General features: G+C 47.4%; 60 protein-coding genes and 1 pseudogene (2 of these 61 cut by a window edge). 30 read left to right on the forward strand and 31 right to left on the reverse strand.

Annotated elements, in window-relative coordinates; genetic code table 11:
• The 4 genes from Y79_RS0114280 to Y79_RS0114295 all read left to right on the forward strand — a co-directional run.
• On the forward strand, nt 1–84 hold the 3' end of the coding sequence (locus Y79_RS0114280) for a YhjD family protein (protein ID WP_016938302.1). The gene continues 276 nt to the left of window position 1, outside the view; the window shows 84 of its 360 coding nt (coding positions 277–360); its start codon lies off the left edge, out of view; it ends in the stop codon at nt 82–84.
• A 119-nt stretch (nt 85–203) separates the two neighbouring features.
• On the forward strand, nt 204–404 hold the full coding sequence (locus tag Y79_RS0114285) for a DUF3311 domain-containing protein (RefSeq protein ID WP_003155162.1): 201 nt from the start codon (nt 204–206) through the stop codon (nt 402–404).
• A complete protein-coding gene (locus tag Y79_RS0114290) occupies nt 401–1,870 on the forward strand; it encodes a sodium:solute symporter family protein (protein WP_016938303.1) in 1,470 nt (489 codons plus the stop codon). Before Y79_RS0114285 ends, Y79_RS0114290 begins: the two co-directional genes overlap by 4 nt.
• Before the next feature lie 40 nt (nt 1,871–1,910).
• Nucleotides 1,911–2,228 carry a YbjQ family protein gene (locus tag Y79_RS0114295; protein ID WP_016938304.1) on the forward strand — a complete coding sequence of 106 codons (318 nt, stop codon included), beginning with the start codon at nt 1,911–1,913 and terminating at the stop codon, nt 2,226–2,228.
• 32 nt (nt 2,229–2,260) lie between these two features.
• Here the strand turns inward: Y79_RS0114295 and Y79_RS0114300 are convergent, their stop codons facing one another.
• Nucleotides 2,261–2,530 carry an excalibur calcium-binding domain-containing protein gene (locus Y79_RS0114300; protein ID WP_016938305.1) on the reverse strand — a complete coding sequence of 90 codons (270 nt, stop codon included), beginning with the start codon at nt 2,528–2,530 and terminating at the stop codon, nt 2,261–2,263.
• 195 nt (nt 2,531–2,725) lie between these two features.
• Between Y79_RS0114300 and Y79_RS0114305 the strand changes: the two genes are divergently transcribed.
• Complete coding sequence (locus tag Y79_RS0114305) at nt 2,726–3,436, forward strand: YrpD family protein (RefSeq protein ID WP_016938306.1); 711 nt, start codon at nt 2,726–2,728, stop codon at nt 3,434–3,436.
• On the opposite strand, the gene Y79_RS1000000121835 is transcribed toward Y79_RS0114305, so the two are convergent.
• The 3 genes from Y79_RS1000000121835 to Y79_RS0114320 all read right to left on the reverse strand — a co-directional run bounded on the left by Y79_RS1000000121835 (nt 3,429) and on the right by Y79_RS0114320 (nt 4,747).
• Entirely contained in the window at nt 3,429–3,563 is a 135-nt protein-coding gene (locus tag Y79_RS1000000121835; RefSeq protein ID WP_016938307.1) for a hypothetical protein, read from the reverse strand. The two genes, Y79_RS0114305 and Y79_RS1000000121835, sit on opposite strands and share 8 nt — an antisense overlap.
• 88 nt (nt 3,564–3,651) lie before the next feature.
• Nucleotides 3,652–4,023, reverse strand: coding sequence for an iron chaperone (locus Y79_RS0114315; protein ID WP_016938308.1), 372 nt, complete (start codon nt 4,021–4,023; stop codon nt 3,652–3,654).
• 145 nt (nt 4,024–4,168) lie between these two features.
• Nucleotides 4,169–4,747, reverse strand: a complete 579-nt coding sequence (locus tag Y79_RS0114320; protein WP_016938309.1) for a competence protein ComK — start codon at nt 4,745–4,747, stop codon at nt 4,169–4,171.
• A 316-nt stretch (nt 4,748–5,063) separates the two neighbouring features.
• On the opposite strand from Y79_RS0114320, the gene Y79_RS0114325 reads away from it, so the two are divergent.
• Nucleotides 5,064–5,297, forward strand: coding sequence for an IDEAL domain-containing protein (locus tag Y79_RS0114325; RefSeq protein WP_016938310.1), 234 nt, complete (start codon nt 5,064–5,066; stop codon nt 5,295–5,297).
• Between the two features lie 29 nt (nt 5,298–5,326).
• On the opposite strand, the gene Y79_RS0114330 is transcribed toward Y79_RS0114325, so the two are convergent.
• Complete coding sequence (locus Y79_RS0114330; RefSeq protein ID WP_007610477.1) at nt 5,327–6,184, reverse strand: SDR family oxidoreductase; 858 nt, start codon at nt 6,182–6,184, stop codon at nt 5,327–5,329.
• A gap of 123 nt (nt 6,185–6,307) precedes the next feature.
• Between Y79_RS0114330 and Y79_RS0114335 the strand changes: the two genes are divergently transcribed.
• The 7 genes and pseudogenes from Y79_RS0114335 to Y79_RS0114360 all read left to right on the forward strand — a co-directional run bounded on the left by Y79_RS0114335 (nt 6,308) and on the right by Y79_RS0114360 (nt 13,085).
• A complete protein-coding gene (locus Y79_RS0114335) occupies nt 6,308–7,831 on the forward strand; it encodes an FAD-dependent oxidoreductase (RefSeq protein WP_016938311.1) in 1,524 nt (507 codons plus the stop codon).
• Between the two features lie 231 nt (nt 7,832–8,062).
• Nucleotides 8,063–8,437, forward strand: a pseudogene (locus tag Y79_RS1000000122010) (protoglobin domain-containing protein); the annotation flags it as partial.
• 9 nt (nt 8,438–8,446) lie between these two features.
• Nucleotides 8,447–9,244, forward strand: coding sequence for a methyl-accepting chemotaxis protein (locus tag Y79_RS1000000122015; protein ID WP_411810535.1), 798 nt, complete (start codon nt 8,447–8,449; stop codon nt 9,242–9,244).
• Nucleotides 9,245–9,374: 130 nt separating this feature from the next.
• Nucleotides 9,375–9,932, forward strand: a complete 558-nt coding sequence (locus tag Y79_RS0114345) for a biotin transporter BioY (RefSeq protein ID WP_016938313.1) — start codon at nt 9,375–9,377, stop codon at nt 9,930–9,932.
• A gap of 11 nt (nt 9,933–9,943) precedes the next feature.
• On the forward strand, nt 9,944–11,380 hold the full coding sequence (locus Y79_RS0114350; protein WP_016938314.1) for an acyl-CoA synthetase: 1,437 nt from the start codon (nt 9,944–9,946) through the stop codon (nt 11,378–11,380).
• Nucleotides 11,368–12,459, forward strand: a complete 1,092-nt coding sequence (locus tag Y79_RS0114355) for an acetyl-CoA C-acyltransferase (protein WP_016938315.1) — start codon at nt 11,368–11,370, stop codon at nt 12,457–12,459. Before Y79_RS0114350 ends, Y79_RS0114355 begins: the two co-directional genes overlap by 13 nt.
• Nucleotides 12,460–12,509: 50 nt before the next feature.
• Nucleotides 12,510–13,085: a histidine phosphatase family protein gene (locus Y79_RS0114360; protein ID WP_016938316.1), complete on the forward strand. Its 576-nt coding sequence runs from the start codon at nt 12,510–12,512 to the stop codon at nt 13,083–13,085.
• A 15-nt stretch (nt 13,086–13,100) separates the two neighbouring features.
• On the opposite strand, the gene Y79_RS0114365 is transcribed toward Y79_RS0114360, so the two are convergent.
• Nucleotides 13,101–13,940, reverse strand: a complete 840-nt coding sequence (locus Y79_RS0114365; RefSeq protein WP_016938317.1) for an ABC transporter substrate-binding protein — start codon at nt 13,938–13,940, stop codon at nt 13,101–13,103.
• Between the two features lie 487 nt (nt 13,941–14,427).
• On the opposite strand from Y79_RS0114365, the gene Y79_RS0114370 reads away from it, so the two are divergent.
• Entirely contained in the window at nt 14,428–15,576 is a 1,149-nt protein-coding gene (locus tag Y79_RS0114370) for a S8 family peptidase (protein ID WP_016938318.1), read from the forward strand.
• A gap of 43 nt (nt 15,577–15,619) precedes the next feature.
• On the opposite strand, the gene Y79_RS0114375 is transcribed toward Y79_RS0114370, so the two are convergent.
• The gene (locus Y79_RS0114375; protein WP_016938319.1) at nt 15,620–16,870 is read right to left on the reverse strand and encodes a M48 family metallopeptidase; all 1,251 of its coding nucleotides are present in this window, start codon (nt 16,868–16,870) and stop codon (nt 15,620–15,622) included.
• 154 nt (nt 16,871–17,024) lie between these two features.
• On the opposite strand from Y79_RS0114375, the gene Y79_RS0114380 reads away from it, so the two are divergent.
• On the forward strand, nt 17,025–17,420 hold the full coding sequence (locus Y79_RS0114380; protein WP_016938320.1) for a YhfM domain-containing protein: 396 nt from the start codon (nt 17,025–17,027) through the stop codon (nt 17,418–17,420).
• 50 nt (nt 17,421–17,470) lie between these two features.
• Here the strand turns inward: Y79_RS0114380 and Y79_RS0114385 are convergent, their stop codons facing one another.
• The 4 genes from Y79_RS0114385 to Y79_RS0114400 all read right to left on the reverse strand — a co-directional run bounded on the left by Y79_RS0114385 (nt 17,471) and on the right by Y79_RS0114400 (nt 21,611).
• Nucleotides 17,471–19,012 (reverse strand): fatty acid--CoA ligase family protein, encoded by a 1,542-nt coding sequence (locus Y79_RS0114385; RefSeq protein WP_016938321.1) that lies wholly within the window; start codon nt 19,010–19,012, stop codon nt 17,471–17,473.
• Between the two features lie 130 nt (nt 19,013–19,142).
• Complete coding sequence (locus Y79_RS0114390) at nt 19,143–19,787, reverse strand: SDR family oxidoreductase (protein ID WP_016938322.1); 645 nt, start codon at nt 19,785–19,787, stop codon at nt 19,143–19,145.
• Between the two features lie 81 nt (nt 19,788–19,868).
• A complete protein-coding gene (gene lplJ / locus Y79_RS0114395; RefSeq protein WP_016938323.1) occupies nt 19,869–20,864 on the reverse strand; it encodes a lipoate--protein ligase in 996 nt (331 codons plus the stop codon).
• A 12-nt stretch (nt 20,865–20,876) separates the two neighbouring features.
• Nucleotides 20,877–21,611 carry an MBL fold metallo-hydrolase gene (locus Y79_RS0114400; protein ID WP_016938324.1) on the reverse strand — a complete coding sequence of 245 codons (735 nt, stop codon included), beginning with the start codon at nt 21,609–21,611 and terminating at the stop codon, nt 20,877–20,879.
• Between the two features lie 156 nt (nt 21,612–21,767).
• On the opposite strand from Y79_RS0114400, the gene yhfH reads away from it, so the two are divergent.
• On the forward strand, nt 21,768–21,902 hold the full coding sequence (yhfH, locus tag Y79_RS1000000120965; RefSeq protein WP_016938325.1) for a protein YhfH: 135 nt from the start codon (nt 21,768–21,770) through the stop codon (nt 21,900–21,902).
• A gap of 233 nt (nt 21,903–22,135) precedes the next feature.
• Nucleotides 22,136–23,425 (forward strand): cation:dicarboxylate symporter family transporter, encoded by a 1,290-nt coding sequence (locus Y79_RS0114410; RefSeq protein WP_016938326.1) that lies wholly within the window; start codon nt 22,136–22,138, stop codon nt 23,423–23,425.
• 39 nt (nt 23,426–23,464) lie between these two features.
• On the opposite strand, the gene Y79_RS0114415 is transcribed toward Y79_RS0114410, so the two are convergent.
• On the reverse strand, nt 23,465–24,496 hold the full coding sequence (locus Y79_RS0114415; protein WP_032864854.1) for a M42 family metallopeptidase: 1,032 nt from the start codon (nt 24,494–24,496) through the stop codon (nt 23,465–23,467).
• 198 nt (nt 24,497–24,694) lie between these two features.
• Here Y79_RS0114415 and Y79_RS0114420 point away from each other — a divergent pair, with 198 nt between their 5' ends.
• Both Y79_RS0114420 and fabHB read left to right on the forward strand, forming a co-directional pair.
• Nucleotides 24,695–24,925: a hypothetical protein gene (locus Y79_RS0114420; protein WP_155816750.1), complete on the forward strand. Its 231-nt coding sequence runs from the start codon at nt 24,695–24,697 to the stop codon at nt 24,923–24,925.
• A 59-nt stretch (nt 24,926–24,984) separates the two neighbouring features.
• Nucleotides 24,985–25,962, forward strand: coding sequence for a beta-ketoacyl-ACP synthase III FabHB (gene fabHB, locus Y79_RS0114425; protein WP_016938329.1), 978 nt, complete (start codon nt 24,985–24,987; stop codon nt 25,960–25,962).
• 61 nt (nt 25,963–26,023) lie between these two features.
• Here fabHB and Y79_RS0114430 read toward each other — a convergent pair whose 3' ends face one another.
• The 6 genes from Y79_RS0114430 to Y79_RS0114455 all read right to left on the reverse strand — a co-directional run bounded on the left by Y79_RS0114430 (nt 26,024) and on the right by Y79_RS0114455 (nt 34,948).
• Nucleotides 26,024–28,357, reverse strand: coding sequence for a YhgE/Pip domain-containing protein (locus tag Y79_RS0114430; RefSeq protein ID WP_016938330.1), 2,334 nt, complete (start codon nt 28,355–28,357; stop codon nt 26,024–26,026).
• 71 nt (nt 28,358–28,428) lie between these two features.
• Complete coding sequence (locus tag Y79_RS0114435) at nt 28,429–29,001, reverse strand: TetR/AcrR family transcriptional regulator (RefSeq protein ID WP_016938331.1); 573 nt, start codon at nt 28,999–29,001, stop codon at nt 28,429–28,431.
• A gap of 148 nt (nt 29,002–29,149) precedes the next feature.
• Nucleotides 29,150–30,583 carry a protoporphyrinogen oxidase gene (gene hemY / locus Y79_RS0114440; protein ID WP_016938332.1) on the reverse strand — a complete coding sequence of 478 codons (1,434 nt, stop codon included), beginning with the start codon at nt 30,581–30,583 and terminating at the stop codon, nt 29,150–29,152.
• Nucleotides 30,584–30,610: 27 nt separating this feature from the next.
• Nucleotides 30,611–31,546: a ferrochelatase gene (hemH, locus tag Y79_RS0114445; protein ID WP_016938333.1), complete on the reverse strand. Its 936-nt coding sequence runs from the start codon at nt 31,544–31,546 to the stop codon at nt 30,611–30,613.
• A gap of 75 nt (nt 31,547–31,621) precedes the next feature.
• The gene (gene hemE, locus Y79_RS0114450) at nt 31,622–32,683 is read right to left on the reverse strand and encodes a uroporphyrinogen decarboxylase (RefSeq protein ID WP_029575331.1); all 1,062 of its coding nucleotides are present in this window, start codon (nt 32,681–32,683) and stop codon (nt 31,622–31,624) included.
• A 123-nt stretch (nt 32,684–32,806) separates the two neighbouring features.
• Nucleotides 32,807–34,948 (reverse strand): transglycosylase domain-containing protein, encoded by a 2,142-nt coding sequence (locus Y79_RS0114455; RefSeq protein ID WP_016938335.1) that lies wholly within the window; start codon nt 34,946–34,948, stop codon nt 32,807–32,809.
• A gap of 122 nt (nt 34,949–35,070) precedes the next feature.
• On the opposite strand from Y79_RS0114455, the gene hmoB reads away from it, so the two are divergent.
• The 3 genes from hmoB (at nt 35,071) to Y79_RS0114470 (ending at nt 38,327) form a co-directional block, all read left to right on the forward strand.
• Complete coding sequence (gene hmoB / locus Y79_RS0114460; RefSeq protein WP_016938336.1) at nt 35,071–35,571, forward strand: heme-degrading oxygenase HmoB; 501 nt, start codon at nt 35,071–35,073, stop codon at nt 35,569–35,571.
• Between the two features lie 114 nt (nt 35,572–35,685).
• Nucleotides 35,686–37,071, forward strand: a complete 1,386-nt coding sequence (locus Y79_RS0114465; RefSeq protein WP_016938337.1) for a membrane protein — start codon at nt 35,686–35,688, stop codon at nt 37,069–37,071.
• Nucleotides 37,072–37,139: 68 nt separating this feature from the next.
• Nucleotides 37,140–38,327, forward strand: coding sequence for a M20 family metallopeptidase (locus Y79_RS0114470; protein WP_016938338.1), 1,188 nt, complete (start codon nt 37,140–37,142; stop codon nt 38,325–38,327).
• A 22-nt stretch (nt 38,328–38,349) separates the two neighbouring features.
• Here Y79_RS0114470 and Y79_RS0114475 read toward each other — a convergent pair whose 3' ends face one another.
• The 3 genes from Y79_RS0114475 to ecsA are packed head-to-tail and all read right to left on the reverse strand — an operon-like array spanning nt 38,350 to nt 41,059.
• Entirely contained in the window at nt 38,350–39,054 is a 705-nt protein-coding gene (locus tag Y79_RS0114475; protein ID WP_016938339.1) for an EcsC family protein, read from the reverse strand.
• 42 nt (nt 39,055–39,096) lie between these two features.
• Nucleotides 39,097–40,323, reverse strand: a complete 1,227-nt coding sequence (locus Y79_RS0114480) for an ABC transporter permease (protein WP_016938340.1) — start codon at nt 40,321–40,323, stop codon at nt 39,097–39,099.
• Nucleotides 40,316–41,059, reverse strand: a complete 744-nt coding sequence (gene ecsA / locus Y79_RS0114485; protein ID WP_016938341.1) for an ABC transporter ATP-binding protein EcsA — start codon at nt 41,057–41,059, stop codon at nt 40,316–40,318. The genes Y79_RS0114480 and ecsA overlap by 8 nt, the downstream gene beginning before the upstream one ends.
• A gap of 490 nt (nt 41,060–41,549) precedes the next feature.
• Here ecsA and Y79_RS0114490 point away from each other — a divergent pair, with 490 nt between their 5' ends.
• The 3 genes from Y79_RS0114490 to Y79_RS0114500 all read left to right on the forward strand — a co-directional run bounded on the left by Y79_RS0114490 (nt 41,550) and on the right by Y79_RS0114500 (nt 43,841).
• On the forward strand, nt 41,550–41,987 hold the full coding sequence (locus tag Y79_RS0114490) for an HIT family protein (protein WP_007409220.1): 438 nt from the start codon (nt 41,550–41,552) through the stop codon (nt 41,985–41,987).
• 135 nt (nt 41,988–42,122) lie between these two features.
• Nucleotides 42,123–43,202, forward strand: coding sequence for a 3-phosphoserine/phosphohydroxythreonine transaminase (gene serC, locus Y79_RS0114495; RefSeq protein ID WP_016938342.1), 1,080 nt, complete (start codon nt 42,123–42,125; stop codon nt 43,200–43,202).
• A 120-nt stretch (nt 43,203–43,322) separates the two neighbouring features.
• On the forward strand, nt 43,323–43,841 hold the full coding sequence (locus tag Y79_RS0114500; RefSeq protein ID WP_016938343.1) for a tryptophan transporter: 519 nt from the start codon (nt 43,323–43,325) through the stop codon (nt 43,839–43,841).
• A 57-nt stretch (nt 43,842–43,898) separates the two neighbouring features.
• On the opposite strand, the gene yhzF is transcribed toward Y79_RS0114500, so the two are convergent.
• Nucleotides 43,899–44,090, reverse strand: coding sequence for a membrane protein YhzF (gene yhzF, locus Y79_RS0114505; RefSeq protein ID WP_007409223.1), 192 nt, complete (start codon nt 44,088–44,090; stop codon nt 43,899–43,901).
• Nucleotides 44,091–44,208: 118 nt separating this feature from the next.
• Between yhzF and Y79_RS0114510 the strand changes: the two genes are divergently transcribed.
• Nucleotides 44,209–44,565, forward strand: coding sequence for a YtxH domain-containing protein (locus Y79_RS0114510; RefSeq protein ID WP_007409224.1), 357 nt, complete (start codon nt 44,209–44,211; stop codon nt 44,563–44,565).
• A 179-nt stretch (nt 44,566–44,744) separates the two neighbouring features.
• Entirely contained in the window at nt 44,745–45,356 is a 612-nt protein-coding gene (locus tag Y79_RS0114515) for an HTH-type transcriptional regulator Hpr (protein WP_016938344.1), read from the forward strand.
• On the opposite strand, the gene Y79_RS0114520 is transcribed toward Y79_RS0114515, so the two are convergent.
• A complete protein-coding gene (locus tag Y79_RS0114520; protein WP_003155243.1) occupies nt 45,353–45,694 on the reverse strand; it encodes a YhaI family protein in 342 nt (113 codons plus the stop codon). The two genes, Y79_RS0114515 and Y79_RS0114520, sit on opposite strands and share 4 nt — an antisense overlap.
• Before the next feature lie 210 nt (nt 45,695–45,904).
• Between Y79_RS0114520 and Y79_RS0114525 the strand changes: the two genes are divergently transcribed.
• Together Y79_RS0114525 and Y79_RS0114530 are read left to right on the forward strand one after the other, a co-directional pair.
• Nucleotides 45,905–46,435 carry a DUF3267 domain-containing protein gene (locus tag Y79_RS0114525; protein ID WP_016938345.1) on the forward strand — a complete coding sequence of 177 codons (531 nt, stop codon included), beginning with the start codon at nt 45,905–45,907 and terminating at the stop codon, nt 46,433–46,435.
• Between the two features lie 60 nt (nt 46,436–46,495).
• The gene (locus Y79_RS0114530) at nt 46,496–46,714 is read left to right on the forward strand and encodes a hypothetical protein (RefSeq protein ID WP_003155245.1); all 219 of its coding nucleotides are present in this window, start codon (nt 46,496–46,498) and stop codon (nt 46,712–46,714) included.
• Between the two features lie 52 nt (nt 46,715–46,766).
• On the opposite strand, the gene yhzE2 is transcribed toward Y79_RS0114530, so the two are convergent.
• Entirely contained in the window at nt 46,767–46,853 is an 87-nt protein-coding gene (yhzE2, locus tag Y79_RS01000000120175) for a sporulation protein YhzE2 (RefSeq protein WP_013351705.1), read from the reverse strand.
• Nucleotides 46,854–46,977: 124 nt separating this feature from the next.
• Nucleotides 46,978–47,064 (reverse strand): YjcZ family sporulation protein, encoded by an 87-nt coding sequence (locus tag Y79_RS1000000120975; protein WP_016938346.1) that lies wholly within the window; start codon nt 47,062–47,064, stop codon nt 46,978–46,980.
• 158 nt (nt 47,065–47,222) lie between these two features.
• On the opposite strand from Y79_RS1000000120975, the gene Y79_RS0114545 reads away from it, so the two are divergent.
• On the forward strand, nt 47,223–48,080 hold the full coding sequence (locus Y79_RS0114545; protein WP_016938347.1) for a peptidylprolyl isomerase: 858 nt from the start codon (nt 47,223–47,225) through the stop codon (nt 48,078–48,080).
• Nucleotides 48,081–48,118: 38 nt separating this feature from the next.
• Here the strand turns inward: Y79_RS0114545 and Y79_RS0114550 are convergent, their stop codons facing one another.
• The 6 genes from Y79_RS0114550 to Y79_RS0114575 all read right to left on the reverse strand — a co-directional run.
• Entirely contained in the window at nt 48,119–48,346 is a 228-nt protein-coding gene (locus Y79_RS0114550; RefSeq protein ID WP_013351703.1) for a sporulation YhaL family protein, read from the reverse strand.
• Between the two features lie 111 nt (nt 48,347–48,457).
• Complete coding sequence (gene yhaM / locus Y79_RS0114555) at nt 48,458–49,402, reverse strand: 3'-5' exoribonuclease YhaM (protein ID WP_016938348.1); 945 nt, start codon at nt 49,400–49,402, stop codon at nt 48,458–48,460.
• Nucleotides 49,403–49,475: 73 nt separating this feature from the next.
• Nucleotides 49,476–52,355 (reverse strand): ATP-binding protein, encoded by a 2,880-nt coding sequence (locus Y79_RS0114560; RefSeq protein ID WP_016938349.1) that lies wholly within the window; start codon nt 52,353–52,355, stop codon nt 49,476–49,478.
• Complete coding sequence (locus tag Y79_RS0114565; RefSeq protein WP_016938350.1) at nt 52,352–53,575, reverse strand: metallophosphoesterase family protein; 1,224 nt, start codon at nt 53,573–53,575, stop codon at nt 52,352–52,354. The genes Y79_RS0114560 and Y79_RS0114565 overlap by 4 nt, the downstream gene beginning before the upstream one ends.
• 111 nt (nt 53,576–53,686) lie before the next feature.
• Nucleotides 53,687–54,946: an ABC transporter permease gene (locus tag Y79_RS0114570; protein WP_016938351.1), complete on the reverse strand. Its 1,260-nt coding sequence runs from the start codon at nt 54,944–54,946 to the stop codon at nt 53,687–53,689.
• Nucleotides 54,939–55,272 carry the final stretch of an ABC transporter ATP-binding protein gene (locus Y79_RS0114575; RefSeq protein ID WP_016938352.1) on the reverse strand. The gene runs 563 nt beyond the window's last position, so only the last 334 of its 897 coding nucleotides appear in the window; its start codon lies beyond the right edge, outside the window; it ends in the stop codon at nt 54,939–54,941. The genes Y79_RS0114570 and Y79_RS0114575 overlap by 8 nt, the downstream gene beginning before the upstream one ends.

Consider the following 55,272-nt stretch of genomic DNA (forward strand, 5'->3'; position numbering starts at 1 on the left):
GAAAAACACCGTTATTTCAACCCGAGAATACGGGAACAGGTAACCGCCTTATTGGAATATTACCTGTCTCTTGCAGCCATTTAAAAAGCAGCCGTGACTGCTCTTCCTTCCAATCATAAAATTCAGACTATTCACACTATACATTCGACATGATTTTCTTTATAATTCGGGACACGCTGTTTTCAATGAAAAGGAGGAATGTTATGAAACTGATTCATGTTCTCGCTGCTCTGCCCTTTTTCGGAATTCTCGCCGGCATTCCATTCGCCAACCGGGTGACGCCTTATGTTTTCGGAATGCCTTTCATTCTCGCATATGTCGTCATCTGGGCGGTGCTGACTTCTGTTCTGATGGCTGCGGTTTACAAATTGGACAAAGAAAACAAGGCGGGTGAGACGGAATGAACGCCGCATTTCCCGTAATGGCCGCCGTGCTCCTGTTTTGTGTATATCTCGGAATCCGCGCCCGAAAAGGAAAAAAGATGGATCTTGAACAATGGACGGTGGGCGGACGCGGCTTCGGCACGATGTTTGTCTTTTTATTAATGGCGGGAGAAATTTACACGACCTTCACATTCCTCGGCGGAAGCGGATGGGCTTACGGAAAAGGAGGTCCCGCCTTTTACATTATCGCTTACGGCTGTCTTGCCTACATTTTGTCATATTGGCTTCTGCCTGCCGTGTGGACATACGCCAAACAGCACAAACTGATGTCGCAATCTGATTTTTTTATTTCAAAATACAACAGCCCGCTCCTCGGCATTCTCGTATCGCTCGTCGGCATCGCATCTCTCATCCCCTATCTCGTCCTGCAGCTGAAAGGGCTCGGATTAATTGTTTCAGCAACGTCGTATGGCCAGATTCCGCCATCAGCCGCAGTCTGGATCGGCGCTGTCTCCATCACGATTTATGTGATGATTTCAGGAATCCACGGTTCAGCGTGGATATCAGTCGTCAAAGACATCATGATTTTAGGCATCGTCCTGTATTTAGGCATTTATCTTCCCATTCATTACTACGGCGGTTTTGCGGAGATGTTCAAACAAATCGACGCCGCAAAACCCGGATTTCTTACACTTTCTGAAACCGGACAGAGCCCTTCATGGTTCAGCTCAACCGTCCTGCTGACCGCTCTCGGCTTTTATATGTGGCCCCATACCTTTGCCGCTTCCTATTCGGCGGAGCATCCGCGGGTGTTTCGGAAAAACGCGATCATCATGCCTCTTTATCAGCTTGTCCTGCTGTTTGTCATCTTTACCGGATTTGCAGCGATTCTGCAGGTGCCCGGTTTAAAAGGGGCGGACACGGATCTCGCCTTATTAAAGCTGTCAGTGAAAACCTTTGATCCTTGGTTTGTCGGACTGATCGGATCGGCTGGCATTCTGACGGCGCTTGTCCCCGGTTCAATGATACTCATGGCCTCAAGCACGCTGTTCGCCAAAAATGTGTACAAAGCAATCCGGCCCGGCACGACTGACAAAAAAGTTTCGCGGCTCGCTAAATATGCCGTACCCGTTATCGCGCTGATTTCCGTATATTTTACGCTGAAAGGCGGAAATACCATCGTCACCTTGCTTTTAATGGGCTACAGCCTTGTCACCCAGCTTTTCCCCGCGCTTTTATTCAGCCTGCCGAAGCGGCGTTTTATCACAAGCCACGGCGCTTTTGCCGGCATAGCGGCCGGGGTCGGGACGGTCGCCTTCATCACGCTGACCGAATCAACCATCGGAACCCTCTTTCCGTTTCTTCCGCAAATCGTGAAAGACATGAATACAGGCATCATCGCGCTGATTTTAAACACTGCCGTCATGTTTGCAGTCAGTGCCGCAGTCAGAAAAAAACAAATCAGCGCAGCCGAAAAGGCGGCTTAATGGTAAAATAGCGGTAAGACATATGGAGGGAGAAAGCCGCATGATCATGACAACAACTGAAACCGTCGCCGGAAAACAGATTACGGAAGTAAAAGGCCTGGTGACAAGCAGTATCGTCCAGTCCCGTCACATCGGAAAAGACTTGCTTGCAGGCTTAAAATCTGTCGTCGGCGGTGAATTAAAAAGCTATACCGAAATGCTGGAAGACTCCAAAAAAGCGGTGAAAGAACGGCTGATCAGAGAAGCGGAGCAGCTCGGAGCGAACGCCATCGTCGGCCTGCGGTTCGAACTGACCGCCGGACAGAACACGTCCGAATTAATCGGATACGGAACCGCCGTCACCATCGAATCAATGTAAAAAAACAAGCCTCTTTAAAGAGGCTTGTTTTTTTATTTCTCACATGCGATATAGTCTTTATCACGATCAAGTCTTTTATTTGCATCGTAAAGCGCTTTTGAGACATACGGCTTGTACTTTGTTCTGCCGCCTTTGTTTTTCACTTTTGACGTCCGGGCCACGCCGCCCTTATACACCTTATTCAGCGCCTTGCAGTTTTGATACGTTTTCACCTTTGTTTTCGCTTCTGCCGTCTGCCCCGCCCCGTATGAACATCCGAACACCAGACCGAAAGACAAAAGCACAGCTGCCGTCTTTTTCATACTCTATCTATCCCCTCTCCTGAGTGATGCGGTATTGCTGAACATAGCATAGTTCAAATAATCTCCATTTACAAGATAAATAGGAAAAAAGTTTCGATTTACATTTGTTTGGATCTCTTTTATGGAATTTCTTCCAAAACCTTTTATAATATGAACTGATAGCGCTATCTGACTATGATGATAGGAGGAGAAATGATGGTGAAAAAAGGGCTTCTTGCGGGTGTGCTCACTTCAGCCGTTCTATTCGGTGTATGTACTGCGGATATTCCAGGGGTCATCAGCCCCAATACGGCGGAAGCGGCGTCCCAGCTCAGCAAAGGAATCGGCGGAAGGGCCTACCTGAACAGTACGGGCTCTGTTCTCGTCACGAAAATTCAGCTTCCGAGCTCGATTCAGGTGTCAAATGGGACAGCCTATATTTACTCAGGATTTACCGGAGGCACGGAGGCCGATATCGGGCTTCAGTACAGTGAAACGTATCATGTATGGAAACCGATCATGAAAGTCGGCTCAAAAGGGCAAAGCCAGGTCCGGTATCTGGAAGGAGAAAGCCAATTCACCTATACGAAAGGCTTCCGGCCCGGCAGCACCGTACAGCTGACCATTTACAAAAATCTGAACGGCAATACCCGCGCCACATATTGGGGCACGAATAATGACGGGTACACCGGCCGCATCATTTCAGAACTCGCCCAAACAAATGTAGGTTCGGTCTCAAAATGGAAAGCGCTCGCCACCGTTGCGGTCACATCAGAGGATCAGCGCCCTTACATCAAATCAAACTTCTCAACAGCTTTTACAAACATCACGATCGACAATAAAGCAGTCACACCTGTGGTGGATACACAGGACTTTGCCAAAGTGACGGTGTCAGGCAGCAGCGTCAGCATGTCTGTCGTCAAATAAAGAATTCCGAACGCACGATTCCTGCCATCGTGCGTTTCGTTATGTCAATCCCGCACTTTACCGCGAAGATTTCGCCTGAAGGAAAAGCCGTTTTCGCCGAACCCGGGTATTCAGGCGATGAACGCATGATGATCCTCCGCCGGAAACGCAAATCCCTTAGGATTACTTTTCATAAAAAAGCTCCTGATCAGGTTTGTGCTTTAATATTTTTTCGTTCATTTCCGCCAAAACGCTGAACAGTCTGCCTTCTCCTGAATATTAAATTGAATCATGCTTTCAAGCAGATCATAATGCACCGGTTCAGTCCATTGAATTCTGAACAAACGGGAAGTGACGCTGTAGCCGGCGCGGGCGATGTCATCGGCAAAGTGCGCAATCCCCGCTTCTTCGGGAGAAACACTTAGATGATGCTTCGCTGCTGCAAAGCCGATAATAAAGGTGCCGTGATCAGTAAACATCGGCGTATTCCACTTGATCTGCGGTTGTAAATTCGGGAATCGGTCAGCCGTCCAAGACAGGATTTCCTCTAGTTTGAGCCGGTGATCCGGATTGTCGATTCCTGATACATATTTTGCAAATACATCCATGCCCATCTCTCCTAAAATATAATGTCATAACTCTTTCCACCATCATAGCCAACAGACGGAGACGATACAACTCTGCCCGGGCATGTAAATCAAAAAAGCCCTCTCCAAAAAGGAAAGGGCCCGTCCCTTCACATCACAGCTTTCTCTAATATCTCTCCCCCAGCTCCCGCAAAATAAAGTCGTAAATCATTTTAGTCCGCTCTTCTTTCGGGTACAGCATGAATTCCTGCCGCTTCGGGATATGGCTGCCCATCCTGTCCTGAAAAGTGGTTCTGAGATAGGCGGTTCTGTAAACTTGATTCTCAAAAGAATGATAAGATACTTCCAGTTCCATCGTTTTGCCGTTTGAGAATGTGACCGCTGTATCATCGAATGCGGTCGGTTGAAAATCTTTAACATGTACATGAGATATCCAGCCGCATTGAGGCCTTGAAGAAGAAAGTGTAGGGAATAAAAAGATGTGATTTGAAGGGTCCACCATAATCGGCGGCTTGTGAGAAATTTTAATCGCTTCATACGTTCCCGCTTTTCTCCCGGCATAGCTGGAGCCAAAGTAGCGGCAGCTTCTGTCAATGATGTGAATCGGCTTCATGCTGACATATAGAATGCAATCTTTTTCAATGATCTTCGACCCCATTTTACCGTCTATTTCCTCAGGCAAAACAGCGATGGTTGAACGATTTACTTCGTAGCTTTCTAAGGGTGCGTGTGTTTTCTGGCACATAATGTGCAGCCTCCAATCCTTTTCTTGAAAATTTATACTAATAATCTATCATCTGTCATTGGAAAACGACAGGTTTTTTTTGAATATAGCTAAAAATCACCTTTTAAAGATATAATTTAGTCTTAATTTACTACTTAAATATTATTTTTTAATTTCGTTTTCACAACATTTATACAATGTTATTTTTCAATTTTTCGTCAGTTTGCAGGATATGTCGATATATTTCCAAGTATTAGTTGTCTAAAGATTATAAAAATTAATTGATTTTTCCGGCTGTTATCCATATACTATAAAAAAGGCATTGGGGGGATTCTTTATGAAAGAGAAAAAATCGTACACTGAGCTCATGAAGTCCCGCAACACGCAAAAAGCAAATGAATTCGATGTGACAATGGCCGATATTTACATTCAAATGGTGCTCGACGAATCCTTGTATAAACGCCGGCTCCACACGCTGACAAAACAGATTGATAAAGCGCTTGATGATAAAAATAAAGAAGCGTTCCTTACGCTTTCTAAAGAATATGCTGCACTCAAACTGAGTGAATAAGCCAATCCAAATGGATTGGCTTTTTTATATTATCCGTTTACGATGGTGCCGCCGTTCACATGAATTGTCTGTCCCGTGACATAGGAAGAATCATCGCTTGCTAAGTACAAATAGCTCGGTGCCACTTCAACAGGCTCTCCCGGGCGCTGCATCGGCACGTCTGAGCCGAAGACTTCCACTTCCTTCGCCGAGAAGCTCGCCGGAATGAGCGGCGTCCAGATCGGCCCCGGCGCCACTGCGTTCACCCTGATGCCCTGAGTGACAAGAGACTGGGACAGAGATCTTGTAAACGTGACGATCGCTCCTTTTGTCGCTGAATAGTCAATCAATGTTTTGTGGCCTTTATAGGCGGTAATAGAGGCCGTATTAATGATTGAACTTCCTTTTTTCAAATGAGGGAGCGCGGCTTTCGTTAAGTAAAACATTGAAAAAATATTCGTCTGAAACGTTCTGATGAGCTGATGGCTCGTGATTTTCTCAATCCCCGGCTGCACGTGCTGCTCACCCGCATTGTTGACTAAGATGTCAATGGAAGGAAAGGCTTGGCCCGCCTGACGGATGACATCGTTGCAAAAGGCTTCGTCGCCGACATCACCTGCGATCAGCAGACACTTTGCCCCCTCTTTTTCTACATATTGCTTCGTCTCTTCGGCATCCTGATGCTCATCAAAGTAAACGATGACCACATTTGCGCCTTCCTTCGCGAACAAAACGGATACGGCGCGTCCGATTCCGCTGTCTCCGCCCGTGATAATCGCAGTTTTTCCTTCAAGTTTTTTCGCCGCTTTCGGTTTGTCAAACACAGGGCGAGGGTCCATTACATATTCAAAGCCCGGCTGCCGGTTTTGATGCTGCGGCGGCAAGGTTTTCTTCTTCTGATTCGCCATTTTGATCACTCCTTTACATTAATTACTATATTATGAGTAATTTAAGCATCTTATACGACTTTCATGTATGAATATAGACTTATTGGAAAAATTAAGAATATACAATAGAGGAGGTAATTTGAAATGACTGCTTTTTCAAACGAGGAATCTGCTTCCTATTGGAAAGCAACAGCTGACATTCCTTCCTTTCCCGCCCTGACTGAAGATACGGAATGCGACGTTGCGGTTATCGGCGGAGGAATTACGGGCCTGAAAACGGCATACGAACTGACGAAAAGAGGCTTCCGTGTCGCTGTCATTGAAGCAGACCGGATTTTAAACGGGACGACCGCGGGCACGACCGCAAAAATCACCGCCCAGCATGATTTCATCTATGCCGATCTTATTCAGCAGATCGGACTGACCAGCGCAAGGCTGTATTTCGAAGCCCATCTTCGCGCTATGGAAGACATGAAGCAGATCATCAAGGACCTTTCGATTGACTGCAGACTGATTGAACAAGACGCGTATATTTACACGAATACGGAATCCGGCGTCAAAAAAATCCGCAGCGAGCAGGAAGCCTACACCAAGCTCGGCATTGAACATGAGCTTGTGAAAGAACTTCCCGTCCCCGTTAATTGCAGGCTCGGCCTTGCCATGAAGAATCAGGCGCAATTTCATCCGCTTTTATATGGCGCGGCGCTTGTGAAAGAGATGGTCAAAAATGGGGCGCGGATTTTTGAACAGACGGCGGCAATTGACATTAAAAAAGAACCGCAGCCTGAGGTGGTCACGAAAAACAGACACGGCATCAAGTGCCGCTACATTGTCTGCTCCTCCCACTTTCCTTTTTATGACGGCGGAGGGCTTTATGCCGCCAGAATGTATGCCAGCAGATCCTACGTGCTGGCGGTAAAACCGAAGCAAACGTATCCTGACGGTATGTTTCTCAGCATAGACAAGCCGTCCAGATCACTGCGCTATACAGAGCTGAACGGTGAAAAACTGGTGCTCGTCGGCGGCGAAAGCCACAAAACAGGCCAAGGAAAAGAAATGTCCGAGCATTACGAAGCGCTAAAACAATTTGCAGAAGACACAATCGGAGTCGAAAGCATCCCATATCATTGGTCTGCACAAGACCTTGTCACCATTGACAAAATCCCGTTCATCGGTCCAATCTCAGGCGATGAAGAATATATTTTGGCGGCAACCGGTTTTAAAAAATGGGGCATGACAAGCTCAGCCCTTGCGGCGAAGCTTTTGGCCGATCATATTCAAAACAAAAAGAACCCGTTCTCCGGCCTGTTTATCCCGTCACGTTTCCACGCAGATCCGGGGCTGAAAAAACTGATTTCCTATAATGCCGACGTAGCCAAACACCTTATCTCGGGCAAACTTGAAAGGCCGGACGCTTCACCTGAGTCCCTTCAGCCCGGAGAGGGAAAAATCGTAACGGTAAACGGCAAACGGGCCGGCGCCTATAAAGATGAAAAAGGCTGCCTGCATCTTGTCGACACGACATGCACCCATTTAGGCTGTGAGGTTGAATGGAATGACGGTGAACGGACGTGGGACTGCCCTTGTCATGGCTCCCGGTTCACACCTGACGGCGGGGTTGCCGAAGGTCCCGCCATCAAGCCGCTGAAGCGCATCACGCAAGATTAACTGAACCATTCTGTATGAATGGTTTTATTTTTTTGCATTAAAATATTTTTACCAGATTCCTTCATTCAAGTTCCTTCCAAACCGATAAAAAGAAAAAGAGAATATCTGGGGGAACTAATATTGTTATTTAAAAAAGACAGCAAAAAAGAAACAGCTTATTTTTCAGAAGCCGACGGCAAAAAACGCATCGAGCTTTCAAATCAATATGCAGATGTCAAAAAGCAGCTGAAAATGGTCAGGCTTGGAAACGAAGAGCTTCATGTGCTTGAAGAGCTGCAGCCGTTAATCAAAGAACATATTTCCACCATCGTCGATTCCTTTTACCGAAACCTGGATCACGAAAAATCATTAATGACGATCATTAACGACCACAGCACGGTCGAGCGCCTGAAAAAAACATTACGCCGTCACATCCACGAAATGTTCGCCGGCACGATAGATGATGAGTTCATTGAGAAAAGACAGCGCATCGCTTCCATTCATTTGCGGATCGGCCTTGAACCGAAATGGTATATGGGGGCGTTTCAGGATCTGCTTCTGTCGATGATGAACATATATGAAGCTTCCATCCCGGATTTGCATGAGCTTTTAAAAGCGATCAAAGCGACGACGAAAATACTGAATCTCGAACAGCAGCTCGTCCTTGAAGCGTTCCAGACCGAATATAACTGCCAGCGGGACGAGCAAGAGGAAAAGAAAGCCCGTCTTCATCAAAAAATTCAGGAAACATCCGGATCACTCGCTGATCTGTTTTCAGAAACGAGCAGAGCCGTGCAGGAGCTGGTCGATAAATCAGAGGACATTTCCGAGGCGTCAAAAGCCGGCACCGTCACTTCCGTACATGTAGAAGAAAAGTCAATCGGCGGAAAAAAAGAACTTGAAAGCCAGCAGAAGCAATTGAATAAAATCGACGCCAGCCTTCTGCATATTGAAGAAGAAATGGATAAGCTGAATGACATTGCCCAGCAAATCGAAAAAATCTTCGGCATCGTGACGGGGATCGCCGAGCAAACGAATCTCCTGTCATTAAACGCTTCAATAGAATCTGCGAGAGCCGGGGAGCACGGCAAAGGCTTCGCCGTTGTCGCAACGGAAGTAAGAAAGCTTTCAGAGGATACGAAAAAAACCGTTTCCACCGTATCAGAGCTTGTGAACAATACCAATACACAAATCAACATCGTGTCCAAACATATTAAAGATGTAAACGGACTTGTAGGTGAAACGAAAGAAAAAATGACGCAGATCAACCGTCTGTTTGATGACATCGTCCAAAGCATGAAAACGAGCAAAGATCAGACAGGCAAAATCGACGTTGATTTACAGGCTTTTCTCGGCGGCCTTCAAGAAGTCAGCCGCGCCGTTTCCCACGTTGCATCATCAGTTGATTCACTTGTTATCCTCACAGAAGAATAAAGACAAACCGACCGGCCTTTTTTATAAAGGGCCGGTCTTTTTAATGTAAACTAAAAATATAATGATGTTGACATATATAAAGACTCGATTTATTGTATAAACATATTTTGATAAGCTGGAGGAATACATAATGAAATTGACAGAAATGATGCATATTGCCGTGTTTACCGCCATTATGGGACTTTTAGGGCTGCTCCCCCCGCTTTTCTTATCCTTTACGCCGGTTCCGATTACACTCCAGACGATCGGTGTGCTTTTATCAGGAAGCATCTTAAAACCGAAAGCCGCGTTTTTAAGCCAATTGCTGTTTTTGCTGATTGTGGCATGCGGAGCGCCTCTCCTTTCGGGCGGAAGAGGCGGGTTCGGGGTTTTTTTCGGGCCGAGCGCCGGGTATCTCATCGCATATCCGCTTGCGGCATTCCTGCTTAGCCTCAGCATCCGAAACCTTCGCTCAGCCAGCGCACCCCATTTGTTTATCAGACAGTTTTTGTTCGGCGTGCTGTTTTTGTATGTCATCGGCATTCCCGTTCAGGCTTTTATGATGCACATTGATATCATGACTGCCGTAAAGCTCAGCCTCATCTATGTGCCGGGAGATCTGCTTAAAGCGGCCGCAGCCTCATTCGCAGCCGTAAGAATCAGAAAAACTCTTCAAGCAAGCCGGCTTTTGCCGACGAAAGGAAGCTGATTTTACTCATCATGATTACATCATCATATTCAGAAACATCCGGACAAGCGCCGGAACAAATCGCCATTCAGACAGAAACAGATCAAATCACCTATCAAACTTGGAATAAACTTGTAAACCAGACCGCAAACTGGCTTAGCAGCCTGTCAGGTAAGCCGAAAAACATTGCAATATTACTGCCGAATGAAATCCCTTTTTTACAACTATTCGCCGGCGCGGCGCATGCCGGCTGCACGGCGGTACCGTTAGATCCCCGCTCGACAGCGGCGGAATTCGCGGATCAGCTGCACATCAGCAAAACCGATCTCGTCATCTGTGACCGCCGGCTGAGCGTCAGATTGAACGGCGTCAAAACACCCGTCATTCTGTGGGATGAATGCAGATCTTGTATCGAGGCGGAGAAAACAGAAGGCGCCTTTATCAAAAACACCGGCCTGCCCTTTTATACCGGGTTCACCTCGGGTTCGACCGGAAAGCCGAAAGCCTTCACCCGCTCCCACCGTTCGTGGCTGGAGAGCTTTTCTTGTACGAAACGTGAATTCGGCATTTCCCCTGATGACAAAGTGCTGGTACCGGGCACGCTGCGCTCATCACACTTTTTGTACGGCGCCGTCAGCACTTTGTTTATCGGCGGAACCGTCATCCTTCAAAGAAAATTCAATCCGGCCGGAATGAAAGACTGGCTGAGACAAGCTGATGTTCTGTATACCGTACCGACAATGACCGACGCCCTGCTCTCGGCAGAAGCGTTTCCGGATAAACCGCTCAAGGTGATTTCTTCCGGTGCAGACTGGCCGGCTTCGTCTAAACAAGCGCTGTCAGACCGCTATCCTCATTTGCGGTTATATGATTTTTACGGAACGTCCGAGCTGAGTTTCGTGGCTTTCTTATCGCCTGAAGACGGCGCAGAAAAGCCAAATGCGGCGGGCCGGCCGTTTGATCATGTTAAAATCGAAATCCGCCGTCCCGGAGGAGAACGCTGCATGCCGGGCGAAACGGGGAAGATTTTTGTGAACAGCCCGATGAAATTTTCGGGATACATCGGCGGCGCAAAGCCTGATGATTCCGGATGGATGACGGTTGACGACATGGGGTATGTCGACAGTGACGGCTATCTATATATCGAAGGACGTGAAAACGGGATGATCGTATCCGGCGGCCTGAACGTGTTTCCTGAAGAGATTGAACGTGTGCTCAACGGCTGTCCGGGCGTCAGAAAAGCGGCCGTAACCGGTGTGCCTGATGCCTATTGGGGCAGCATCGCCGTTGCAGTAATCGACGGACATGCGGATATAAAGGAACTGAAGAAACGGTGCCGCGAACAGCTGGCAGCATATAAAATCCCGAAAAAATGGCTGTTTTCAGAAATACCGGAAACAGCCGGCGGAAAGATCGCCCGTGCCGCCATACGAAAACAGGCAAAGGACATGATGGAATGGAAGCGGTAATTACGGATGCGAAACGGACGATTTTCGCCCGGGAAAACGGCCTGTTAAAGGACTGTCTTCCTGAGGATTTAGCCGCTCCGCTGATCCGCCATTTGAGCCGGAACACACCCGAAGACATTGATGAAGTCCTGATCGGAAATGCGACGGGCCGCGGCGGAAACCTCGCCCGGCTGTCAGCCTTGGCGGCCGGACTTCCCTTGAGCGTGTCCGGGACGACCATCGACAGACAGTGCGGCTCCGGGCTTGATGCCGTGAGAATCGCGTGTCATTTTGTAAAAGCCGGCGCAGGGAGTACGTATATCGCGGGAGGAGCGGAGAGCAGCAGCCGCTCCCCTTTCTCATCGCGCGCGCGTTTTTCTCCAGAACATATCGGCGATCCTGATATGGGCATAGCAGCCGAGTATACGGCACAGGCTTACGGGGTAACGAGAAAGATGCAGGACGAATATGCCCTTCTCAGCTATGAACGGAGCGTCAAAGCGCACGAAGACGGCCTGTACCGCCGGGAGATCCTCCCCATTCGCGGATTCGCTGCTGACGAAAACATGCAAAAAAAGCGGAACATGGAGCCTCTCATCGCCCGCGCCAAACCCGTCTTTCAGCCCGGAGGCTCTGTCACCGCCGCCAACAGCTGCGGAATTTCTGACGGGGCCGCGGCAGTCTGTGTGATGGAAGAACAAAAAGCGCGGTCTCTCGGTTTAAAGCCGAGATTGCGTTTTATCGGAAGCGCGGTAAGCGGCGTCCATCCGCATTATCCGTCAGCTGCTCCGGTGTATGCCGTCAAAAAACTGCTGAAGGAGCGGGACCTGTCACCTGATGACATTGATATATACGAAATAAACGAGGCGTTTGCCGTCAAAATATGCGTCTTTTCACAGCAGCTTCAAGTGCCGTATTCTAAAATAAATGTCCGGGGCGGCGCTCTGGCCGTCGGACATCCGTACGGGGCTTCCGGAGCGGCGCTTGTCACCCGGCTTTTTTATGAAGCAAAAAGGCGGCCGGATGCCCGCTTTGCAACAGCAGCGATCGGCAGCGGAGGCGGAGTCGGACTAGCGCTTCTCTTTGAAGTGTTAACGTAACGGCAGTATAATAGATGATATCGATAAAAAATGATCGGAGTGGAGACTTTATGACTGCCGTTTGTTTAGTAAGACATGGAGAGACTGATTGGAACGCCCAAAAGAAGCTTCAAGGCAAATCAGATATTCCGTTAAATGCGACGGGAGAGCGTCAGGCGAAAGAAACAGGAGAATACTTAAAAGGTTTCAAATGGGATGTCATCGTCTCAAGCCCGATGAAACGGGCCAGAAAAACAGCCGACATCATTAATGGATTTCTGAATCTTCCTATCGTCGTCATGGAAGATTTCAGAGAACGGAGCTATGGGGATGCGGAAGGAATGTCTTTACCGGAACGGTCGAAGCGCTATCCGGATAAAAACTACCCGAACATGGAGACTGCAGAGGAGCTGACAGACAGAATGCTGGCCGGTTTAGTGAAAGTTCAGGAGCGCTTCCCTGATCAAAAAGTACTGATCGTCGCTCACGGCGCAGCCATTCACGCCCTCTTGTCCGCCATTTCTGACGGTGACACCGACATACAAAACGCAAAGCTTGTCAATGCTTGTCTGAGCAATATCGAACGAATTGAAGATCAGTGGCGCGTCAAGGATTACAATGTAAGCAGCCACCTTTCAGAATCATAGCAAAAAGGCCCGCATTCAGTGCCGGGCCTTTTTAGCGGGCATTTTTTTCTGCAGATCATGTAATATGGCGTCCGCACCGTCAATACTCCGGCGTTCCGTCCAAACCGCCCTGTCCACGCGGTATACGTGTCCGTTTTTCACGGCTTTAAGCTGTTTCCAGATCGGATTTTTTTCGAATTCTTTCTTTCCGCCCAACAGCACGATGTAATCAGGATCGATATGCAAAAGCCCCCCGGGTGTCATTTTGATAGGCTCAGATTTTCCGCCGGAAGCTGTCTGGACCGCATAGGTAAACCCTGCGAGCGTTAAAAGCCGGGACGTAAAAAATTTATCATCCTTTACGGAAAAGCTGCCGTTTACAGCGTTCATTATTAAAATCGAGGCGCCTTCTGCATCCAGTTTTCTTTTGATGTCATTCAGCTTTTCTTCCTGAGCCGACAACTGTTTCTCTATGATGCCCTCTTTACCGGCCGCCTTTTCAATGGTAAGGGCGGCGTCAACCGCATCCTGATAATCCGCATCTTCATTTTTTAAAGCGATTGTCGGAGCGATCTCCGTCAGCTTATGGTATATCCCTCTGTGCAGGCTTGAGTCTGCAATGATGAGATCGGGTTTCAGCGAAGCGATCTTTTTCAGGTCGGGATGTGACCGGTTATCGGCCGCAGCCACAGGCTTTATGCCGAGATCATGGAGGGTATCATTAAAGCCCGGGTTCAGCACGGCGACGCGCTGCGGATGCGCTGGCACATGTGAGGTCCCCAGATCATGTCTGATGGCAGTCTCATGTTCCGGTCCTGAACATGCCGATATGACGAGGACGGCCAAGATCGGCATCAGCATACTGAATCGTTTCATCTGCTCCCCTCTTTCGTTTTTCCGCAATTATATCATGAACAAAATAAGCATTAATGATATTCATAATCATTATTTTTATAAAATGGTTTCATGGCTATTCTCCACCAAGGAAGTCAAAGACTGATTCATGTTGGGGCTTTTTCTCATTCCGCTTTCACCTCCTTCAGTCTTCTGCATTCAACAAAAAGTGACATTTATCCTGTTTTTGGTACAGCATCCAAAAATGGGAGCAAAACAATCGACCCAGTAAACAAGCGAGTCATTGCGCTTGTGTACATTTACTCATGTCCTTCCATCGGTTTTTTCCATTAAAATTTAAATATTTCGGGTTCCTACTAAATGAAAGAGAGTTGATATACCTAAATAGAAATAAAACGGGATGAAAAAAATTGGGTCTACTAAAATATTATTCCATACTATACAATTAATCCACAGAATAGTCTGTCTATTGGTTATTCTGCAAATGAAAAAAAGGAGAGGATAAAGAGTGAGAGGCAAAAAGGTATGGATCAGTTTGCTGTTTGCTTTAGCGTTAATCTTTACGATGGCGTTCGGCAGCACGTCTTCTGCCCAGGCGGCAGGAAAATCAAACGGGGAAAAGAAATATATTGTCGGGTTCAAACAGACAATGAGCACGATGAGCGCCGCTAAGAAGAAAGATGTCATTTCTGAAAAAGGCGGAAAAGTACAGAAGCAATTCAAATATGTAGACGCAGCTTCAGCTACATTAAATGAAAAAGCTGTAAAAGAGCTGAAAAAAGACCCTAGCGTCGCTTACGTTGAAGAAGATCACGTTGCAAAAGCGTACGCGCAATCCGTGCCTTACGGCGTATCTCAAATCAAAGCCCCTGCTCTGCACTCTCAAGGCTTCACTGGATCAAATGTTAAAGTAGCGGTTATCGACAGCGGTATTGATTCTTCTCATCCTGATTTAAAGGTGGCAGGCGGAGCCAGCATGGTTCCTTCTGAAACAAATCCTTTCCAAGACAGAAACTCTCACGGTACTCACGTTGCCGGCACAGTTGCGGCTCTTAATAACTCAATCGGTGTATTAGGCGTTGCGCCAAGCGCATCCCTTTACGCGGTAAAAGTTCTCGGCGCTGACGGTTCCGGCCAGTACAGCTGGATCATTAACGGAATTGAGTGGGCGATCGCAAACAAAATGGACGTTATTAATATGAGTCTCGGCGGACCTTCTGGTTCTTCAGCGTTAAAAGCTGCAGTTGACAAAGCCGTTGCTTCCGGCGTCGTAGTGGTTGCGGCAGCCGGTAACGAAGGCACTTCCGGCGGCTCAAGCACAGTGGGCTATCCTGGTAAATACCCTTCTGTCATTGCAGTCGGCGCTGTTGACAGCAGCAATCAAAGAGCATCTTTCTCAAGCGTAGGGCCTGAGCTTGATGTCATGGCACCTGGCGTATCGATCCAAAGCACGCTTCCCGGAAACAAATACGGAGCATACAACGGTACGTCAATGGCATCTCCGCACGTTGCCGGAGCGGCTGCTTTAATTCTTTCTAAGCACCCGAACTGGACAACCACTCAAGTCCGCAGCAGTTTAGAAAACACCACTACAAAACTTGGTGATGCTTTCTACTACGGAAAAGGGCTGATCAACGTACAGGCGGCAGCTCAGTAAAACATAAAAAACCGGCGTCGGCCTTGGCCCCGCCGGTTTTTTATTATTTTTCTTCCTCCGCATGTTCAATCCGCTCCATAATCGACGGATGGCTCCCCTTGAAAACCTTGACGAGAAACGGCGGATTGACCCGGCTCAGTCCCGTAACAGCCAAATCCTGAAACGTCTCAATCGCCGCTTCCCGGTTTCCGGTCAGTTCGATGCCGTAACGGTCGGCGGCGTTTTCCTGATACCGGGAGACGGCATTCGTAATCGGATCAGAAGCAAAACTGAGCACGGATATGAGCAGCAATAGCAGCGGGAGAGCGGCCAGATCTTTAGGCCCCTCTATATGAAGCATCCGGCTGAAGGATTTCGCCAGCCGCCTGTAAAGCTTGTCAATGATATAAAACCCGGCCAATGACAGCAGCAGATACCCGGCAAGTCCGATGTACACGTGCTTCATCACATAGTGCCCCATCTCATGCCCCATTATGAACAAAATTTCCGGATCCTTCAGTTTGTTAAGAGTCGTATCCCACAAAACGATGCGCTTATTCGAACCGATTCCTGTCACATACGCATTCAGCGCGTTCGTTTTCTCCGACATATTTACTTCATAAACATGGCTGGCGGGAATATCGGCCTTGTCGGCAAGCGACAAAATTTTGCTTTCCAGCTCCTTGTCTTTCAGCGGATAAAAATCATTGTATAAAGGATCAATGACAACCGGCTGCAGGAAAAACAAAAACAGGGTAAACGGCACGGTCAGACACCAAGCGTAAAACCACCATTTTTTTGTATGCTTTGTGATCAGCCAGTAAAACACAAGCACACACGCGGCAAACAGCGGAAAACTGATCCAGAAATCAATGACATGGTCTCTGATCCAGCTTGTTGCGGTCTGGGTCGAAATATGATACGCAAGCGAAACCCGATATCCGATCCACTCAAGCGGAAGCGAAGCCGCCGTAACGATGAGTGACATGACAAATACGAAGCTTACGATTTGCAGCACCCGAAAGCGCACCGCTGCTTCCAGCCATTGCTTTATTTTTTTGGCAAGCCCAGTAATGAGCAGCAGAAAAAATAAAAACCAATCTAACGGCGCCCCGATAAAAAACAGAAAATCCTTTACATTTGAATAGTTTTCAGCGGCTGCCAGGCGGCCCGGGTCCATAAACGAGGCCGGATCGGCTTTTGTTCCCTTTACGGCCTCCGGGACCGCGGAGTCTCCTGTCATAAAGAAATACCAATAGAAAAAAAGGCCGTACAGCACATAGGCAAGTCCCGCTGCCGCAATCCATTTGCGCATGGAAGTCACCCTCCTTACCCTTATGACTTACTCCTATTGTAAGCATAAATGCAAATAAATAGAACCAAGCCTCCGAAACGGATGTTAATCTTTTCACAACAGAAAAGAATGGAACAACAGGAAGCGGGAAAGACTAAAAGACGGAGTGATGAATATGAAAAAAATAATCGCATTTATTGTAGTAATCGCCCTTTTGGTTGTTGCTTTCTTCTATGTATACAGCCGGACCGGCGATGTGTTTCCATCAAGCAACGCAGATCTGATTATTCTGTCTGAGCACGGAAAAAAAGAAATTAAAATTAAAGACAGGCAGAATGTAAAAGATATGCTAGATATCTTGAACCAAGGAAAACAAGTCAAACTGACCAAAAGCGTGTCTCCCGATTACAACGGAACGGTCAAATACCATGAAGACCGTTTTGATTCATTCAGCATGTGGCTCGAAAGCGGCAATTATATGACGTACAAGTATAAAAACACGTATTACAAACTGACCCGGCATGATACGTTGCTTGTGCAAAGCATCATTAAGGAAGAATCGCAGAGCTGACCGGATCAGTTCATGTAAAAGCGAAGCCCTCAGGCTTCGCTTTTCGTCTGTCATTTCGGAAGCATGTCCCGAACCGCCCGTCTCAGCAGCTTCCCGGTCGCATTCTTCGGAATCTCATCAAGAAAAACCACTTCCGCCGGGCGCTTATATTTTGCTAAATGCTGTTCACAGTAATCAACAACGGCCTGCTCTGTCAGCTCACCATCCGCAGGCACTATATAAGCATGCACCGCTTCCCCCGTTTTGGCGTCAGGAACGCCGATAACCACGGCTTCTTTAATGCCCTCATGGCTGTAGAGCACTTCTTCTACTTCGCGCGGATAGACGTTGTATCCGCCGACGAGAATCATATCTTTTTTTCTGTCGACGATATAAAAATAACCGTCTTCATCGCGCTTCGCCAAATCACCAGTGTACAGCCAGCCGTCCTTCAGCGCATGTTCCGTCTCCTCCGGCATCTTGTAATAGCCTTTCATCACATTCGGCCCTTTCACGATCAATTCCCCCACTTGATGGGCGGGCAGTTCTCGACCGAGCGTATCAACAACTTTATTTTCGACATGCAAAATATTCGTCCCGATTGAGCCGGGCTTTCTCCCCCGGTCAAACGGATTGAAACAAGTAACCGGCGACGCTTCAGAAAGTCCGTATCCTTCCAAAATGGTGACATTAAAGGTTTGTTCAAACGTCTGCAGCAGAGCGACCGGCATCGAAGCGCCGCCTGAAATGCAGAGCCTGATAGACGCAAAATCCTCCGCCTTGCCGTGCTCATATTGATACAGGTAGTTATACATCGTCGGAACGCCTGCAAAAATAGTTGCCTGCCGGCGTTTAATCAGTTTAAACACAGAGGCCGGGCTGAATTGCGGCTCGATTAATACACACGCTCCGCTCATCAGAGGCGCATTCATACAAACGGTTAAACAAAAAACATGAAACATCGGCAATGCGGCAACAATTTTATCTTTCTCATTCATTCCTAAGTATCCGGCGACATCATTTGCGTTGGAAAAAAGATTCTGATGGGTGAGCATGGCGCCTTTCGGTTTTCCCGTCGTCCCTGAGGTATATAAAATGACGGCAGTATCATCTTGGGACAATGTCGGATAGGTTCTGGTGCGCTCCGCCGGACGGAGCATTTTTGTAAACGTTGTCATTTTCAAGCGCAATTGAGGGTCTTCTGTCGATGGAGCGTTCTCTGCGGTCTGACTGATGATGATATGCTCCACTAGCGGCAGTGAGCCGTGCAGGCTTTCAAATACGGGAATTAAAAGGTCGATGCCGGCGATCGCTTTGACATCGCCGTTTTTCATCATATATGCGATCTCTGAAGGTGTGTATGCCGGATTAACAGGTATGACGACAACTCCCGCTTTTAACGCGCCGAAAAACGCAATGACAAAATCAGGCGTATTTCCGAGCAGCAAAGCGAGATGATCCCCTTTTTTCAGTCCCCTGTCTTCCAATCCGTTTGCAAATGCTTCGATTTTACCTGCCAGCTCCTCATACGTCATGTACTGATCTTGAAACAGACAAGCCGGTTTTTCCGGTTTCTGTGATGCCGTTTCTTCCAATTTGGAAACCAGATTCATTTTCCCACCCCTTTAAAAATGTAATGAATGAATAGTCATTCATTTCTCCGGAATAAACGTTCACTTCATTATAGAAAAATATAGAAAAACACTCAAGGGCTAAAAGCCCCGAGTGCTGTAAAACCGGAAACTATAATTGTTTCAGCGCTTCTCTGATGGGCGTGCTGCCCGCCGTCAGATCGAACGCCTTTTCAAACGTATTCGGTTCATTAAGGGATGCGATAACGGTCTTGGCGACATCGTCTCTTGAAATGGAGCCTCTTTCTAAATCGGCGGCGGCATTGATATTGCCCGTGCCGGGATCATTTAATAACCCGCCGGGACGGATAATCGTATACGTCAAACCGCTCGCTTCAAGAATTTTGTCCGCATAATGTTTAGCGGCATAATACGGCTTCAGCGATTCATTCCAGTTGGCCCGGTTATGAGCCTGAAGGGCGCTCACCATAATAAACCGCTTAATGCCGGCTTTCTTTGCCGCTTCTATCGCTTTTGCCGCTCCGTCAAGATCAATCAAAAGCGTCTTATCATATCCGGTGCTTCCGCCTGATCCGGCGGTAAAAACCATCGCGTCACAACCCTCGGCGGCTTTCGCGATGTCTTCCGCACTTCCTTCGAGATCGGCAAGAACGGCTTCTGTTCCCGCAGCTTGAAGCGCTTCTTTCTGCTCTTCTTTCCGGACCATCGCCCGAAGCGTATGGGTGCCGTCTTGTTGAAACAGCCCGGTCAGCCGCTGTCCGATCTGTCCGTTTGCTCCGATGAGAAATACTTTCATCATGATCCCTCCCTATCTATTATGGTTCTATCATTTCATAAAAACGGGCGCTGATTCAAATCATGCGGTTCGGCAAGTGTTCTAATAAATCAGCTCGAGAAAGTCTTCCAGCTCTATGTTGCCGAAATACTGTTTCAGCTCAATTCCGGCCAGCGCCTCCCTGATCGCGGTTCTGTCATACTGTTTTCCGATCAGCGCCTGTTCGACTTCACTCACATCTTTCGCACCGAAAAAATCACCGAAAATTTTGCAGTCTTGAATGATTCCTTTTTTCACTTCAAGGCGCAGATCAATTGATCCGACCGGATAACGTTTGGAATGCTGAAGATTGAATGCCGGCGACCTGCCGAAATTCCAGTCCCAGTTTTGATAACGCTCTTCAGAAATCTTCCGGATCGCTTTCCAGTCTTCATCCGTCAGCTTATATTCCGGCACTTTTGAAAGATCATTTGTATTAAAAATATGGTGAAGCAGGTGCTTTTTGAATTCATCGGCCGTCATTTTGTCATCAAGAAACTCGCTGATGTTGGCGACACGGCTTCTGATTGATTTAATGCCCTTTGATTCGATTTTGTCTTTTTTTACTTTCAGCGCTGACACCACATGGTCAATGGCCGAATCCAGCATTAATGTTCCGTGGCTGAAAATCCGCCCTTTCGTCGAGAATTGAGCGTTGCCGGAAATTTTTCTGCCATCTGCGACAATGTCGTTGCGGCCGCTTAATTCAGCTTCCACACCGAGCTGGCGCAGCGCCTGAATGACGGGTTCGGTGAATTTTTTAAAATTGTGAAAGCTGTCTCCATCATCCTTTGTGATAAAACTGAAATTCAAATTTCCGAGATCGTGATAAACCGCGCCGCCTCCTGACAGTCTGCGGACGACGATGATTCCGTTATCTTCTACGTATTTCGTATTGATTTCTTCTATTGTATTTTGATTCTTTCCGATAATAATCGACGGCTGATTGACATAAAAAAGCAGGTATGTCTGTTCAGGGTCGAGATGCTTCACGCAATATTCTTCGATCGCGAGGTTGATCCTCGGATCGGTTATGTTTTGGTTATCAATAAATAACATGGTGCTCCTCCTCTATTTCTCCCACTTCAATCCGGAGGCCGCGATTTTCACTTCGCCCCCGAACACGGTTTCCGCTTCTTCTTTCAGTTTGCGGTGCTCGCCGAAGTGAGGCAGATGCGTGAGAATCAGCTCCCCCGCTCCCGCCTCCTTCGCGATACGTCCGGCTTCCAAGCTGTTCATATGGCCGGCTGACGTGCCGTCCTGGTCTGCGTAAAAATTGCACTCGCAGATCAGCAGATCGGCATTTTCCGCAAACGGAATAAACGAGTCCTGATAGCTTGAATCAGCCGTATACACAACGGAAGCAGAACCGTCAGTAATGCGCATCGCATAACAAGTGACCGGATGCACCGTTTTCAGGAAGGTAATCGTGAACGGCCCGGCAGAAAGCGGACAGTCCGGCTGATAGGCCATTCCCTTTGTATGCGTTTTGTATGTAAGACGCTCAAACTGTTCTATATCAGCATCATGCCCGTAAATCGGCAGCGCATCCGTTCCTTTTCCAAGAAATGACCCGACCTGCTTGGCAAATTGAAGCGGCCCGATATCAGCAATGTGGTCATGATGATAATGAGACAAAATCACGGCATCAAGCTCTTCTGCCGGTACATAAGCAAACAGCTTTGATAATACGGCGCTTCCGCAATCGACGAGCAAAGAATAACCGCCGGACTGAAACAGATAGCCTGAAGTTGCTTCATTTGCGGCCGGAAACCCGCCGCAGCATCCAATAACTGTAACTTTCATAGCATCCTCCGAATGTTTAAGATAAAAGATCCTTTCCTCCAATATACCTATTTTTCGTATAAATTGCATGTTTTAAACATTGTGCCAAAACAGCCGTTGATTTTCGTTAACTGTTATAATACAATGTAGAGACAACACAACGAAAGAGGGATGGGTATGTTGGATAAAATAACAGAATTTTTTAGAAATCTGCCCGGTAAAAAGTGTGCGGAATGCGGCAAAGAAATAGCTGAACAGCATGAATGCTATGGAAATGTTTGTGACGATTGCTTGAAAATAAAGGATATGTGACAATAGGGTGCCGCACAGTCAAAAGTGTGCGGCACCTTTATTTTTCGGCCGGCGCCGTACTTTCTGAATAGGGTGTTATCCACCATTATTAGCAATCATCTGTATGTTTTGTACAATTCAGTATTTTCAATCTATAATTTTTTATAGACGAATTGTTTTCTTTTCTATTATAATTTGTTCTAATAGCTATCTTTTTAGATACTTATTGCACTTTTTTCTTCGGGAGGTAATCTATGAAAAAATTACGTTTTGGATTAGCGACGCAAATTTTCGTCGGACTCATACTAGGGGTTGTAGTCGGTGTCATCTGGTATGGCAATCCTGCTGTTCCAACTTATTTACAGCCTATCGGCGATTTGTTTTTACGCTTAATCAAAATGATCGTGATTCCAATCGTCGTCTCCAGCTTAATCATCGGCGTTGCCGGCGCGGGAAGCGGAAAACAGGTCGGAAAATTAGGCTTCAAAACGATTTTGTATTTTGAGATCATTACCACTTTCGCCATCATTCTCGGACTGGCTTTGGCAAATCTTTTTCATCCGGGAACAGGCGTTAATATACATGAGGCTCAAAAAACAGATATCAGTCAATATGTTGAAACAGAAAAAGAACAAAATAATAAATCCATCGCGGACACATTCCTGCATATTGTACCGACAAACTTCTTCCAATCATTGGCCGAAGGAGATCTGCTTGCCATCATCTGCTTTACCGTGCTGTTTGCACTCGGCATCTCGGCAATCGGTGAAAAAGGAAAGCCCGTATTGGCCTTCTTTGAAGGTGTTTCTCATGCGATGTTCCACGTTGTGAACCTGGTCATGAAAGTTGCTCCGTTTGGTGTTTTTGCATTGATTGGTGTTACCGTTTCCAAATTTGGGCTCAGTTCCCTGCTTTCACTCGGTAAACTGGTCGGTTTAGTATATGTAGCTTTGGCTTTCTTTCTCATTGTTGTATTCGGAATCGTCGGAAAGCTTGCCGGGGTTAACATTTTCAAATTCCTCGCCTATATGAAGGATGAAATTTTATTGGCGTTCAGTACGTCAAGCTCCGAAACTGTACTCCCTCGTGTTATGGAAAAAATGGAGAAAATCGGATGTCCGAAAGGTATTGTTTCATTTGTTGTGCCGATCGGATATACCTTTAACTTAGACGGATCTGTGCTGTACCAATCTATCGCCGCAATATTCCTCGCTCAGGTATACCACGTTGACTTGTCCATTTGGCAGCAGATTACCCTTGTGCTTGTCTTGATGGTCACTTCCAAAGGAATGGCTGCCGTGCCCGGGACTTCTTTCGTCGTCCTGCTTGCGACACTAGGCGCATTCAACATTCCTGCAGAAGGCCTTGCATTCATCGCCGGTGTTGACCGGATTATGGACATGGCCCGTACGGTCGTCAATCTGACCGGAAACGCGCTGGCATCCGTTGTGATGTCAAAATGGGAAGGTCAGTATGATCCCGCTAAAGGCGCGAAGGTCATGAGCCTCGCCAAAACAGAACAAAACACAACCATCTCAGGTTAAACGAAAACCCTGCACGGAACTTTTCCGCGCAGGGTTTTTTTATGCCATCGGCGATAGAACGTACCGGTACAAAAGCTTCGCCGTATTAAGAAGCGATAATTCGTGCGTGCGTTCAAAGGCGTGTGACGCGTCAATTCCCGGGCCGATCAGCCCGTGGACGATGTCATGGCCCGAACGGATGGCTGCTGAAGCATCAGAACCGTAATACGGATAAATATCAAGCTGATAATCAATGCCATAGCGCTCCGCAAGCCCGGCCAGATGTTTTCTGAGCTGATAATGATACGGGCCGCTTGCATCCTTCACGCAAATAGAGACGGTATATTCATCCGTAGACTGGCCGTCGCCGATCGCTCCCATATCAACAGCCAAGTATTCGACGGTTTCAGGCGGAATGTTGGAATTGCCGCCGTAGCCGATTTCTTCATTATTAGAAATCAGAAAGTGCGTCGTATACGGAAGTTCGATTTTCTCTTCTGTGATGCGGCGGATTAAGTTCAGGAGCAGGGCCACACTCGCTTTATCATCAAGATGCCGGGATTTTATAAAACCGCTCGGTGTCATCTGCACGCGCGGATCAAATGAAATGAAATCGCCGACCCTGATGCCGAGATTGGAGGTCTCCTCCTTCGTCCGGACAGGCTCATCAAGGCGGACTTCCATATTCTCCTGATTCCGCTCTGCCTTGCCGGCGTCCTTGTAGACGTGCACTGAAGTCTGATGCATTAAAATGGTGCCTGTATAGGTTTTGCCGGAAGCAGTTTGGATCTCGCAATATTCCCCTTCAATCGAGTTGTATCGGAAGCCGCCGATCAAGTCAATCTTCAGCCGGCCGTCCGCCTTTATTTCCTTTACCATCGCGCCGAGCGTATCGACATGCGCCGTCAGCAATCTGTGTTTCTTGTCATCACGGCCGGGAATCGTGACAAAAAGACCGCCTTTGCGGTTTCTGTAAGAGGAGACGCCCCAGTCTTTTAAAAGACTTTCTGTATAAGCGATAACCTCGTATGTATTGCCCGTCGGACTCGGAATCGACACCAGTTTTTTAATCAGTTCCATCGTATGTTTCATATCTGCCACAGGTCATTCCTCCTATCAATTTGATTCTTCTTAAAATATACTCTTTTGATCCACAACCCGTCCAATCTTTTCCTTCTCTTTTTTCATAAGATGAAGGGAGCATGGGGATAGGAGGGAAATGTATGATCAGCCGTAAATCGCATAAGCGGAAAAGGTTTCATAAAGATTGGTTTGAGGATTGGTTTGAGGATGATTGGTTTGATGCAGACTCCTTCTGGTGCTGTAAAAAAGACAAAGATCCCTGCAAGAAGAAAAAAGAAGAAGAACCTTGTAAGAAGAAAAAGGAAAGAAAGCATCATCATTCATGCCGCCATCATCGCCGCCACTGCTGCCGTCATTGGTAATATCACACAAGCCCGTTTTATAAATAGATGTCTCATGCTCCCCAACCAGCGGATGCTGCTTGGGTTTTTTTATTAAAATTAGTACCAAGTATTAATATCTGGTGTTATAATCTGATTATAAAGGAGTGATTCATCATGTCAAAATCTAAAATTACAGCAATCGGTACATATGCTCCGGCACGCCGATTAACAAATGCGGATTTGGAGCGCATCGTCGATACATCTGATGAATGGATCGTCCAGCGTACCGGCATGAAGGAAAGACGTATTGCCGGCGAACATGAATTCACATCGGATTTATGTATAGAAGCGGTGAAAAACCTTGCAGAACGATACAGCGGGACCCTTGATGATGTCGATATGATCCTTGTCGCTACAACGACGGCGGACTATGCGTTTCCAAGCACTGCGGCACGCGTGCAGGCTCATTTCGGCTGGCCTCACACCGGCGCCCTTGATATTAACGCCACATGCGCCGGACTCACATACGGCCTTCAGCTCGCAGACGCATTAATCACCGCCGGTTCTCATCAAAAAGTGATCGTGATTGCCGGTGAAACATTATCAAAAGTAACGGATTATACTGACCGGACGACCTGCGTCCTTTTCGGAGACGCTGCAGGCGCCTTATTGGTGGAACGCGACGAATCAGCGCCGGGCTTTTTGGCAGCCGTGCAAGGAACGGCCGGGAGCGGCGCGGACGTGCTGTATCGCACGGGGCTGAGCGCAGAATTAAACGACGAGCCGCTTAAGGGCGGAGGAAACATGGTGCAAAACGGGCGCGAAGTATATAAATGGGCGGTCAGAACCGTGCCTGAGGAATGCAATGCCCTTTTAGAAAAAGCCGGCTTTTCAAAAGACGATCTGGATTGGTTCGTTCCTCACAGCGCCAACATGCGGATGATCGAATCCATCTGTGAAAAACTTCCTTTCCCGCTTGAACGGACATTGACAAGCGTTGAATATTACGGAAACACTTCATCGGTTTCTATTATTCTCGCTTTGGATGAAGCCGTGAAAGCGAAAAAACTGTCGGAAGGCCAGACACTGGTATTATTCGGGTTCGGCGGCGGATTGACGTATACCGGATTGCTGGTGAGATGGGGATTTTAATCGAACGATGATCGAAAGCAGAAAAAAGAGGCCCCGAGCATCTGCCCAGGGCCTCTTTTTCTTATGCTGTGATTTCTTCTTCCGCTTTGTGTTCTTTTTTGCTTTGCACCGTAAAGTACACGATGGTCAGCGCGATCATGACAACGGCAATGCCCAATAGAATCGATGCCTGCTGCCACATGTAGGCGTAATCGCCATTTGAAATGACGGCACGGAATCCGTTAATGCTGTACGTCATCGGCAATGCCCCGTGAATCACTTGATAGAATCCCGGGAGGAGTTCAAGCGGGAAGGTTCCTCCGCTTGCCCCGAGCTGGAGCACCAGAATGATGACAGCGATAAAGCGTCCCGGATTTCCCATCGTGGTCGCTAATAATTGAATCATGGACAAGAACGCGATGCTGGTAATCATCGTAAAGAGATAGAATCTCCAGGTGCTTTCCACATCAAGTCCGATTCCTTTTAACAGAACCGTTGCGACAATAACGGATTGAATCAGTCCGACGAGCAGAATGACGCTGAATTTACTGAGGAACCATTCAAACCCGTTTCTCGGACGGCCCGAAGCTTCAGTCAGAGGGAATACGACCGTCAGCATCAATCCGCCGACATATAAGCCCATAGAGAGAATATAAGGCGTCAGTCCGGTACCGTAGTTAGGCACGGAATGAATCGCGTTATCGTCCGTTTTTACCGGATCGGCAAACATGCTGTACGTTTTGTCATCTGTCTTAATGTCCCCGGTTTGATCAGCCGCGTCTTTCAGCTGGCTGGACAGTTGTCCGGTGCCGTCTAAAAGCTTGCTTAAACCGGTGCCGAGAGACGCTTGACCCTGCTCAATTTTGGACGAGCCGTCATGGATTTTGTTTTGCGCGTCAAGCAGTTTCGTTAAGCCGCCAGACACTTGGCCGCTCCCTGACACTAACGCTTCTGATCCTGATTTGAGCTGTCCGAACTTGCTGTTGTATTCGCCGATACCGGCCGTCAGTTTGTTTTGGCTTTCAAAGACGGTCTGCGCTCCGCTGTATAATTTGTCAGTTCCCGCTGTCAGCTGGTTAATCGCGTCTTGTACCGCCGCCGCGCCGTTATACAGTTTCGATGTGGACTGCGGCAGTGCTTTCAGCTGATCAGCCTTCGCTTTTACATCTTCCAGCGCGCTTTTTATAACTGACATATCCGGAAGCTGAACATCTCCGCCGGACGGAAGCTGGCTGACGATATTGTCTAAATCCGGAAGGTCAGCCTTCGGAAGCTTCTCATTCAGAAGCTGAACCAGTTTCGTTTTTTGCTCACCCGTTAAGAAATCACTGTCCTGAATCACCTTTTTGACCGCATCATCCCGGGCATCCAGGCTGTTTTTCAGATCGGAAAGCTTTTTCTTAAACTGCTGCAATTCCTTTTCAGTCTGCTCAAGCTCCCCAACCGCTTTTTCAATATCTGAGAGGTTGACTGAATTGATCGCATCTTCAAATGCCGCCGCTTTTTGCGATACTTCCTGCGCCTTACTGTTTAACGCGCTTAATCCATTCGTTAAATCCGGAAGCTTTTGCTGGAGCTGCTTATGCCCGTCAAGGCTCGTTTTAAGCCCGCTGGCCACCTCGCCTCCTCCTGAAGCAATCTGTCCTGATTTGTCTTGAATGTCGGCGCTTGCGCTCTGCAGTTTTGCGATAGAGCTGTTAAGCGTTTGGATTCCGCTTGTCACTTTCGCCGCTCCGTCGGTAAGCTGCTGTGTTTTGTCGCTGATGGTTGCGGTGCTTTCAGTAAGCTTCGCTAAATTTTCCTTCAGCTTGGCGCTGCCGTCTTTCGCGTTTTTCGTGCCATCGTCTATTTTCTTGGCCCCGCTGCTGGCTTTGCCGAGTCCTTTGGCAATATCTTTAAAGTTGTCAAAAATGACTTTTGCGTATTGCTCTGTCACTTCTTTCGACACGGAGGCTTTCAGTTTATCGATTGCCTTTTCGCCGATTGTCGCCCCGACATAGTTGGATCCGGCGTTCGTATGATATTTCAGATCCAGCTTTTTCGGATTTTTATCCATTACCGTGCTGGCGTTTTTCGAAAAACCTTCAGGAATCTCGACCACTAAATAATATTTAGCATTTAATAAGTCCTTTAACGATTGATCAAGATCGCTTGAAAAATGCCAATCAAAATTATCATTTTTCTTTAATTCTTTCACAAGATCGTCACCGATCTGAAGATGTTTCCCTTCGTAGTCCGCCCCTTTATCCTGGTTGACAACGACTACCGGCAGCTGATCCACCGTGCCGTACGGGTCCCAGTACGCCTTCAAAAACACTCCGCTGTAAATCAGCGGAACGAATAATATGGCAATGATGGGGATTAACAGTTTCTTGCTCGTTACAATGTCTTTCCACTGGCTTTTTATTGTATTCAACCCTGTTGCCTCCTTCCGCAAACTGACTCATTTGACAAAACGGTCACGGCACCTAAAAAGTGAAGGATCATCTATTTAGATAATCCTTGACCGACATACATTTCCAGCAATTCGGCGATCGTCTCTTTTTCAAGAGGCGGATGGTTTTTTTCCCAGTCAAATATCAGCGCGATGTAAAGCTTAAGCATGACAAAAGCGGTCAGCTCCGGATCGCACGGTTTAATGCTCCCGTTTTCAATGGCATATTCTATCTTTTCTTTAATATATGACAGAATGGCCCGCTCCATTTTCGCAATGACATCCTGAACGGCTATTGTACCAATCTCGGCGTTCTCCTGAAAAATTTTAATCGTCAGCTGGTGTGTTTTTCTGAATTCCAAAATCGCGACAAGCGCCCGGTGGACATTTTCGTGAAATGAAAGCTCCGGTTTCATCGCTTCATCGGCGTGTTCCTTCATTTCTCTTAAAATAGTGGTGAAAATATCATCAAACAGTTCTTCTTTGTTTTTGAAAAACGTATAGATGGTTCCCTTTCCCACATTTGCAAGCTTCGCCACCAGATCCATTGTCGTTGCTTTGTAGCCGAATTGTGTAAAAGACTTCGTTGCCGCTTCCAGAATGAGCTTTTTCCGATCGACGGACATGTTTCCCACCTCGTTAAATTGACCGTTTGAACGTTTTAGTCATTTTGTACATAAGATAACTTATCACAGTCGCAAAGAAGATTCAAATGTTTTTTCTTTTTATTGGTGTTCCCTTTACAGAACGGGAACATGCAAAAAAACCTCCGTTTTAAGATAACGGAGGCTGGTACGTTTCAAATAAATAAGCCAGTGAATCATATACGGCGGCTTTTCCCTGGTCGATACAGTCGGGGATGCCAACCCCTTCAAAAGACGCGCCCGTCGCGTATACACCCGGATAGGAAGCTCTCAGCGCGTCTCTGAACTCTTTGATGCGCTCTTTATGACCGACATGGTACTGCGGCATGCTTTCGTTCCAGCGGGTCACACAGGTCATTTCCGGCTCGCCTTTGATATTCATTACTTTTTTCAAATCTTCCATTACGATGTTAATGATCTCGTTATCTGAAAGATCTACGATGGATTCATCTCCGGCTTTTCCGACGTACGCCCTGAGCAGTGTTTTGCCCTCCGGTGCCGCATGCGGCCATTTTTTGTTCGTCCATGTGCAGGCCGTGATGGAGAAGTCGCTGTTTCTTGAGATTACGAATCCCGTACCTTCATGCTCCATCTTGACGGCTCCCTCAGGAAAACCTAAGGCGACGTTGGCGACGGATGTAGAATGCATGTCTTTGAGACATGAAACCGCCGGCAGATCAGAAAGCATTTTCGCCGCGGCTTTATGCGGCGCTGTTACAATGCATCCTTCCGCATGAAGCACTTTGCCGTTATCAAGCGTCACGGAATATCCTTTCTCCTCGCGGCCGATATGGGTGACTTTCGTGCCTTTCATCACTTTTGTCAGCGTAAGCTGCTTTTCCAGCTCCTCCACCAACGTTTGAAGCCCTGTTGTCAGCGTTAAAAACTGCCCCTGCTTTTTGGCAGTCAGCTGCTGTCCTGAAGGCTGCGGACGCGATTTTTTCATGCCGAGAATCAGACTTCTGTGCTTTTGCTCAGTCTGATAGAATTGCGGAAATGTGGACATGAGGCTCAGCTTATCAATATCTCCGGCATAGATCCCTGACAAAAGCGGTTCTATTAAATTCTCAACAACTTCGTCACCGACGCGTCTGCGGAAAAATTCACCCAGAGACTGATCTTCCTTCGGTTTGCTCGCAGGCAGAACAAAGTCAAGCGCCGCCCGCGCCTTTCCGGGAACAGAAAATAAGCCGGTGGAGATGAACGGAGCGATTTTTGTCGGGATGCCCATCACCGCGCCCTTCGGCATCGGATGAAGCGTCTCGTTGACGAGCACGTAAGACTGGCCGGTCGCATTGTTGACGAGCAGATGCTCAAGCCCTAAATCTTTTACGAGCTGGGGAGCGCTTTTTTTCCTTTCCAGAAAAGAATCCGGCCCCCGCTCAATGATGTAGCCGTCTTTATGCGCCGTCTGAATTTTGCCGCCCGCTCTCGGGCCCGCTTCAATCAGGGTGACCTCAAGCGGCAGCTGTTTTTCTTTGATTTCTTTTTCCATGTAGAAGGCGGCGGCTAATCCCGTTATGCCGCCGCCGATGATGACCAGATGTTTTTTATCGCCACTCATTTTTATCGCCTTCTTTACCGTTTAGTTCTACTTGTCCAGCTCTTTCAGCACGACCGCTGCAAGCGCGTCGATAAATTCGGGCTGTGCGTTCGGCATGGCCGGACGATAGTAGCTTGCGCCGACTTCATCGGTCACAGCTTTGCATTCGTAATCATTATCGTAAAGCACCTCTAAATGATCGGCAACGAAGCCTGCGGGCACGTATACAAATGCTTTATAAGGATGCTTTTGATACAGCTCGCGCGTGAGATCCTGCACATCCGGCCCGAGCCATGGATCAGGGGTGTTCCCTTCGCTCTGCCAGCCGACTGCGTAATCGGTAATTCCGGCGCCTTCGGCAATCAGTTTTGCGGATTCCTCCAGCTGGTCAGGATACGGATCGCCGTATTCTTTAATTTTTTCAGGAAGGCTGTGCGCTGAGACGATCAGCATCGCGTCATCCCGTTCTTCTTTCGGCATTGATTCATACGTTTTCTTCACCTGGCTGACCCAATAATCAACGAATTTCGGTTCATCATACCAGCTTTCAACCGACTTGATGGTCAAGCCGCCAAGCTTCTCCGCTTCTTCTTTGGCGCGTTTGTTGTATGACTGGACGCTGAATGTTGAAAAATGAGGGGCGAGCACCAGGCTGACAGCTTCTGTAATGCCGTCTTTATGCATGTCCGCCACCGCGTCTTCGATAAACGGTTCAATATGTTTTAATCCGATGTACACTTTGAATGTGACGTCGTCCTGGATTTCATTTAAACGCTGTCCGAGCTTCTCCGCCTGCTCCTTCGTAATTTTTGCAAGCGGCGAAATGCCTCCTATCGCTTCATATCTGTCTTTTAAGTCTTGAAGCATGTGCGGCTCCGGCTTTCTTCCGCGTCTGATATGTGTATAATAACGTTCTATGTCTTCTTCTTTGTAAGGCGTTCCGTAAGCCATAACGAGAAGTCCCATTTTCTTTTTGCTGCTCATTTTGTTAAACACCTCTTTTGATGGTCTGTCTATCTTGATTTTGACAGGAAAATCTTCTTATAACCAACGATCTGCTCAGGAAGATTGTTCCCCTATTTTAGCCGCGGAGTATTCATGCACAAACGCCGTCAGCCTTTTCAGCGTTTCCGGGTTTACATCAGGGAATACGCCGTGTCCTAAATTGAAAATAAACCGATCCGTTTTCATACCCTGGTCAAGAATCGCTTTCGCTTTTTTCTCGATGACCTCCCAAGGCGCAAGAAGAAGCGACGGATCAAGATTGCCCTGAACCGTTTTTGTGATGCCTTGTTTTCTGGCTTCATCTATGCTGAGTCTCCAATCAAGACCGACAACGTCAAGAGGAAGGTCATGCCAGTCTCCGGCCAGGTGGCTTGCGCCTACGCCGAACATGATCAGCGGAACTTGTTCTGCTGAAAGCTCCCGGAAAATTCTGTCCATCACCGGTTTTATAAATTGCCGGTAATCTTCGCGGTTCAGCGCGCCGACCCAGGAATCAAAAATCTGAATGGCTTTTGCGCCGGCGTTAATCTGCGCTTTTGCATAAACGATAATCATATCCGCGAGCTTGTCCATCAGCATCTGCCACGCTTGCGGCATACTGTGCATGAACGCTTTTGTTTTGTTGTAATTTTTTGAAGGCCCGCCTTCAATCATATAACTGGCCAGCGTAAAAGGCGCTCCCGAAAAACCGATGAGCGGGACATTCAGCTGTTCGTTTACGAGTAATTTGATCGTTTCCAGCACGTAAGGAACATCCTGTTCGGGATTCAGTTCGCCGAGCTTTTCAATATCCGCAGCAGAGCGCACCGGCTGATCGATCACCGGGCCGATTCCGTTTTTAATTTCAACATCCACTCCGATATAAGGAAGAGGCGTCATAATATCTTTATATAAAATGGCAGCGTCCACTCCGTACTGCTCGACCGGAAGTCTCGTCACATACGCGCACAGCTCGGGCTGATGCGTAATTTCGACTAAGCCGTATTTTTCCTTCAGCTTGCGGTATTCCGGCTGTGACCTCCCCGCCTGTCTCATGTACCAGACAGGGACGTGATTTGTTTTTTCTCCCCGTGCCGCTTTTAAAAACGTATCATTAAACGCTTCTCGTTTACTCATCTGAATTTCCACCTTTCCTCCTGCAACCATACGTTCGTGTTCTTCGCCCATTACACTATACCTTGTTTTTTCAAAATGGTATAGAATTGAGGCCTAATGTTCAAAAAATCGCCGAATTCATCATTAAGAAGAGAAAAGCTTCGGCTGAACGTATTCCGTTCCCTCTCCTTCTTGATTCGTCTGTGAATTATATGGAACGACCTTGTATGAAGCCCCTGAAAACAGGTTGGCGTATGGTATGTCAAAGCTGCCTTTTCCTTTCACCGAATCCAGAAGCTTGTCTTTTCCGTCTTTCTTTTCATATATTCGGTAAACAACCCGATCATCCTTTTGAGCATCCCATTTTAATTGAACCGTAATCAGTCCCATCGCCTTAAATGTATAACCGGCCGACAGGGACTTCACCGCTTTCAGCTCAATCGGGCTTCCCAGTTCTTTCACATTTTCAGGCTTTTTGAATGCTTTGCCGTTTTCCCCCGCTTTTGTGACGATATCTTTAAAGAGTCTGACAGGATACTGGCTTCCGCCTTTCAGGTAATGGGTTTTATCTGTTTTGTCATACCCCATCCAGATGGCTCCCGTCAGTCCGGGAGTGTATCCCGCAAACCAGGCGTCCTTCGTGGCGCCGGGGACGCCGGTAAATGACGTCGTGCCGGTTTTCCCCGCCAGGCCGCCCTGATAGCTGCCTTGTGAAGCGGTTCCTTCTTTTACGACCTGCTGAAGCATCCTCGTCATATTCCATGCCGTCTGTCCGCTGAAGACGCGCGTTTTGCCGTTTTTAGGCCCGGAAATCGTTTCTCCGTCTTCGTCCGTGATGTTCTCTATAAAAAATGGCTTCGTATACATTCCGTTTGCCGCAAATGTATGATAAGCTCCGGCCAGCTGAAGCGGGGTGACGCCTTCTGACAGACCGCCCAGCGCAATCGCGAGTCCGTTGTCAGATATGTTTATGCCGTTTTTATTAAGATACGATTTTCCCGTATCCACGCCGATCTGCTTCAATGTCCAGACAGCGGGCGCATTTATGCTGTAGGTGATCGCGTCCTGCATCGTCACTTGCCCCTTGTACTGTCCGTCATAATTTTTCGGTTCGTACCCGTTGTAAGACTGCAGTTTGTCTTGAAGAAGCGAGTATGGTTTGAACTTGTCCTCCTGCATGGCGGGCCCGTATACGGCAAGCGGCTTAAACGTTGAGCCCGGCTGCCGCGGCGCCGTTACCCTGTTGTATCCTTTTGTCACGTAGTCGCGCCCGCCGACCGCCGCGCGGACGCCTCCGGTTTTATTATCAATAAAGACGGCGCTTCCCTCCGCCGCCTGATCCGTTCCCGGAAAATAGCCGCTTTCCCTCATGAGCGTATATGCCGTTTTCTGCAGTTTGGAATCAAGCGATGTCCGGATCGTATAGCCGCCTTGAAGGAGCTGTTCGCCTGACATCGAATAACGGGATTCCGCCTCCTTGATGACAAGATCGATATAACTGTCAAACCAAGGCGTTTCAGATGTTTTCTTGATATGAAGCCCCAATGTCCGGCCCTGGGCTCTGACGGCTTCTTTTGCGCTGATATAGCCTTGATCGTTCATCATGGAAAGAATCGTATCGCGCCGCTCTTTATTTTTGCCGGGATGCTGAATCGGCGAATAAAGGGAAGGCGCCTTCGGTATAGCCGCCAGAACGGCGCCTTCTGCAACGGTTAAATCTTTTACTTCTTTATTAAAATAGTAGTGAGACGCGGCTTGAATGCCGTAAACGCCATGACCGAAATAGAGCTGGTTCAGGTACATTTCAAGCAGCTTATCCTTGCTGTAATCACGCTCAAGATTGATGGCGATAATGACTTCCTTCGTTTTGCGCAAAAATGTTTTATCATGAGTTAGAAAAATGTTTTTCGCCAGCTGCTGGGTGATCGTGCTTCCGCCCTCTACCTTGCCGCCCGCTAAAATATCCCGGAACATCGCCCGGCCGACAGATTTCACATCAATGCCGTGATGTTCGTAAAATCGTTTATCTTCAACGGCGATAAAAGCATCTCTCACATCTTCAGGAACCTCCTGAATGGATACCGGTTCGCGGTTTTCCGTATAAAGACTCGCGATTTCATCACCGTTTTGATCGACGATTTTTGAAGATGCGTGCAGGATTAATTTCTTTTCATCGATGACATAATGGCCGAGAAATATAATGATAATGTATCCGATTAACGCGAGAAAAGCGGTTACCGCCGCAATTACAGCCGGAATAAAGAATCTTTTTTTCTTTTTCAGCATAAGTCACCTCGCCTTTCTTAACTTGTAGTATGGGAAATATTGTTTCGAATTATGTCAGAATGAGTCGCCAATAGAAACTTATACCACTCTTTTGTTATACTAGCAAGCAGGAGGTGGCTGATATGAAGGTTTATATTACATATGGGACAGCCGATTTTTTAAAAACGATTGCAAAGAAACACCCAAATGAGAATATGGTGCTGATGCAAGGAGAGGAAAATGCGATTTTAATCCACGAGACAAATGGAGAAACCGTTTTTCAGGCGCCCCATTCCTATGAAAGCATCGACAGCGTCGGGGAAATCAAACATCCGGGCTACGCCGTCCTCAATAACATCGCCGTTACCCAGGAAGGCCGTCCGCTGTTTGAAAACCGGTTTAAAAACCGCGCCGGCAAAGTGGAAAATGAACCCGGTTTTGAAGCCATCCGCGTATTAAGGCCGCTTGAAGGCGATACGTATGTCATCCTGACCCTGTGGGAAGAGGAAAAAGCCTTTCAGGGCTGGCAGCAGTCAAACTCTTATCAGGAAGCCCATAAAAAACGCGGAACATCAGCCGGCATCGACACGACGTCCATTTTCTCCCGCCCGTCTTATGTAACCGCTTATTACGCTATAGATTAAAACCGCCGGAGATTCTCCGGCTTTTTTTAGTCCCGATTTTCCGCCTCCCCTTTGCACCTTCCGCCCGCCTATGAATAACCTGTAGCAATCCTATTTATAAACGGAGTGGTTCAATTGGGGATCGGCATCTACTCGGTACATCTGCTTTATGTTGCTTTTATCGCGGCCATTATCGTTTTTATGCTTCTCAGAAAAGATACAACCTTTATTTCACTTGCCGGTATTTTTGTGATTGCGCTATGGACGACGCATTCATTCTCCGCTTCGGTCAGCAGCCTGTTTCACAGCTTCACGTATGCCGCCGGGGAATTGCTGCCGACAATTTTTATTATTTGTTTTATCGTGGCGATGAGCGGACTTTTGACCAAAACAGGTATTAATGAAGCGATGATTTCTCCGTTTGCGAAGCTGATGAAGGGGCCGGCTGCCGCGTATTGGATCATCGGCTGCCTGATGTTTGCCATCTCTCTTTTTTTCTGGCCGTCACCCGGTGTGGCGCTGATCGGCGCTGTGCTGCTTCCCGCGGCGATCCGGGCGGGTCTTTCTCCGATCGCCGCGGCAATGGCGATGAACCTGTTCGGCCACGGATTCGCTTTATCAGGTGATTACGTCATTCAGGCGGCCCCGAAATTGACAGCCGATGCCGCGGGCGTTCCTGTGGGCGATGTCATGCAGGCTAGTATTCCGCTCGTTTTAATCATGGGATTAACGACGACAATCACCGCTTTTTTTCTCATCATGCGGGAGCGAAAAAAAACGCAGGCCCCCCTCTCCTTTGACAGCTCCGGTTCTTTGGACACAAGCATGTATCTCCCGAAAAAACTCAGGGTGACTCTGGCTGTTCTCATTCCGCTTGTTTTCCTCGCCGATGTTATCTGCATGATCGTCTACCGCCTGCAGGGAAATGATGCGACGGCACTCGTCGGGGGAACGGCGATCGGCATTCTCCTGATCATTCATTTCATCGTGCATAAGCAGCGGCATTTAGAAAAGATCACTGAGTATTTTATCGGCGGTTTTCAATTCGGCTTTAAAGTATTCGGCCCCGTCATTCCGATCGCGGCGTTCTTTTATCTTGGTGACGCGGGGTTTAAAAGTATGTTGAACACCCCCCTGCCGAAAGGGTCTGCGGGTATCGTCAATGACCTTGGCCTGGCGCTGTCTCATTCCTTTCCGATGTCCGGGGAATTCGCCGGCATCGCCCTGACCGCAGTCGGTGCGATTACCGGGCTTGACGGTTCAGGCTTTTCCGGTATTTCTCTTGCAGGATCGATGGCAAAGCTGTTTTCCGCCGCGCTTCATACGAATCCGGCCGTTTTAACGGCGCTGGGCCAGATTTCAGCGATCTGGGTCGGGGGCGGAACATTGGTCCCTTGGGCACTTATTCCCGCTGCGGCTATTTGTAAAGTTGACCCGTTTGAGCTTGCCAGAAAAAACTTTATCCCGGTGACGGCCGGGCTTATCGTCACGACGATTGCTGCCATCATCATTCTTCCGTAGCAAAAAGATTGAAATCTTCTGACATTTTCTATACAATCATGGGAAAAGCAGACGAGGGGGCACCGCTTTTGACATTAACGACACTTCAAAAAAGCTTGTACGCTCAGCTTGACGGGCTGCATGAGGAAATGGTTGAAATCAGACGTCACCTTCACAGGAATCCCGAGCTTTCCTTTAAAGAAAAAAAAACACCGGCATTCATCGCTTCGTTTTATGAAAAGCTCGGCGTTCCCATCCGGACGAACGTGGGGGGAAACGGCGTCACAGCCTATATTGAAGGCGGAGAACCGGGACCTTGTGTCGCGCTCAGGGCTGATTTTGACGCTTTGCCGATACAGGATGAAAAAGATGTGCCCTATGCTTCACAAATTCCCGGCGTCATGCACGCCTGCGGCCACGACGGCCATACGGCAGCTCTGCTTGCTGCCGGAAAAGTGCTTTATCACAACCGGGAAAAACTGAAAGGATCATTTGTGATGATCCACCAGCACGCCGAGGAATTATCTCCCGGCGGAGCAACATCAATGATTGAGGACGGCTGCCTTGAACATGTCGATGCCGTTTTCGGCACACACCTATGGGCGACTGAACCCGTCGGAACGGTCTTATGCCGCCCGGGCCCAGTAATGGCCGCCGCTGACGGCTTTACGATTAAAGTCATCGGCAAAGGCGGCCACGGTGCGATCCCTCACGATACGAAAGACGCCGTTTTAATCGGCTCTCAAATCGTCACGGCCCTTCAGCATATCGTGAGCCGGCGTGTAAACCCTATGCAGCCGGCTGTCATCTCAGCGGGCTCATTCATCGCTGAAAATCCGTTTAACGCCATTGCTGATCAGGCAGTCATCACAGGCACCGTACGCTCGTTTGATGAAGAGGTGCGCAGCCTGCTTGAAGCAGAAATAGAAGCCGTCGTAAAAGGGATCTGTTCCATGCACTCCGCTTCCTATGAGTATCGTTTCAAACGCGGCTATCCCGCCGTCGTCAATCATCCGGAGGAAGCGGCGCACGCTGCGGCAGCCGCCGCGGAAACAGACGGCGTCACGAAAGTCGTTGAAGGAGAGCCGCAGATGGCGGGAGAGGATTTTTCCTATTATCTGCAGCATACAAAAGGCGCTTTTTTCTTTACGGGCGCCGCTTTAGACGATGCGGAATCTATTTACCCTCACCATCATCCGAAATTTGATTTTAATGAAAAAGCGATGCTGACCGCCGCCAAGGTGCTGATCGGCGCCGCGGTGAGCTACCCCCGATAGGCATTAAAAAACAGCCGGTACATTACGTACCGGCTGCTGTGATTCTTAAATGATAAACGTGCCTTGCCGTCTCGCCGAGCTGTGACAGCAGTTTATAATTGGCCGCTCCGCCCACGGCGGCTCCGACGACCGGCAAAAGCTGAAACAATTTCACCACGTCCAGATAGTCGCGGTATTCCTGCTGAAAAACTCTCCAATCAACTTCATGCTTTTTTGAATCCCAATGTTCAATGATTGAATATATGCGTTTCCGCTGTTCACCGCTTGAGAAAGCAAGCTGAAAAATAAACAGCAAAAACAATCGTTCATCTCTATCTTTCACATCATAGCCGTAAACGGAGGCAAGATCGAACAGACATTTCATTTTAATGGACAACAGCAAAGGAAAGTCAGCCATCCCAAAAAAAATTCCGCCGGCCCCCGTACCGATGCCCTCGGCTGCCGCCACCTTTTGATAGGATGCGATAGTTTGTCTGGCAAGGGCATCTTTTTCTGTAAGCGACATGCCGCTTGTATCCCGCTTGCTTTTTACCAGGTTTGACCCCGCCATTGTTGCCTCGGTCATTTTTTTAATGCTTTCTGTGATGACGGCATGAATTTTTCCGGGAATCCGCTCATTTATTTTCGCCTGCATGCCTGTAGAAAAACGTTCAAACATGGAATCCTTACGCAAAAAACGCGCTTTCCATTGCAGGGCTTCCTGTATCAGCTGCTGATCGCCGGTCATCCGCGTCTCCTTCTTTCGTAAAGGTTTCAAAAACCCGTTTGATTACAGCCTGCCGTACTTTTTCAATCTGCCGCCCATATACGAAGGCATAATCACAAAGATCAGGACGGCTGAAGCGATAGCGGCATAAAGCGCCCCGCTGACTCCCGCGGCATAGGCCGACGCTGCCGAAAACAGCAGTGCCTGCACGGTTAACGCCGATTTCATCAGTGAAAAGAAACTTTTCAGCTTCACTTTCTGATTGACCGGGTAAAGCTCCTGTAACGACAGATGTTGAAAATGCCCGAACAGCGGCAAAAGCTGTATCCCCGTAATAAAGACGGTAAATACGGTTAACGCCGCCGTTATCAACGGATTGGCGGAAACGAGCATAATAATCAGGATAAAAATAATCGTGAGCCTGACCTGAATGCCCAGATAATCATTTGAGCGAAGAAAGGCCCGGGCATACATATAGGAGAACGTTTTCCGCTGCTCGAACGGAATCATTCTGAGCAAAAAGTCGAGATACGCCCGGCGTTTTGCCTGTTTCTTCAAGTGAGGCACATCGGTAAACAGATTGGCAATTCTGTAAAACCGCTGCTTCCTTCTTAATTCATATTCAATATGAGCTTCCCATTTTAACGATTTATGTTTCGCGGCTGATGTGAAATAGACATAAAGGCCGGCCATCACAATGTAGACGGCGGCAGCGTACAGATAAAACGATTGTAAGACGAAGTATAAAAGCAGCATGTTGCAGATAAAACGTATGACTGCATCCATCATTTTCATACTTCTGTCATTCATAAATGTCATCCGCCACTCCATGGCCTGATTCCACGCTTTCACCGCCAGCATCTGAATAAAAACGGCGGCATACGACGCAAGCGACGCCCCCGGACTTACAGCGAAAAACAGAGGCATGCATACAAGCGACAGAGCGATAAGCGGAAACAGCTGTGACAGATAGCTGTACTTGAATGCATGCTTAAAGTAAGTCCCCATTTTCGGTTCAAGCGGCAGCAGGAACACGAGATCTGCTTCCTTTAACAGCGTCCGGACGTATGAACCCGTCAGCACGATCGAAAAGAGCACCGCCATCACCCAAAAGGACGGGAAATGAACGGGAATGTCTTTGACCCATTTGCTGTACCAGCTCGCAGCGCCGGCAATGAAAAAGATCAAGACAATGACGAGATGATCATTGAGCATATATTTCATATACATTCTGGTTTCCTTTATATGCTCCTCAAGCCGGGACTGCCAAATAGTAGACATATTATTCATGGCCGGCGTCTTCCTTCGTCAGTTCAATATATAAATCATCAAGAGCGGCGTCTCTCATGCCGAACTGCTCTCTCAATTCTTCCAGCGTGCCGCTTGCGCGTACTTCGCCGTTATGTAAAATGATGAAAGCGTCACAATAGCGCTCTGCCGTCGCCAGTATATGCGTTGACATCAGTACGCTTGATCCGGCTTTTTTCGCGGCGTCCATCCGCTCCAGCAATGCATTGATCGCAAGCGGGTCAAGTCCGAGAAACGGCTCGTCAATAATATAAAGCGAAGGCTCCGCGAGAAACGCACACATGATCATGACTTTCTGCTTCATCCCTTTGGAAAAGTGAGCGGGAAACCATTTCAGCCTTTTTTCCATTCTGAATTCTTTCAGAAGCGGCGGAAGCCTTTTTTCAAGCGTTTCTTTCGAAAGGCCGTACGCCATGGCCGTCAGCTCCAAATGCTCTTTGAGCGTCAGTTCTTCATACAGCACCGGCGTTTCGGGGATATACGTAAATTGCGAACGATAACCCTCTTTATCCTCTGAAAACGTCTTGCCGTTCAGCTCGATCGAGCCTTTATGCGGGTCCATTAAACCGATAATATGCCGGATCGTCGTGCTCTTGCCCGCGCCGTTTAATCCGATGAGTCCGACAATCTGGTTCGGCTCAAGGGTGAATGAAACATTTTTTAAAACCGGGTTTCTCGTATAACCGCCGGTTAAGTCTTTTACCGATAGCAGAGACATAATTTCTCCCCTTCTGATTCGTTTTTCTTCATAGTACCAAAAATAAAGGCTGATTTGAAACGATTCCCTTTTTTTCTCACGTAAAAAAGCCTGCATAGTTATCGTGATAGCGGACATCATAATGTGTGTAGAAGGAAACAGCTTTAATCAACTGAAAATGAGGTGTTTATAAAAGACGTCTTAGAACAGTTGGATGAAAATCAACATGTCTTATGCTTACAATTTCTTCACACACTGCTTTGATGATGTTCTTCAGTCATGATGAAATAATCAAATGAGGTGTTTGTCCCAGGAATGATCAAGCAGACCCATAAGTCTTCATTTTAAAAACAAATGAGGTGCTTACAAAAGGCATATTTAATTTTCTGTGATAAAGCTCGTACTTCTGCATCAGGATGAACGCCAGCCGTTCATCCTGTTTTTTATTTCATCGGGTTTTGTGGTACGATGAGAATATACATATATTTCTTTTCAGGGAGGAAACCCATCTATGCACAAAGCGGACGATTGTATTTTCTGCAAAATCATTGCCGGTGACATTCCGTCTTCAAAAGTATACGAAAACGAACACGTCGTTGCGTTTCTTGATATCAGCCAGGTCACAAAAGGCCATACGCTCGTGATCCCGAAAACACATATCGAAAACGTGTACGAGTTTACGCCTGAGCTTTCTAAAGAATATTTTGAAGCGGTGCCGAAAATCGCGCGCGCCATCCGGGATGAATTCGAGCCGATCGGGCTGAATATCCTCAATAACAACGGTGAAAAAGCGGGCCAATCCGTGTTCCATTTTCACATGCATATCATTCCGCGTTACGGAAAAGGCGACGGATTCGGAGCTGTCTGGAAGACACATGCCGAAGACTATACGCCTGACGATCTTCAGGAGATCGCGTCAACCGTCAGAAAACGGCTTGCCTCATCTTAAGGATGAGGTTTTTTTGCGCCCGAAACATAAAATACATAAAATAATATTTTTTCATATCAAAAAAATCTAAAAATTGTGATAGGATAATTGTATTATTTCTTACACTAAAGCGGAAAACAGGGAGAGATCGTAAAAATGGAACGTACAACGAATTTCAATGCAGGACCCGCAGCCCTTCCACTGGATGTGCTGCAAAAAGCACAGAAAGAATTTATCAACTTCAATGATACCGGCATGTCTGTCATGGAGCTGTCCCACCGGAGCACAGAATATGACGCGGTGCATCAAAAAGCGAAAACCCTTCTGAAAGAACTGATGGATATCCCCGACGATTATGATATTTTATTTCTCCAAGGCGGAGCAAGCCTTCAATTCTCAATGCTGCCGATGAACTTTTTAACGCCGGAGAAGACGGCGCACTTCATCGTGACGGGCGCATGGTCTGAAAAGGCCCTCGCTGAGGCGAAACTGTTCGGAAACACATCCGTCACAGCAACAAGCGCAGATTCAAACCACAACCATATACCGAAAGCGGACCTCTCACAGATAAAAGACGGCGCCTACTTGCATATTACGTCCAACAACACGATTTTCGGAACGCAGTGGAAAGAGTTCCCGAATTCACCGATTCCGCTCGCAGCCGACATGTCAAGCGACATCCTGAGTAGAAAATTTGATGTCAAAAAGTTTGATGTCATCTACGGCGGAGCCCAGAAAAACCTCGGGCCATCCGGCGTTACGGTCGTCATCATGAAAAAATCATGGCTTGAAAACGAAAACGCCAACGTTCCTAAAATTTTGAAATATTCCACCCACACAAAAGCCGATTCACTGTATAATACGCCGCCTACATTTGCGATTTATATGCTGAGCCTCGTCCTTGAATGGCTGGCTGAAAACGGCGGTGTCGAAGCGGCTGAACGGCGCAACCGGGAAAAGGCGGATGTCCTGTACGGCACAATCGATGAAAGCGGCGGATTTTACGCGGGCCATGCCGAAAAAGACAGCCGTTCTCACATGAATATTACGTTCACCCTCCGCGACAGCAGTCTGACGAAAAAATTCGTTGAAGAAGCGAAAGCGGCAAAAATGACCGGACTCGCCGGCCACCGCTCAGTCGGAGGCTGCAGGGCGTCTGTTTACAACGCCGTCAGCCTGGCTGATTGTGAAAAACTGGCTCAGTTTATGAGAAAGTTCCAGCAGGAAAACGAATAAATTTCTTCTAACATAACGGTTCCTTTGATATACTGTTTGCATATCAATTTTTCCGGCCATCGCAATAAATGACGAGCATATTATTGGATGGCGAAAAAGCTTAGCAGAGGAGAGCTTAGTATGAAAACAAAAGAATTAGTCATTATGGCCCTGTTTGCGGCAATCGGAGCGGTGCTTCATTCCATTATGCCGCCGGTATTATTCGGAATGAAACCCGATATGATGCTTGTGATGATGTTTATGGGTATTCTGTTATTCCCCCGTGTGCAGAACGTGCTGATGATCGGGATTGTAACGGGAATCATTTCCGCACTCACGACATCTTTTCCGGGGGGACAGCTTCCGAATATCATTGAAAAACCGGTAACGGCGTTTCTGTTTCTCGCACTGGCGCTTTTGGTGAAAAAAAGCGTGAAAACAGCGGCGGCTGCCGTCATTACGATAGCCGGCACTTTCATCTCCGGTGTGATCTTTCTGGCGCTGGCCCTTCTGATTGTCGGCCTGCCGGGCGGATTCACGGCATTGGTGCTCGCGGTCGTCCTTCCGGCGGCTGCGCTGAACGCGATCGCCATTATCATCATGTATCCGATTGTGCAGACGATCTTAAAACGGTCCAATATGATTGAAACGGCAAAATAGCCGCATACTGAAACCTCTTCCGGCCGGAAGAGGTTTTTTAATGTGTTTCAGCATGTTTCATACGAGAAGTTTTGTGAAAAAGATAAGGAACAATGCGAGGGCGGTTCCTGCTGAGCAGACAATGGCCTTTTGGCGGACGACCCGCTTCGGCGGATAAGAAGCGGCCTGGCCGAGCAGTTTCAGGTAATAAACGGCGCCCGCCGCAAAGACAAGAGCCATACAAGATAAAACAATCATGAAGACAGACAACCTTCTCCCTCCTTTTCCCTTAAAAAATATGCTAAAATAAAGCAAGCTATGTATAGAAGTTTATTCTTCTGAACAAAAATGGTAAAAGCTTATGAGAAAAAAAACGGGGTGATTTCAAATGGCTGACGGACGTTCCCTTTTAACAGGCCTTTTCGTAGGCGGATTGATCGGAGGCGCAGCGGTTTTGCTTTCGGCTCCTTCATCCGGAAAAGAGCTGCGGGGCAAAATTAAAGCGAATTGCAATTCAATTGAGGACACAATCAAACGGTTAAAAAAAGACGGAATGGCGCTGAAAGACCAGCTTGTCCAAACGGCGAAAGAAAGCGCCGAAGTCATTAAAGACGTAGGCGGAGAGCTTCAGACAAGCATTAAAAGGTGGCAGGAGGAAATCAAGCCGCACCAGCAGGATCTCCAAAAGGAAATCGCTGATATTGAAGAGAAAATCAGACAGCTGGAGAAAACCTTACAAAACTAATATCCTATACAACCAAAAAAAGTGCGGACATATTGCGTTCCGCACTTTTTTTTGCGGTTTAAAGCCTTTCACAGCAACGGATTTAGAATTTATTATAAAATTCTTAAATTTTCATCTTTATTAATCTTTATTTTATTGGCATAATAGAGGAAAAGAAAATGTGAAGCAGGTGATCTGTATTGAATCGTGTTGAACCGCCTTACGATTTAAAAGAAGCTTTAATCTATACCCAAAAAATGGCACAGCTATCCAAAGCGCTGTGGAAATCTATCGAGAAAGACTGGCAGAATTGGCTGAAGCCGTACGATCTTAATATTAATGAACATCATATATTATGGATTGCTTATCAGCTTAAAGGAGCTTCTATTTCGGAAATCGCCAAATTCGGCGTTATGCACGTATCAACTGCATTTAATTTTTCAAAAAAACTTGAAGAACGCGGGTATCTGAATTTTTCCAAGCGGCTGAATGACAAACGGAACACGTACATTCAGTTAACAGAAGAAGGGGAAAAAGTATTTGAAAGTCTGCTAGAGGAGTTTGACCCGTCGAGAAACGCGGTGTTTAAAGGCTCACAGCCGCTCTACCACTTATTCGGGAAGTTCCCGGAGATGGAAGAATTGACCTGTGTCATCCGCCACATTTACGGAGAAGATTTTATGGAGATATTCGAGAAATCATTGACAAACATAAACAATGATTTTGAAAGTGAAGACGGAAGCCTGAAGAAAAAAGCGGGCGAATCGGCTGCCCATGAAACGGCTGAAGAGCTGGAACCGGTCAGCAATTAATCAAAGTGCTTCATAATCTCGATGAATTCTTCCATCAGCGCTGTATAAAGCCCCTGCTCGTACAAAGCAAAAATCGTTTCATGAACATCTAATTTTTCGTTCAGCTGTCCCGCAAAAAGCGCAAGGAGCTTGTCGAACGTCACAAAGCCTTGCGCTTTTTGCGACTCCAGCTCGTCCTCCAATTCGCGGCAGATCCGCCCGACCTCTTCACCTTCCTCTTCGGTCAGCCCTTTTTCAATCATCATCGCATAAAAAGGGTACTTATCCATATCCACCGTTTTCACCAGCAATTGTATGTAATATTCTAACCGCCCGATACGCTGATCCATTGAATCCATCCGTTTCACTTCTTTCTATCTTTAATCTTATTTTAGCTGATAATGAATGGAGAAGAAAGGTTAAACCGTACATTTCCATGTTTCACCGCTCTCTTCTGTTCTTCTCTTTCCGGGTTTATTTTTTTCTTTAAAAAAGGATTGATTTTTTCTCCTGAAGAGAGTAAATTATTTTGAGATTGTATTCCATCTTTGTACGGAAGGATGACTCTGATGAATTGCTGGAAAACCATTAATCTGATTAAAGATTATGGTGCGGTTCGTTTATTATTGACTGCTGTAGGTTTTATGATCCTGTTTTTTATATGCAACTTCTTGGCATTCGGGCTGCTTCGTCCGAATATCAGTTTAAGTGACGGGCATGTATTAGCTTTTTGCGTTCTGCTCGTCGTTACTTTATTTGTACATAAAGTCATACATGTCCTGCCAATGTTTTGCAAAAAAAGAAAAAAGGAAATGAAAATGTACTTTTTGCGGATGCCGACATGGAAAGGCATACCGAAAACAACGATGCTGATTTCAACGATCAGCCCGTTTTTATTCATTACGCCGGTGTTATTTTATGCAGGCTTGGCATTCCCGAGACACGCCCATTACTTTTATATGATTTCGAGCATTCATGCGGGCTATTGCCTGCCTGATCTGCTGTTTGCGCTGCACCTGGTCAAAGCGCCGAAATCATGTCTGATTGACCAGGAATCCGACGGCTTTGATATTTTAGTAAAAAAAGTGCCGGAGTCCTGATGTCCCGCTGATTTTTCAGCTTACATTCTATCTTTTTCAATAAATATTTGGTAATGTAATATGGGAGCAGTTCAGAGAGAGGGGGAATCTCCCATCATTTTATTCTATTTTATCGTGGCTGCCCTGTTTATTCTTTATTTTATAAACAGGCTCACAAATACATTATGCCTTGTCAGAGAGATTCCTGAAGACCGGCAGGATAAGGTATTCCGCTTTATTAATGTATCTATTTTAATTTTACTGATCTCTTCGTTCGTCGAGATCTCCTTTACTGTGTAAACAGGCAAAAAAAGATGGCTGCCGGCGGATTAACGCGGACAGCCATCTTTTTTTAGTAAATCCAAGAAGCGCCGATGATGATCAATAAGATGAACAGAACAACCAACAATGCAAAACCGCCTGCAAATACTTCACCCATCTCCAGAAGCACCTCCTACAAAACGTTTTATTTTTCCAATTACATCATATGCAATTCACTTCAGAAACGCTTAGGCGCCTGGGTAAGAAAATGGACCGCTTTTGGAAAAAGCGATCCGTTTCGCTTAGCAAATGTAAGCTGCACCTACAATGACAAGCAAAATGAACAATACGACGAGCAGTGCAAAACCGTTTGAATATCCTCCGCCCATGGTTCATTACCTCCTTTTCATGATCAATATATTTGTATGTATCAGGAAAAAGTTTGACTAGACGAATGCCCTTTATTTAAAATCTTTTTACAGAAAGCCACAATATGTTATGATACGCATATGCAATTTAATTTGGATGATTAGGAGTGTTTAAAGGAATGAAGAAAATCGCGATAGCAGCTATTACGGCAACGAGCGTCCTGGCTCTCAGCGCTTGCAGCAGCGGCGACAACGACGTGATTGCCAAGACGGATGCCGGCAATGTAACAAAAGGCGAGCTCTACACGAACATGAAAAAAACCGCGGGCGCAAGTGTGCTGACACAGCTCGTACAAGAAAAAGTATTAGCCAAAAAATACAAAGTATCGGATAAAGAAATCGATACCAAGCTGAAAGAGTACAAAACGCAGCTCGGCGATCAGTACAGCGCCCTTAAACAGCAGTACGGCGAAGATTACCTGAAAGATCAGGTGAAATACGAACTGCTTGCACAAAAAGCGGCGAAAGACAACATCAAAGTGACTGACTCCGATACGAAAGAATATTACGACGGCTTAAAAGGTAAAATCCGCGCGAGCCACATCCTTGTCGCTGACAAAAAGACAGCTGACGAAGTGGAGAAAAAGCTGAAAAAAGGCGAGAAATTTGAAACGCTTGCGAAAGAATACTCAACCGACAACTCAAAAGACAACGGCGGCGACCTTGGCTGGTTCGATAAAAAATCAATGGATGAAACATTCAGCAAAGCAGCATTCGGCCTGAAAGTCGGACAAGTCAGCGATCCGGTCAAAACAAAGTTCGGTTATCATATCATCAAAAAGACAGAAGAACGCGGCAAATATGATGACATGAAAAAAGAACTGAAAGAAGAAGTTCTTAAGCAGAAATTAAACGACAACTCAGCTGTACAGGCGGCGATTCAAAAAGTCATGAAAAAAGCTGACGTAAAAGTTGAAGACAAGGACTTAAAAGACACGTTTAACACTTCATCATCAGCATCTTCTCAATCTAAATAAAAAAACTGTGCGGGCTCTAGGCGAGCCGCACAGTTTTTTTATGCGATCGAATGATTGGAATTTTCTTCTGCATCTCCGTTTTCATTTTCGGGCGCCGCCATACGGCGCTCGCGTTCCTGCTCCATCCGTTCAATATACACTCTTCCTTCTTTTTCAATAAACGACTGGTCAAGCTTTTCCTCTTCTTTAGCTGTCGTAAAAAGCTTATAAGCGCTGAAAATAATCCCGATAATGCAAAGGTATACCCACCAAGGAAAAAATAGCACGTTGTTTCCTCCCTTTTTACCCAAAGTCTTTATTTTAAGCTATGCCTGATAAAGACAAGTTATGAGAGCTGAACGTAAAAAAGACCGATCGTAAAGGATCGGCCTTTTTTCTTATTGATGGAAAGTCGGTTTGTAGAAAGAACGGTTTTCAAGCGCAAATACACGCTCAGTGTATTCGCCCGGCTTCACCCGTTCCAGCGCTCTGTCCATCATGATCATTTTTGCATCCAGATTGTCAATGTAGTGCAGAATTTCCGCTTCTTTCACCATCGGCGGTTTCGGGCTTCCCCATTCCGCTTTTCCGTGATGGCTCAAAATCAAATGCTTCAGAATCAGCACTTCTTCAGCGTCAATCTGAAGCTCTTCGGCTGCTTTTGAAAGCTCTGTCACCATGATTGAAATGTGTCCCAGCAGATTCCCTTCCACGGTGTATGTTGTGGAAACAGGGCCTGAAAGCTCTTTTACTTTGCCGAGGTCATGAAGGATGACTCCCGCATACAGTAAATCCCGGTCAAGAGACGGATACAGATCGGCAATCGCTTTTGCCAGGTTCAGCATCGACACAACATGATACGCAAGCCCTGAGACGAACTCATGGTGGTTTTTAGCAGCCGCCGGGTAATCCATAAAATCAGCGGCATATTTTTTGACCAGATGTCTCGTGATCCGCTGGATGTTTGGATTTTTCATTTCAAAAATGTATTGAGTGACGGTCTCCATCATTTCATCTTTCGGAATCGGCGCCGTTTCCAGAAAATCATCAATGCTGACATTTTCATTTTCGCCGGCCGGCCGGATGTTTCTGAGCTTAAGCTGGTTTCGTCCGCGATAGTGATGTACATCTCCGATTACCTTCACGATCGTCTGCGCCGCGTATGTTGTTTCATCAGTCGGCTTGGCATCCCACAGCTTCGCTTCGATATCCCCCGATTGGTCCTGCAGCATTAACGTCAGAAATGGTTTTCCGTTGCTTGCGATTCCTTTAGTCGAAGATTTAATCAGAAAGTATTGATCGACCTGCTCGCCGACCTCGTGCAGCATAATACCTTTTGCCATTCTATTAAAAGCTCCCTCCATATCTTACATAATACCAGTATAGCACATACCTCTTTTTTGAAAATAAACTCTTTTATGACAGGAGCCGCATGACTTGTCCGTTGTGAAATGACCGGCTCACATGCTCATGGCAGGTGAAATAAAGTATCTGCCTTCCGCCTTCTGTAAGCTGATTCAGCACATCAAACAGCCGCTCCAGCCGCTGCCTGTCAAAATGAACAAAACTGTCATCGAGTAAAAACGGCAGTGATACCGCAGATTCCCGTTCTGACGCAAGGGCAAAACGGATCGCCGCGTAAAGCTGCTCGCATGCCGCCTGTGACAGCTCGCTTGCAGAAAAAACCGTACCGTCTTTTTGCATGACCATAATGGAATCATCGGCCTCTGAGAAATACAATTTGTGATAGCGTCCGTCCGTAAGCGGTCCGTACAATGCGCCGGCGGTTTCTAACAGACGGGGAAGCGTCACCTTTTTATGCCGCTCCATTTTTTCTCTGATCACATGTCTGACCGTCTGCAATGCGGCCCACTCTTTAGCTGTTTTTTTAACGCGTTCCTTCTGCATTTCTGTCTGCTGTTTTAAATCGGACACAAGCCCCGAGGACTCCAGCTGCTCTTGCTTCACCGTTAATAAAGCAATCTGCTCACGGAGATGCGCGCTTTTTTCCTCGAGTGTTTCTTTCTCTTTTTCCTGCTGAGCGAGTGTATGTTCAAGTTCGGGCACTGTACGGCTCATGTACGGCGCCAGCTGTTTTTGGCCTATGCCGGACAAGTGCGTATCGATTTCGCGCAGCTGCCTCTCTGTTTCCCGGCGGCTTTCATTCAGCCTGGCGAGCTCACAGAAGTGTCCGCGGTTTTTTGCGTCTGCCGCCATAAAAAGCTGTTTCACCTGCTGTTCGTAGTAATGAACTTCTTCGTTTAATTCGCGCATTTGCTCTTGGGCATGCAGCAGATCCGTTTCGAGAGCCTGCTTTCGTTTTGCGTCCTCACGGGCCCGTTCCGCCTGCGCCAGCAAAGCACGCAATCTTTCTTTTACGGACAGCTCCAAGCCGTCTGAAGGACTCAGCTTTTTGACCCGTTCCTCAAATGATCTTTGCAGCTTTTGGAGCCGGCCCGCTTCAATGGTCAGTTCATGCTTGTTCAGAATTTCTTTTTTGACATCTTTCATCACATGATATGCGTCAAGAAGATGGGACGGGCTGCCCGAAAACCCCAGTTCCTTCATAAAATGTTCCGCCTGTTTTTCAGACGGCGCCATTTCGGCCTCCCATTCTTCATATTGGCGGATGACTCTTTCATATGCCGCTTCTTTCTGTTCAAGCACGGCTTGGTCCGCAATCAGCTGCTGGCGGTGCCGGCCGTCACGCCAAAGCTCTTCCTGCAGAATGTCAGCCTCTTCTTTTGAGATCGGCGGCTTTTTGTGAATGGCCCCTCTTCTTTCTGACGGCAGCGGCTTCTGTATGCCAGACAGCATATACAGCATCAAAGCGCCGGTAAAAAGGGCGGCGGGCAGCCATTCCTTTAACACAGCGAAAATCGCAATGAACACAATGCCCGCACCGAGAAAGAGCTTTTTTTGTTTGGCGCGCTGTTTTTCCAGCTGCTGAACATGCGCCTGCCATTCGTTTCCATCAGTATCAGCCATTTGCTTATATGATTGTAAAGCGGCTTCTTTTTCTTGCCTGACGGCGGGAGCCAAGATGTTTTCCGCCGTTACGGCATGCTTTCGTTCGGCGTCTTCCAGTTCCAGACGCGCTTGTTCGAAAATCGCATCAAGCTGTTTTTTTCTTTCTCTTGCCTGTCCGGCGCTCTGCACGGCTTCTTGCAGCCGCCATTCATATTCATAATCGGTGTTCAGCGAAAGAATGCCGTCTTCCTCATGTCTGCCGCCGAGCTGCTGTAACCCTGAAGAAACACGGGCCGATATCTGCCTGATTTGTGATTGGATGGCGGCAAGCTGTTCGCCGCGTGATTCGTACATATGCTGCTCGCCGGAAAGCTCCTGCAGCTGCCGTTCTTTTTGCAGCAGGTCCTCATTTGGCGCGAGCAGCTCAGCCTGCCGCCTGATTTCAGCCGTTTTTGCCCGAAGCCCTTCAAGCCGGGCCGCTTTCGGATGGAGATGCGATTCGTATTTTTCAAGCTGATGCATTCCGTCCTTCGGGAATTGCTCCAATGCTTCCGGATAAGAAGAAAGTTCGCTTTCCAACGCTGTTTTTTTGTCTGCGAGCGGCTTTGCTTCTATCGCCGCTTTTATTGTTTTGATTTCTTCAGTTACATCTTTCAATTGTGCTTCGGCATCCTGCAGACGGCCGCCGGCGCTTTTTTTCTCTTTCAGAAGGCTGTGATAGCCCGCTTCCGCAGCTTCCGCCTGTTTCAGCTGGGCGCTGAGCCGCTTTAACGTATCCAATTCCTGATTTAAACGGGGGTTCCGTCCGTTCGGCTTATACATTCTGTCGAGCTCTTTCGCCAGTCTGCCGTCAAGCTTTGCCGCCGCTTCAGATCCGAATAAGCTGGAAAACAGGAGAAACTCGCCGATTTTGTCCCGGTTAAAGGCTTGAATCTCCTGCAGTCCGAATACATCAAACGAATAGATTGCTTCGTACAGCGCCCGATCCGTATCGGAAAGCAGCTGTTTGAGCCATTCTCCGTCCTTGATTTCACCTGAAGGCAAATACACTCTGACTTTTTCGGCAGCGCCTTTTGTGCGTTCAATTTTAACAGCGCCGTAATCGTCATGCTTCAGTTCCACAACGCCGCCGTACACCCCGCCGTTTTTCGGTTCGTATTTTTTTGATTTCGGAAAACCGAACAGTACGCTTTTGATAAAGGACATCAATGTCGTTTTGCCCGCTTCGTTTAAGCCGTAAATCACTTGGACGGGCGAATCTGACAGCTGGAAGCTTCGGTTGGAAAATTTCCCGTACTGGTAAATCAGCATCGTCGTTATTTTCATCGCTGAAGCTCCTTCAGCTGGCGCTTTAAAACGGCTTGAGCCTGCCGTTTAATGTCCAGTATCTCTTCATCCGTAAATAAAGTCATCTGCCGCCGGTATACGGGATGACGCTCGAGCGCTTCAAATACACCGCTCATGTCCGCGCATTGATCTATGTCCTGAAGAAGCCCTTTAAAAAACGGATCCGGCGGCACTGTGTCTGTTTCATCCGTCCGATCCTCAATCGCAAGCGGCCAGATGAAACATTCCTCTTCAGCCTCTTCCTCCTGTAAAGCGGAAAGAAGCTCCTCCGCAATGCCTGCGGGCGCCTCCGTCCAAAAGCGGGGCGCCTCGCCGCGTAGCACCAGTCTGACACATGCCGGGCGGCCCGCGGCACGCAAGCCGGTGAACATATCCGATGCCGTTTTCATCAGTGAGGTCATATGCTCGGCTTCGGAAATGTCAAGATCAATTTCCTCCCATAAGACATCGTGCGCTTCTTTGAATTCCCAAGACATCTCACCGTCTGCCGCCCGGACGAGATAATATCCCTTAGGCCCGGTTTCTTTTAAATGGCGGGCCTGAATATTTCCGGGATAAATGGCGGCGGGATGCTTGGCGGACAGAACCTGCCGCTTATGAATGTGTCCAAGCGCCCAATAATCCATGCCGCTTTTTTCAAGGTCTTCTTTCGTAAACGGACAGTACGGGTCATGCCCATCCGCTCCTGATAACATGCCGTGGAGCATGCCGATATGATAAGGCGCGCCGGTCATTTTCCGGTAACGGGATGCCTGATTGGCCGTTACGCTTCTTTCCTGATAGCTGCATCCGTATATGCTTGCCGCGAGCTCTCCATTTTTAAAGAAGGATTTTTCCTCCGGTGTATCCGAAGTGAATATATGTACATTTTCGGGCCATTCAATCGGTGTCCACTCACCGCCCAAATGATCATGGTTGCCGAATATGACGAACACCTGGATATCCGCTTCCTGTAATCTGGTAAACTGCTTTCTCAAAAACAGCTGGGCTTTTAAACTTCTGTTCGCTTCATCAAACAGATCTCCCGAAAGCAGCATGAAATCTGCCTGCTCCCGGAGCGCCCCGTCGGTAAGACGGCGGACGCTGTGAAATGTGCTTTCTTTAATACGCGCATATACCGGTTCAGGCAGATGCGAAATGCCGTAAAACGGGCTGTCCAGATGCAGGTCAGCGGCATGAATAAACGTCAGATCAGCCATCTCGCCCTCCCCTTTCTGTAGGTTGAATTACCCTTATTCTAGCATCGTTTTCATACGAATGCACGTTCTGCACGATAAAAAAACAGCCCGGCTGTCCCGGGGCTGTTTCACTTATTTTTTGGAGATGCGCAGCGCTTGTTTGATCGCTTTGAATCCGCCGGCGTTTCCGTAAATCAAAACGCCGCCTTTGTAAATTTTCGCGCCGACCGCTGCAAAGATCACGATAGCGACCAGTGTCAGGGCGATTCCGGCCGCCGCCTGCCAAAACGGGATATCGAGCATTCCTACGCGTAAAAACATAATCATCGGCGTGAAAAACGGAATGTAAGATGTAACGGTAATAAAACCCGCATCAGGATTGCCAAGTCCGAACATGGCGATCATAAAACCTGCCACGATTAAAAAAACCATCGGCTGAATCGTCTGCTGCACGTCCTCTATCCGGCTGACAACACTGCCGAGAAACGCGGCAAGCGTCGCGTAAAGAAAATAGCCGAGCAGATAGAAAATGACGGCATAGACAATCGTCGAGACGGGAACATCCGAAAAATTGAGAAATGCACTGATCGGCGACGACTCATCATTTTGAGGGTTCAGCTTCAGTGAAAGAAAACCCGCCGCAAGCAGCACCGCAAACTGTGTGATCCCGACAAGCGCGATACCGAACAGTTTGGCAAACATCTGCTGAATCGGCGGCATGCTTGAAATTAAAATTTCCATGACCCGTGACGATTTTTCCGTCGCCACTTCCATCGCAATCATACTTGCGTACATGATAACCGAGAAGTAGATGACAAACAGCATGATGTATACAAGCCCCATCACCTGACCGAGCTCTTCCTCAGATTTCGCCCCTTTTTCCAACGCGTCTTTGCTGACTTCAGGCGGAGTGTAGAGACTGCTGACTTTTTCTGCCGAAATGCCGAGCTTGGCGGTTTCAACAGCGGTTTTTGTCTGGGTTAAAGCCTGCTTGAGAAGTTTATACGCTGATTCATCAGAAATGGTCAGCGCCTTGTAGGCTCCTGTTATCGTTCCTTTTTGATCTTGTCTGATGATAAAAAGCCCGTCCCATTCACCGTCTTTGACACGCTTTACGGCTTCTTTTTCGGACTCCTTCGTCTCCATCGCCTGCAGATCATTGTCTGTATCAGCCGCTTTAAGCTGTTTTGCAAACGCCGGGTAAAGCCCGCCCGTTTCATCAATCACCGCAATCTGCTGCTTGCCGTCATCCGATTGAAACACGGAAATGATCGATTGCAGGTTGGTCACCGCTAATACTAATAAAACGGTAATGGCGGTCGAAATAATGAATGACTTTGTCGAGATTTTGTTTTTATATGTATGAAACAGCATAATCCAGAATTTATTCATAAACGGCCCCCACCTTTTCTATAAAAATATCATGCAGTGACGGCTCTTCCAATTCAAACTTCCGTATAAAACCTTTCCCTTGCAGCGCCCGGAAAATATCCTGGGAAACCGGTTCATTCGCGACCTGCAATCTGATCCCGTCATTTGTTTCCTTCCATTTCACGACACCTTCATGCGTTTTTAAAAAGCTGAGATCATCATCTGAATGAACGGTGACATTTTTTTTGCCGAAAGACCGCTTAATGTCTTTCAGATTGCCTTGAACGACGGGTTTTCCCTTCTGGAGAATGCACAAATTCTCGCAAAGCTCTTCTACATGCTCCATT

Origin of the sequence: Bacillus siamensis KCTC 13613 (assembly GCF_000262045.1) — a bacterium.
In the GTDB taxonomy this organism is placed as follows: Bacteria; Bacillota; Bacilli; order Bacillales; family Bacillaceae; genus Bacillus; species Bacillus siamensis.

Excerpts from the sequence above, each read along its gene's own strand:
- Y79_RS0114285 (WP_003155162.1), top strand. The coding sequence starts at position 204 with ATGAAACTGATTCATGTTCTCGCTGCTCTGCCCTTTTTCGGAATTCTC.
- Y79_RS0114290 (WP_016938303.1), top strand. The coding sequence starts at position 401 with ATGAACGCCGCATTTCCCGTAATGGCCGCCGTGCTCCTGTTTTGTGTA.
- Y79_RS0114295 (WP_016938304.1), top strand. The coding sequence starts at position 1,911 with ATGATCATGACAACAACTGAAACCGTCGCCGGAAAACAGATTACGGAA.
- Y79_RS0114300 (WP_016938305.1), bottom strand. The coding sequence starts at position 2,530 with ATGAAAAAGACGGCAGCTGTGCTTTTGTCTTTCGGTCTGGTGTTCGGA.
- Y79_RS0114305 (WP_016938306.1), top strand. The coding sequence starts at position 2,726 with ATGGTGAAAAAAGGGCTTCTTGCGGGTGTGCTCACTTCAGCCGTTCTA.
- Y79_RS1000000121835 (WP_016938307.1), bottom strand. The coding sequence starts at position 3,563 with ATGCGTTCATCGCCTGAATACCCGGGTTCGGCGAAAACGGCTTTTCCT.
- Y79_RS0114315 (WP_016938308.1), bottom strand. The coding sequence starts at position 4,023 with ATGGATGTATTTGCAAAATATGTATCAGGAATCGACAATCCGGATCAC.
- Y79_RS0114320 (WP_016938309.1), bottom strand. The coding sequence starts at position 4,747 with ATGTGCCAGAAAACACACGCACCCTTAGAAAGCTACGAAGTAAATCGT.
- Y79_RS0114325 (WP_016938310.1), top strand. The coding sequence starts at position 5,064 with ATGAAAGAGAAAAAATCGTACACTGAGCTCATGAAGTCCCGCAACACG.
- Y79_RS0114330 (WP_007610477.1), bottom strand. The coding sequence starts at position 6,184 with ATGGCGAATCAGAAGAAGAAAACCTTGCCGCCGCAGCATCAAAACCGG.
- Y79_RS0114335 (WP_016938311.1), top strand. The coding sequence starts at position 6,308 with ATGACTGCTTTTTCAAACGAGGAATCTGCTTCCTATTGGAAAGCAACA.
- Y79_RS0114345 (WP_016938313.1), top strand. The coding sequence starts at position 9,375 with ATGAAATTGACAGAAATGATGCATATTGCCGTGTTTACCGCCATTATG.
- Y79_RS0114350 (WP_016938314.1), top strand. The coding sequence starts at position 9,944 with ATGATTACATCATCATATTCAGAAACATCCGGACAAGCGCCGGAACAA.
- Y79_RS0114355 (WP_016938315.1), top strand. The coding sequence starts at position 11,368 with ATGGAAGCGGTAATTACGGATGCGAAACGGACGATTTTCGCCCGGGAA.
- Y79_RS0114360 (WP_016938316.1), top strand. The coding sequence starts at position 12,510 with ATGACTGCCGTTTGTTTAGTAAGACATGGAGAGACTGATTGGAACGCC.
- Y79_RS0114365 (WP_016938317.1), bottom strand. The coding sequence starts at position 13,940 with ATGAAACGATTCAGTATGCTGATGCCGATCTTGGCCGTCCTCGTCATA.
- Y79_RS0114375 (WP_016938319.1), bottom strand. The coding sequence starts at position 16,870 with ATGCGCAAATGGATTGCGGCAGCGGGACTTGCCTATGTGCTGTACGGC.
- Y79_RS0114380 (WP_016938320.1), top strand. The coding sequence starts at position 17,025 with ATGAAAAAAATAATCGCATTTATTGTAGTAATCGCCCTTTTGGTTGTT.
- Y79_RS0114385 (WP_016938321.1), bottom strand. The coding sequence starts at position 19,012 with ATGAATCTGGTTTCCAAATTGGAAGAAACGGCATCACAGAAACCGGAA.
- Y79_RS0114390 (WP_016938322.1), bottom strand. The coding sequence starts at position 19,787 with ATGAAAGTATTTCTCATCGGAGCAAACGGACAGATCGGACAGCGGCTG.
- lplJ (WP_016938323.1), bottom strand. The coding sequence starts at position 20,864 with ATGTTATTTATTGATAACCAAAACATAACCGATCCGAGGATCAACCTC.
- Y79_RS0114400 (WP_016938324.1), bottom strand. The coding sequence starts at position 21,611 with ATGAAAGTTACAGTTATTGGATGCTGCGGCGGGTTTCCGGCCGCAAAT.
- yhfH (WP_016938325.1), top strand. The coding sequence starts at position 21,768 with ATGTTGGATAAAATAACAGAATTTTTTAGAAATCTGCCCGGTAAAAAG.
- Y79_RS0114410 (WP_016938326.1), top strand. The coding sequence starts at position 22,136 with ATGAAAAAATTACGTTTTGGATTAGCGACGCAAATTTTCGTCGGACTC.
- Y79_RS0114415 (WP_032864854.1), bottom strand. The coding sequence starts at position 24,496 with ATGAAACATACGATGGAACTGATTAAAAAACTGGTGTCGATTCCGAGT.
- Y79_RS0114420 (WP_155816750.1), top strand. The coding sequence starts at position 24,695 with ATGATTGGTTTGATGCAGACTCCTTCTGGTGCTGTAAAAAAGACAAAG.
- fabHB (WP_016938329.1), top strand. The coding sequence starts at position 24,985 with ATGTCAAAATCTAAAATTACAGCAATCGGTACATATGCTCCGGCACGC.
- Y79_RS0114435 (WP_016938331.1), bottom strand. The coding sequence starts at position 29,001 with ATGTCCGTCGATCGGAAAAAGCTCATTCTGGAAGCGGCAACGAAGTCT.
- hemY (WP_016938332.1), bottom strand. The coding sequence starts at position 30,583 with ATGAGTGGCGATAAAAAACATCTGGTCATCATCGGCGGCGGCATAACG.
- hemH (WP_016938333.1), bottom strand. The coding sequence starts at position 31,546 with ATGAGCAGCAAAAAGAAAATGGGACTTCTCGTTATGGCTTACGGAACG.
- hemE (WP_029575331.1), bottom strand. The coding sequence starts at position 32,683 with ATGAGTAAACGAGAAGCGTTTAATGATACGTTTTTAAAAGCGGCACGG.
- Y79_RS0114455 (WP_016938335.1), bottom strand. The coding sequence starts at position 34,948 with ATGCTGAAAAAGAAAAAAAGATTCTTTATTCCGGCTGTAATTGCGGCG.
- hmoB (WP_016938336.1), top strand. The coding sequence starts at position 35,071 with ATGAAGGTTTATATTACATATGGGACAGCCGATTTTTTAAAAACGATT.
- Y79_RS0114475 (WP_016938339.1), bottom strand. The coding sequence starts at position 39,054 with ATGACCGGCGATCAGCAGCTGATACAGGAAGCCCTGCAATGGAAAGCG.
- Y79_RS0114480 (WP_016938340.1), bottom strand. The coding sequence starts at position 40,323 with ATGAATAATATGTCTACTATTTGGCAGTCCCGGCTTGAGGAGCATATA.
- ecsA (WP_016938341.1), bottom strand. The coding sequence starts at position 41,059 with ATGTCTCTGCTATCGGTAAAAGACTTAACCGGCGGTTATACGAGAAAC.
- Y79_RS0114490 (WP_007409220.1), top strand. The coding sequence starts at position 41,550 with ATGCACAAAGCGGACGATTGTATTTTCTGCAAAATCATTGCCGGTGAC.
- serC (WP_016938342.1), top strand. The coding sequence starts at position 42,123 with ATGGAACGTACAACGAATTTCAATGCAGGACCCGCAGCCCTTCCACTG.
- Y79_RS0114500 (WP_016938343.1), top strand. The coding sequence starts at position 43,323 with ATGAAAACAAAAGAATTAGTCATTATGGCCCTGTTTGCGGCAATCGGA.
- Y79_RS0114510 (WP_007409224.1), top strand. The coding sequence starts at position 44,209 with ATGGCTGACGGACGTTCCCTTTTAACAGGCCTTTTCGTAGGCGGATTG.
- Y79_RS0114520 (WP_003155243.1), bottom strand. The coding sequence starts at position 45,694 with ATGGATTCAATGGATCAGCGTATCGGGCGGTTAGAATATTACATACAA.
- Y79_RS0114525 (WP_016938345.1), top strand. The coding sequence starts at position 45,905 with ATGAATTGCTGGAAAACCATTAATCTGATTAAAGATTATGGTGCGGTT.
- Y79_RS0114530 (WP_003155245.1), top strand. The coding sequence starts at position 46,496 with ATGGGAGCAGTTCAGAGAGAGGGGGAATCTCCCATCATTTTATTCTAT.
- yhzE2 (WP_013351705.1), bottom strand. The coding sequence starts at position 46,853 with ATGGGTGAAGTATTTGCAGGCGGTTTTGCATTGTTGGTTGTTCTGTTC.
- Y79_RS1000000120975 (WP_016938346.1), bottom strand. The coding sequence starts at position 47,064 with ATGGGCGGAGGATATTCAAACGGTTTTGCACTGCTCGTCGTATTGTTC.
- Y79_RS0114545 (WP_016938347.1), top strand. The coding sequence starts at position 47,223 with ATGAAGAAAATCGCGATAGCAGCTATTACGGCAACGAGCGTCCTGGCT.
- yhaM (WP_016938348.1), bottom strand. The coding sequence starts at position 49,402 with ATGGCAAAAGGTATTATGCTGCACGAGGTCGGCGAGCAGGTCGATCAA.
- Y79_RS0114560 (WP_016938349.1), bottom strand. The coding sequence starts at position 52,355 with ATGAAAATAACGACGATGCTGATTTACCAGTACGGGAAATTTTCCAAC.
- Y79_RS0114565 (WP_016938350.1), bottom strand. The coding sequence starts at position 53,575 with ATGGCTGATCTGACGTTTATTCATGCCGCTGACCTGCATCTGGACAGC.
- Y79_RS0114570 (WP_016938351.1), bottom strand. The coding sequence starts at position 54,946 with ATGAATAAATTCTGGATTATGCTGTTTCATACATATAAAAACAAAATC.